Below are 43891 nucleotides of genomic sequence, written 5' to 3' on the forward strand. Positions count from 1 at the left end.
CGACAGCGCGGACAGCCCGAGCACCGACGCCGCCCCGCCGCGGACCCGACCACGACAACGCACAAGCCAGCCCGAGCACCGACGCCGCCCCGCACGCGGACCCGGGCACGAACCACGGTTCTGCCTCGCGAGCGACACCTGGTCAGCGCGCGGTCGCCGGGCCTGCTCGGGCGGCGGCGGTCGCGCGGCCGAGGGAGACGCCGAGGACGGTGACGCCGGTTCGTCTCTCGACGTCGATGCGGACGACACCGGCGCCCTGCTCGTCGCACGTCGTGACGAGCACGTCGTTGCGTGCTGCGACCTCATGGGCGCGGGCGCACGCGTCCCAGCCATCCAGCGAGGCCGTGGCGGCGGCCAGGGCCGCGAGGTCGGCGCCGGTCTGGGCCTGGCCGCGCGCGGCCTGCGCGTGCGCGAGGGCGCCGAGACCGGCCGCGAGGACCAGGACGGTGGCGACCACGCCGAGCACGAGGACCGTCCCCGCGCCCCGCTCGAGGTCGCCGCGTGGTTCGCGGTGACGTTCGGTCACGGCTCGACCCAGGCGACTGCCTCGCCGCTCGCGCGCAGCGGCGTCGCGGACAACCACCCGCCGACGACCGGCGTCGTCACGCGGACCTCGACCCACGGGTCGCCGCGCACGACGCTCACGTCCGCACCGTCTCCGGCCACCCGACGGGCGGTCGCCCGCACGACGTCGTCAGCCTCGCCGATCGCGGCCGCGCGTGCGGCCGCCCTCGCCGCGTCGGCGGAGCGCATCTGGGCGCCCGCCGCCGCGGCGAGGGTGAGGACCGCGACGAGGACGAGGACGACCGCCGGCAGCGCGACCGCGAGCTCGGCCGTCACCGCACCGCGCTCCCGGTCGTCACGCCGCCGCCTCCTAGGCGCGCCGGGAGAGCGCCTCCGCCCCGACGGTTCCGCCGGACGGGTCGGCCGCTCTTCCGACGACCGGCGCGCGTCGCCGGGCTGCCCAGCCGACCCCTCGTCCCGTCGCACGGCTCAGCCCAGCGAGAGCGCGCTGCGCACGATGCCGAGCAGCAGCTCGCGCACCTCGCCGCTCCTGAGCACGGCGATAAGCAGCCCCGCGAAGCCGGCCGCGGCCACCGTCGCGATCGCGTACTCGGCCGTCGCGAGGCCCGCCTCCGCGTCCTGCCCCGTGCTCCTCCCCGTGAGGCGCGCGAGCGCGCGCCCTGCCTGTCTGGTCATGGTCGACCCCTTCCTTCGTGGCCCGCGGTCGCGGGCGTGCAAGGCCACTGTGGCGACGAACCGCGCAAGCCCGACGAGCGCTCCTGAGCATCGGTGGACGAGCTCACACAGGACGGGACTGTGGACGGCCAGGCTGGGCGGATCCGCTCGATCTGCGCCGTCTCCCGGCGATCCCCTGGCGGTCGGAGGTCGATCTCGTGCGGTCGCCCACGGTCTGCCCGTGCGGACCTCCCGGCCCCTCTGGCACAGTGAGCGGGACGGCCGCCACCGCCCGGTTCCGCGGTCGTGTCGATCCGGGCGGGTCTCGCGCGTCAACGAGGCAGGACCCCGTCGGGGTCCGCGCCCGGCACGGGCGCACGCACGACGTCTGGAGACGCCATGAGCACCGAGTACGTCATCCTCGTCCACGACGACGAGCGCGCCTGGGAGGCGCTCGCCGACGAACCGGCAGGTCACGCCGAGCGGCGCACCCAGTACATGCGACGGCACGACGAGTTCACGCGCCTGGCCGCGGCGGAGGGCCACACGATCACCGCGTCGGGCGAGCTGCGGAAGGCGGCCGACGCCCGGGTCGTGCGGCCCCGCGCACAGAACGCAGCGCTCGTGACCGACGGCCCGTACACCGAGCTCGCCGAGCAGGTGGGCGGGTACTACACCGTGACGACCGCCGACGTCGACGGCCTGGTCCGCGTCATCGAGGAGGCGTTCGCGGGCAGCCCGGAGGTCTTCGAGCTCCGCGGGACCGTCCCCGAGGACGAGCAGGGCGTTGCCGAACCCCTCGTGGTCGCCGGCACCGCCGCGCCCACCGGCACGACGACGGGGACGGCGTCGTGAGGTTCATGGTCCTCCTGCACGAGGACGAGCAGGTCTGGGAGCGCGCGACAGAGGTGGAGCGCGCGGAGTCCGTCCGCCGTCACGAGGCCTTCGCGACGGCGGTCCGCGAGCGTGGCGAGATCGTCTCCGGCGAGGCGCTGAGCACGGTGTCGGCCGCGACGACGGTCCGCCGCGACGGCGACTCGGTCCTCGTGACCGAGGGTCCGTTCGCCGAGACGGTGGAGCAGCTCGGCGGGTTCTACGTCGTCGACCTGCCGGACCTCGACGCGGCGATCGAGACCGTCGCGCTCCTACCCGCGTACACCGTGGAGATCCGGCCCGTCGTGGACCTGGACGGCCCGTGACGACGGCGTGCGCGTGACGACCGACGACGCGCTCACGGCGGCCTGGCGGGACCACTGGGCCCGCCTGCTCGCCGCGCTCGTCGCTCGGTACCGGCGCCCGGACCTCGCCGAGGACGCCCTCGCGGACGCGTTCGCTGCCGCAGCGCGCACGTGGCCGGTCGACGGCGTCCCCGCGAACCCCGCCGGCTGGCTGCGCACCGCGGCCGGCCGACGGGTCCTCGACCGCCTGCGCGCCGAGGCCGTCGCCTTGCGGAAGGAGCCGCTCATGGTCGTGGAGGAGCGCGCGCGGCCCGGCTCCGAGGAGCCGGGCGCAGACCTCGACGACGGCGCCCACGTGCCCGACGAGCGGCTGCGCCTCGTCTTCGCATGCTGCCACCCCGCACTCGCACCCGAGGCGCGTGCGGCGCTCACGCTGCGCTTCGTCGCGGGGCTGGGGGTGCCCGACATCGCCCGCCTCTTCCTCGTGCCCGAGGCCACGATGGCCGCGCGGCTCACGCGCGCGAAGAAGCGTCTCGCGGCGTCGGGCATCCCGTTCGCGGTGCCGGCGGCGGACCGGCTCGAGGAGCGGCTCGACGTCGTCGTCACCGTTCTCTACCTCACGTTCACGGCGGGGTACGCGCCCGGGACGGGGCCCGATCTCGTGCGGGTCGCCCTCGCGGGCGAGGCCATCCGGCTCGCCCGGCTGCTCGACGAGCTGCTCCCCGGTCGTCCCGCCGTGCGTGCCCTCCTGGCGCTGCTCGTGCTCCAGCACTCGCGACGCGATGCGCGCACGGGCCCGGACGGCGAGCTCGTGCTGCTCCCGGACCAGGACCGGACCCGCTGGCACCAGGACGAGATCGCCGTCGGGCTGGCGGTCCTCGCGTCCGTGCCCGACGACGTCGCCGGGCTCGCGCGCGAGCACCTCCTCCAGGCGCGGGTCGCCGCGCTGCACGCGACCGCTCCCACGCCGGAGCAGACCGACTGGGGCACGATCGCCGCGCTGTACGCCGAGCTCGAGGAGCAGACGGGATCGCCCGTCGTGCGGCTGGCTCGCGCCGTCGCCGTGGCCGAGGCGTCCGGACCCGACGCCGGGCTCGCGCTCCTCGACGGGCTCGACGCGGCCCTGCCGCACCACCACCGCCTGCCGGCCGTGCGCGGCGAGCTCCTCGCCCGGGCGGGACGCCGCGACGAGGCGCTCGCCGCGCTCGACCTCGCGGTGGAGCGGTGCGCCAACCGGGTCGAGCGGGCACACCTCCGGCGGCGGCGTGAGCTCCACGGCGCGAGCACCGGGGGATAGCGTCTTCGGCGCGGGCAGGCCCGCGAGCCGACGGACCTCGCCGGTGCCGCTCAGTCGGTGATCTCGACCGGCGCGAACGGAGGCTTCGCGCACCCGATGGTGGGGTCGAGGTCGCACGCGGTCAGGGCGCCCTGGAGTCTGAGCGACACCTCCGCCGCGCCCTCCGGCATCTCGTCGGGGACCCGGACCATGCCCTCGGCATCGCCGTCGCTGCTCGGGTCCAGAGACCCGAGGACCTCAGCGTAGCGGCCCTGCTCCGGGTCGTCGGCAGGTTCCAGGGACGTGATCCGGACCTCGTACCGCGCATTGGCGGGCATGCGCGGCTCGCGGTCCGCACCGTCGTCGCGTCCGGCGGTCTCGACCTGCAGCTCGTCGCCCGGAGCGATGGCCTGCGGTGTCACCACCGGATCCCCAGGCTGGCAGTACGCGGTTCGCGTGCCGGCGTCGGCACCGGCACAGCCCGACATCGCCGCCAGGACGATGCCCAGGACGGCTTCCCTCGCCACCCGGAGAGCGGGTCGTCGGCCCTGGGCGCTCACGTCGACGACCTCCGGTGGTGGCCTGCCGCGAGGTCGTAGGAGCCGTGCACCAGGTCGTCGACCAGCTGCTTCGTGACGCCGCGCCCCGGGCCGACGGAGATCCAGTGCACCTTGTCGAGGTAGTGCCCCGGCGTGATCGATTCGTGGTCGCGGCGTAGTGCGTCGCCGTGGTGGGGGTCGACCTTGACGGTGATGATCTGCAGGTCCGGATCGTCCTCGGTGACGATGAGGAAGACCTTGTCCCGCACCTTCCACACCTCCAGGCGCGGCGTGAACGGCCGACCACGGCTGACGTCCGCGAGCGACGCCGCGGCGTCTCGTGCGACCTGCTGCAGTGCGTCGCCCTGCATCTGTCCCTCCCCGGTCGAGGTCGTGGCTGCTCCGACACGGACGAAGGTACGCCGTCGACGTGCCCGATCACGGTGTGTTCGGGGCGCGCACCCGTGAGCGTGTCCACGGCTACCCACCACCGAGGAGGCCGGACCCGAGCGAGATGAGCACCGGCAGCAGCCCGACCAGGACGAACGCCGGGAGGTAGCACGCGCCCAGCGGGAGGACGAGGTGGACGGCGAGGCGGCCCGCAGCGGTCCTCGCGGCCGCCGTGCGGTCCTGGCGCAGCGTCTCGCCCGCCGCCCGGAGCGACGGCGCGGGCGCGGCGCCGTGCACCCACGCGGGCCGCAGCGCCCGCTGCACGACGACGACCCGGTCCGGGCAGCCCGACCACGCGGCGTCCCATGACGCCCCGAGGACGAGCGCGGCCCCGGCAGCGCGCAGCGACGCGCCGTCCGGCCCGCCGACGGCCGCGCCGACCGCGTCGAGCGCTCGCGGCACGGACGCACCCGCTCGGACCGCCGTGGCGAGGAGCTCGAGGACCACGCCGATCTCGATCCGGCCCTCGTCCGCGGGCCGCCGGGACGCACGCGACGACCCCGTCGTACCGCCCTCCGCCTGCCCGCCGTGCGGCGTCAGATCCGCGCCTACGGTCGTCGCCCTCCGCTCGACGACCGCGCGCGCGGCCCACCACGGCGACACGGCGACGAGGAGGCACGCCGCGACGACGAGCGTCGTCATCGGTCCTCCCCTACGGCACGCGCGCGCTCGACGAGCCGCGCGGACCACGTGCGTCCCGCCAGCAGCAGGAGGACGCCGAGGAGAACGCCGACCGAGCCGAGACCGCCGTCGGTCGCCGTACCGAGCGGGTCCGCCCCGAGCACGTAGCCGAGCAGCACGCCCACGATCGGCAGCCACAGCAGGACGCGGGCGGTCGCGCGCGGGCCGGCGAGCGCCGCCTCCCGTTCCGCGCGGGCCTCGGCGTCGGCGGCGACCGAGGCCGCGACCTCCTCGAGCACGGTCGCGAGCGGCGCGCCCACCTCCACGGCGAGGCGGCACGCCGCGACGAGAGCGCGCGCGGTCGGGAGGCCGCCGACGTGCGGAGCGAGGTCCGTCGCCCGCGGCACGCCGGACGGATCGACCCGGACCCCGACGGCGCGCGTCCACGCTGTCCCCGGGGCGGCACCGGCGCGCAGCAGCGCCCCGACCTGGGTCACGACGACCCGGACGAGCTCGGGCGACGTCGCGGTCCGCCGTCGTGCGCTCGGCGCGGCCGCACCAGTGCGCGCTGCGGCACCGGGCCCTGCCACCGACCGCGCGCTGCGCCCGCCGCGCGCGAGCACGCACCACAACGCCGTCCCGACGAGCACGCCCACGACGGCCGTCACACCGACCCCCGGCCCACGACGTCCACCCGCCTCACGACGGCCACCGACGCACGACCTCGGCCCACGCCGGACCGTGCACCGGCCCGCCCTCGCCGTCCCAGGACCCGGCGACGTCGACGCGCAGCGCGTCGCGCTCGTCCAGCCGTACGACGCCGACCTGCGAGAGCACCCTCCGGGTCCCACCCGCCGTGCGCACCCGCCGCAGGTGCAGGACCACGTCGAGCCCGCCGACGGCCTGGGCGGCGAGCGCGGCACGGTCCATGCCCGCGAGCGCGGCGAGCGCCTCGAGGCGTGCCGGGACCACCTCGACGTCGTTCGCGTGGATGGTCGCGAGGCCGCCCTCGTGGCCGGTGTTGAGCGCCATGAGGACCTCGCGCACCTCGGCCCCGCGGCACTCGCCGAGCACGATGCGGTCGGGCCGCATGCGCAGCGCGGCGCGCACGAGGTCGGCGAGGTCGACGCCGCCCGCGCCCTCGACGTTGGGCCGGCGCGCGGTGAGCGGCACGACGTGCGGGTGGTCGGGGTCCAGCTCGCGGGCCTCCTCGACGCACACGATCCGCTCGTCGGGCGGGACGAGCGCGAGCAGCGCGGCGAGGAGCGTCGTCTTGCCCGTGCCGGTGCCGCCGGAGACGAGCACGCTCGCGCGCCGCGCGACGAGGGCGCGCAGCGTCGGCTCCCAGGCGGGCGGGACGGTCCCGCTCGCGACGAGGTCGCTCAGGCCGAACGTGCGGGTCCGCAGGACGCGCAGCGAGATCACGGCGCCCGCCGCGCACACCGGCGCGACGACGGCGTGGAGCCGCGTCCCGTCGGGCAGGCGCGCATCCACGACGGGCGAGGCGTCGTCGAGGCGCTGACCACCCGCGGCGGCGAGGCGCACCGCGAGCGCACGGACGTCGTCGGGCCCGCCGAGCGGCACGTCGACCTTCTGCAGGCCGTGCCCGCGGTCGACCCACACGTCGTGCGGCCCGTTGACGAGCACGTCGGTGACGCCCGGCTCGTCGAGGAACTGCTGCAGCGCGCCCGCGCCGTAGAGCTCGGCGCGCGCCGTGCGGGTCAGCTCGCGCAACGCGGTCGTACCGAGCACGCGGCCCGACGCGCGAAGCGCCGCGGCGACCGCGGCGTCGTCGGGCGGAGCACCGCTCCCGTCGCTCCCGCGCCCGTCCCCACCGGGCCCCGCCCGCACGAGACGGTCCCGCACGCCGTCGAGCAGCGCACCCGGCGTGGCGCCCGCCCGCGTGCTCACGGCGCACCACCGACGTACCGCGCGGCGAGCGCGCGCCCTGCCCGCTCGACCGGGCCGCGCGCCGCGCAGGGGCCGGCGCCCCGCTCGATCGCTCCCGCGAGCCCCCGGTCCCAGCGCACGGTCGCCGCGACGTCGAGCCCGACGGCGTCGGCCACCTCCGCGCCGGACAGCCGTCCGGGCGCGGGTCGGCGCACGACGAGCGCCGCCGGGACGTCCAGCCGGTCCCGGACGGCCGCCACCCCGGCCACGGCGAGGACGTCGAGCGGAGTCACGACGAGCACCTCGTCGCACGCCTCGAGCACGCCGTGCGTGCTCGAGCCCGACGTGAGCGCGGTGCGATCGACGTCGAGCACGAGGACGCCGGAGCGCGCCGCCGTGACCTCGGCGAGGGCGGCGACCACGTCCGCGAGCGCGGCCGGCTCCGGGCCGCTGCCGCGCTCCGTGCTCACGACCGGCACGGCGCTCCAGCGCGGCAGGCGGGCCAGCAGCTCGTCACCGTCGAGGCGGCCGCGCGCGTCGGTGAGGTCGGGCCAGCGCACGCCGGGCTCCTCCTCGACGCCGAGCAGGACGTCGAGCCCGCCGCTCACGAGGGCGAGGTCGACGAGGCACGTCGGGACCCGCCGTCGGGCCGCACCGCGCGCGAGCGCCGCCGCGACGACGCTCGCTCCGGCGCCGCCCCGTGCGCCGACCACCCCCACGACCGCCCCGCCCACGCGCCCTCCCTCGTCCGGATCCCGTGGCGCCACCCTGGACGGCGAGCGGGCGCCCTCGCCACGCGCGGCAGGGCGGCTGTGGACACGAGCGTCGGCGAGCGCACCTGTGGACGGCCACGATCCGCGGCTAGGCTCGCGACCGTGACCCCGCACCCGGACCCGACGTCCGCGCCGGAGCCCCGGCCCGGCCGGGTCGCCGCGTTCTTCGACCTCGACAAGACGATCATCGCGACGTCGTCCGCCGCGGCGTTCTCCCGCCCCTTTTTCGCGGGCGGGCTCATCAACCGCACCGACGTGCTGCGTAGCGCGTACGCGCACTTCCTCTTCATGGTGGGCGGCGCGGACGCCGACCAGACGGAGCGCATGCGCGCGCACCTGTCGAGCCTCGTCACCGGTTGGGACGTCGCCACGGTGTCGCGCATCGTCGCGGAGACCCTGCACGAGCACATCGACCCCGTCGTGTACGCCGAGGCGGTCGAGCTCATCGAGTCGCACCACGAGCACGGGCACGACGTGGTCGTCGTCTCGGCCTCGGGGAGCGAGGTCGTCGAGCCCATCGCCGCGGTGCTCGGCGCGGACCACGCGATCTCCTCGCGCATGGCCGTCGAGGACGGCCGGTACACGGGTGGGATCGACTTCTACGCCTACGGCGAGAACAAGGCCGCCGCGATCCGCGAGCTCGCGGCACGCGAGGGCTACGACCTCGAGGCCAGCTACGCCTACTCCGACTCGGTCACGGACGCCCCGATGCTCGCCGCCGTCGGGCACGCGTTCGTCGTCAACCCCGACCGCGGGTTGCGGCGCCTGGCCGCCGAGCACGGCTGGGGCGGCCTGACCTTCACCAAGCCCGTCGCCCTGCGCTCGCACCTGGCCGGGTCGACGCCGGCCCTCGCCGCCACCGGCGTCGTCGCCGTCGGGCTCGTGGTGTGGCTGGTGTGGCGAGGACTACGGCGACGTCGGTTCGAACAGCCGTAGAACACGGTGTGCACGTCCCGCCGAACGCTTGCGCTCCGGGGCTGCGGGGGCTGTCATGGAAGGACAACAGCACGACGGCGGTACCCACGCGCAGGACAGTCCACCGAAGGACTCGCTGACCGGGCGGACCAGGCCACGACGGCCCCCGAACCGTTGCAGCGACTTGGAGCGAGCGCGCCTGCTAGCCGCCACCCGCTGGCGACCACGGCGCCCGAGAGGGCGCCGTCGTCGTGCCCCGGAGTTCGCGGGCGGGCGCGCGGCCTTCGACCACGCCACGGCTCGGGCTCTCTCCGTCAGCGCACGGGACCGTCACCTGTGGGGGCCGGAGGATCCAGGCGAAGCGCCTCGAGCAGATCCTCCGCGAGTATTGACGCCGCGAGCGCCACGGTGATCGGATCCCCGACGCCTTCTTCTGCCCTTCCCGCCATGACGGCCCCGGGTGCCTCGGGCCCTGTCGCGAAGAGACGCTCGAGATGCGCGATCGCCTCGACCGTGACGTCGCGGCGCAGCTCGTCGCCGAGCAGGACCGCCATCCGACGTACGAGCTCGCTCGTCTCGGTCCCTCGGAGAATCCGATAGATGTCGTGCGCATCCTTGTCCACAAGCCGCTTCGGATCCAGGCTTCGCTCGTGGATCTTGTGCAGCTTGGCGACCAGCAGTGCGCTCGGCCCCGCAACTCGCACCCTCCGACGACGAGCGTCGGACGAGTCGAGCGCGGCGACGTCGATCACGTCGTTGTCCACGACGGCCGCTTCCAGCCCTCTGGCTCGTCGAACAGCCCGCTTGTCGTGCGGCGGGATTCTCGCGCCACGAGCGTTCTTTCCACCCGACCCGGCCAGCGCCTCGGGGATCATCAGGTCCACGGGCAGCCCGTCGGGGCTCAACCACGCACCCGGCTGTCTCGAGATCGGGTCGAGTCGAAATCCTGCCGCAGTCATCGCGTCCTCGAGCAGCGGCTCGTCCTCGAGGAGGCGACGGTCGACGGCCACGTCGCTGTCCTTGGTGGATTCCGCGAGGGCTACAGGGGCACCCGCGACCCGCAGATAGACGGCCTGCGCCCCGATGACCACGATCGCTTCCTGGTGCTCGGACAGAGCATCGACGGCGTCGATCAGCGCCGCGCGCGACCGTACGAGCAGATCTCTACTTCCGGCGCCAGGCATCTTCGTTGCGTTCCATCCACGTCAAGAGCTCCTCGGCCTCGGAAGGGCTTCTCCCGGGCCCTGACATCAGATCGACAGCGACCTGAGCGGGCGCCGCGACGACAACCCCACGTTTGGTCGTGCTTGTACGACGGAACGGAGCATCCGTCTCAGGGACAGCGAGCAGGACGTTCACGCCCGCCTCGGTCGGCCGCAGCCCCAGATCGCGAGCCGCGCCCTCCACGTCGGCGACGTACACCATCACCGATCGGGCAGGAGCGTACGGTGCCCACACCTCTGCGGCCACGGAGCCGGTCACTGCGTACGGCGTGTTCGAGGACTGCAGTCGCAGGAGGACGTTCTCCACGCCCCGGGGCGCGATCCACCGCGACATCCTGTTGCTCCTCACGAATCCGTAGTCGTCTGCCCAACGGCGAAGGAGCGGCATCCAGTCCAGGACCTGGAACGGGCCGCCCTGCGTTCTCTCTACGAGTCCCTCCTGCTCGAGGAACTCGACGACGCGGTACGTCGCCCCCGTCGATGCGCCCGACTCCCGCACGAGCTCACGAACGGTCCAGGAGCGATCGACGTCCAGCAGGGCGCGCACCACTCGGGTTGCTGGCGCTCCCTTGAGCGTTCCGCGTGGCCTTCCCGGTCCTCTCCACGGGTCCGAGTCCGCCCCCTTGTCCGCGACGTAGAGCCCTGGCTTGGAGAGCTCGAGACGTACGTTTCCCGTCACGTCGGCGAACGCGACACCCGCATCGGCCAACCGCTGGCGCACGGGCGGAGACAGGTAGCGCGCGGCGACGAGAAGTGCCGATGCGCCCGCTTCCTGGGCAGCGGAGCGAAGCCGCTCGGTCAGCAACGGAACGTCCCGGCCCTGGACCGCTCGCTTCACCTCCACGACGACCGTCGCCGACCGACCTTCGGGATCGACGATCTCGAGGACTGCGTCGATGTCCCGACCGTCGCTCCTCCCGCGCACGGTGTCGTGCGACATGGCCCAGGTGGTCGGCAGTCGCGCCTTGAGCATCTCGAGGCAGACTCTCAGGACGTCTGCCTCAGACTGGAGCTCGGCTGTCTCCACGGTGACCTCCCGTTCTGGAAATACACTATCTCCGCTGCCTGCGGAAAGCAACATTTTCCCGAACATCACCCGATCCTGGGCAGGTGCTCCCGCTCGCATGCTCGCACGCAGGCAAGGCCCGATACTGGGGCCCATGACGTCAGCGCCGAGTGTCTCCTCCTCCATCACCGTCCGCCTCCAGGTCGAGGCGCGCCCCACCGCCGTGAGCGAGCTGACGACGGCGATCGAGCACACCGGCGGCATCGTCTCGGCGCTCGACGTCACGGCGTCGGGCCACGAGCGCATCACGGTCGACGTCACGGTCGCGACGCGCGGCGAGGAGCACGCCGGCCAGATCGTCGAGGCGCTGCGCGCCCTGCTCGGCGTGGTCGTCGAGCGGGTCTCGGACCGCACGTTCCTGCTGCACCTGGGCGGCAAGCTGAAGATCGAGTCGAAGGTACCGATCCGCAACCGCGACGACCTGTCGATGATCTACACGCCCGGCGTCGCGCGCGTGTGCGAGGCCATCGCCGCGAACCCCGACGACGCCCGGCGCCTCACGATCAAGCGCAACACGATCGCGGTGGTCACCGACGGGTCGGCCGTGCTCGGCCTCGGCGACATCGGCCCGCTCGCGTCGCTCCCGGTCATGGAGGGCAAGGCCGCGCTGTTCAAGCGCTTCGCGGACATCGACGCGTTCCCCATCGCGCTCGACACGACCGACGTCGACGAGATCGTCCGCACGGTCAAGGCCATCGCGCCCGTGTTCGCCGGCATCAACCTCGAGGACATCTCGGCGCCGCGCTGCTTCGAGATCGAGGCGCGCCTGCGAGCCGAGCTCGACATCCCCGTGTTCCACGACGACCAGCACGGCACCGCGATCGTCGCGCTCGCCGCGCTGACGAACGCGCTCAAGGTCGTCGGCAAGGAGCTGCCGGACGTGCGCATCGTGCTGTCCGGAGCGGGCGCGGCGGGCACCGCGGTGCTCAAGCTCCTGCTCTCCGCAGGCGCGCACGACGTCGTGGTCGCGGACGTCGAGGGCGTCGTGCACCCGGAGCGCCCGGGTCTGTCGCCGTCCCTCGCGTGGACGGCCGTCAACACGAACCCGCGGCGCGTCACCGGGACGCTGCGCGACGCCGTCGTGGACGCCGACGTGTTCATCGGCGTGTCCGCGCCCGACGTCATCACGGGCGACGACGTCGCGCGCATGGCACCCGGTGCGATCGTCTTCGCGATGGCGAACCCGCGGCCCGAGGTCGACCCCGTCGAGGCGGCGAAGCATGCGGCGATCGTCGGCACCGGGCGGTCCGACTTCGCGAACCAGATCAACAACGTCCTCGCGTTCCCCGGCGTGTTCCGCGGTCTGCTCGACGCGCAGTCGCACCGCATCACCGACGGGATGCTGCTCGCCGCGGCGCGCGCGCTCGCGTCCGCGATCCACGAGGACCAGCTCAACCCGACCTACATCATCCCGAGCGTCTTCAACCCCGAGGTGACGACGCTCGTCGCCGCCGCGGTCGAGCGCGCCGCGCGCGAGGCGGACGCCGCCGAGCCCGCCGCGCTGACGGGCGGCCTGCCGCGCGTCGCGACCGCCTCCCCGACGACCGCCACCCCGGAGGCCTGAGGTGCAGCGCGTCACGACCCGCAACGCGGCGTTCCAGCAGTGGGAGGCGCTGCTCACCAACCGCACCAAGCGGCACCGCGCGGGCGAGATGGTCGTGCAGGGCGTCCGTCCGATCACGGTCGCCGTCGAGTCCGGGTGGACCGTGCGGACGTGGCTCGTCGACGCCGACCGGTCGCTGTCGACGTGGGCGCACGCGATGCTCGACCGCGTGCGGGCGAAGCAGTTCGCGGTGTCGACCGACCTCCTGCGCGAGCTCGGTGGCAAGGAGGACGACGCGCCCGAGCTGCTCGCCGTCGTCGCGACCCCGGCCGACGACCTGGACCGGATCCCGGTCGGGGACGACTTCCTCGGGGTCGTGCTCGACCGGCCCACGAGCCCCGGCAACGTGGGGACGGTCGCGCGCTCGCTCGACGCGTTCGGCGGTACGGGACTCGTGGTCGCCGGGCACGCGGCCGACCCGTACGACCCGCGCGCCGTGCGTGCGAGCACCGGCTCGATCTTCTCCGTGCCGACGGTCCGCGTCCCGTCAGGGCGCGAGGTGCTCGACTGGGTCGCGGCGCAGCGCGACGCGGGTCGCCCGCTCACGATCCTCGGCACGGACGAGCACGGTGACGTCGAGCTCGCCGACCACGACCTCACCGGCCCGACGCTCGTCCTCACCGGCAACGAGACGACCGGGCTGAGCACGGGCTGGCGCGAGGCGTGCGACGTCATGGTGAGCATCCCGATGTCCGGGTCGGCGAGCTCGCTCAACGCCGCGAGCGCGACGACGGTCGTGCTCTACGAGGCCGTGCGCCAACGCCGCCGGCGCTGACGGACGGGCGCGCCGTCGCCTCCCCTCGGCCGGCGGTCCGCTTTTGTGAGCGGCCCCGCCGAACCGCGGACTAAGGTGACGGCGGTCACCCGGGCGGGTCTACACTCGCCACGTCGGGGCCCCGGTCGTGGGGCCGAGCGCCCCGTCGTACGGTCGAACCGTCACGTCGCCCCGGGTGATGGCATCGGTTCGGCGGGACCGCACCAGAGTCGATGCGCACCGGAGGTCAGCGTGCCAGAGAACGAGTCCACCACAGCGGCGGCGGGCGCCAGCCCGAGCCTGGAGAACCTCCTCCACGAGACCCGGAGCTTCCCGCCGAGCCCGGAGTTCGCCGCGCAGGCGAACGCGAGGCCAGGCCTCTACGAGGAGGCGCAGGCCGACCGGCTCGCGTTCTGGGCCCGGCAGGCGAACGACCTCGTCTCGTGGCGCACGCCCTTCACCGAGACGCTCGACTGGTCTCAGGCGCCCGTCGCCCGCTGGTTCGCCGACGGCACGCTCAATGCCGCCTACAACGCCGTCGACCGTCACGTCGAGGCGGGGCTCGGCGACCGGGTCGCCCTCCACTTCGAGGGCGAGCCGGGCGACACGCGCACGGTGACGTACGCGGAGCTGCAGCGCGAGGTGTCGCGCGCGGCGAACGCGCTCGCCGCGCTGGGCGTCGAGACGGGCGACCGCGTCGTCGTCTACCTGCCGATGGTCGTCGAGGCCGTCGTCGCGATGCTCGCGTGCGCACGGATCGGCGCCCCGCACTCGGTCGTGTTCGGCGGGTTCTCCGCGGACGCGCTGCGCAGCCGCATCGCCGACGCGGGGGCGAAGCTCGTCATCACCGCCGACGGCGGCTACCGCCGCGGGTCCGCGTCGGCGCTCAAGCCCGCGGTCGACGAGGCGATCGGCCCCAAGGAGGGCGCCGACCCCACGACCGTCGAGCACGTGCTCGTCGTGCGGCGCACGGGCCAGGACACGGCCTGGACCGAGGGCCGCGACGTGTGGTGGCACGACGCGCTCGAGTCCGCCGACACGACGCACACGCCCGTGTGGGTCGACGCCGAGCACCCGCTGTTCATCCTCTACACCTCCGGCACGACGGGGAAGCCGAAGGGCATCCTCCACACGACGGGCGGGTACCTCACGCAGACCGCGTACACGCACCGCAACGTCTTCGACCTCAAGGCCGAGAGCGACGTCTACTGGTGCACGGCCGACGTCGGCTGGGTCACGGGGCACTCGTACGTCGTCTACGGACCGCTGCTCAACGGCGCGACGCAGGTGATCTACGAGGGCACGCCCGACACGCCGCACCAGGGCCGCTGGTGGGAGCTCGTCGAGAAGTACAAGGTCTCGATCCTCTACACCGCGCCGACCGCGATCCGCGCGTGCATGAAGTGGGGCGAGGAGATCCCCGCGAAGTTCGACCTGTCTTCGCTGCGCGTGCTCGGCTCGGTGGGCGAGCCCATCAACCCCGAGGCGTGGATGTGGTACCGCCGCGTCATCGGCGGCGACCGGACGCCGATCGTCGACACGTGGTGGCAGACGGAGACGGGCGCGATCATGATCTCCCCGCTCCCCGGCGTCACGGCGGCCAAGCCGGGCTCCGCCCAGGTGCCGCTGCCGGGCATCGTCGCGGACGTCGTCGACGACGAGGCGCACTCCGTGCCGAACGGTGGCGGCGGGTACCTCGTGCTGACGGAGCCGTGGCCGTCGATGCTGCGCGGCATCTGGGGCGACCTCGAGCGGTTCAAGGACACGTACTGGTCGCGCTTCCCCGGGATCTACTTCGCGGGCGACGGCGCCAAGAAGGACGACGACGGCGACATCTGGCTGCTGGGGCGCGTCGACGACGTCATGAACGTCTCGGGCCACCGGCTGTCGACGACGGAGATCGAGTCCGCGCTCGTGTCGCACGAGATCGTCGCGGAGGCCGCCGTCGTCGGGGCGAACGACGACCTCACGGGCCAGGCCGTCGTCGCGTTCGTCATCCTGCGCGGCGAGCACGCGGGCCGGGCCTCGGACGCCGACGGCGCCGCCGCCGTGCAGACCGACCTGCGCAACCACGTGGCGAAGGAGATCGGCCCGATCGCCAAGCCGAAGCGGATCCTCGTCGTGGCGGAGCTGCCCAAGACCCGGTCGGGCAAGATCATGCGGCGCCTGCTGCGCGACGTCGCGGAGAACCGCACGGTCGGCGACGCGACGACCCTCGCGGACTCGTCCGTCATGGAGCTCATCTCGGCCGGCCTGCAGCAGCCGTCGTCCTCGGAGGACTGACCGGCCCACCGGCGACCACGGGGTTGGTGTCGTCATCCGCGCGATGACGACACCAACCCCGTTCTCGTGCGGACGCAGGCTCGTGCTCGGCGGTCGATATGCCCGTGCTCGGTGCGCCGTGGACGGCGTAGCGTCGAGAGGTGCCACCTGTTCCCGAGGCCGACGGCCGCACCCTCCTGGTCGAGCAGCTCGACCTGCGCAGCGACTGCGCGCGCTGCACGGGCTTGTGCTGCGTCGGCCTGCACCTCGTGCGCTCGGCCGACTTCGCGATCGACAAGCCCGCGGGGACCCCGTGCCCGAACCTGCGCGACGACTTCGGCTGCGGCATCCACTCCCGCCTGCCCGAGCGCGGCTTCCCCGGGTGCGTCGCGTACGACTGCCTCGGCGCCGGGCAGCGCGTCACGGCCGCCGTCCGGTCCGCGCACGACGGCGCGACATGGCGCGACGACCCCGCCGCGGCCCGCGACGCGTTCGCCGCGCTGCCGATCGTGACACAGCTCCACGAGCTGCTCTGGTACCTCGCGGAGGTGCTGTCGCTGGCCGCCGCGGCTCGCGTGCACGACGACGCCCGTCGGGCCCTCGACCGGACCGCGCCCTTCGCGGACCTCGCCCCGGCGGACCTGCTCGCGCTCGACGTCGGCGCGGTCCGCCGGGACGTCGGGCCGCTGATCGACCGCGCGAGCGTCCTCGTGCGCACCGCCGGCCGGGACGCCCAGGCACGCCTTCGCGTCGGGAACACCTCTGCCCCGGCGACGTCCGACGTGGGGGACTCCTCCGCCCCGGCGACGTCCGACGTGGGGGACTCCTCCGCCCCGGCGACGTCCGACGTGGGGGACTCCTCCGCCCGGGCGACGTCCGCCGTCGGCCGCCGCGTGCCCGGGCCCGCGATGCGGCGTCGGTTGCGCCCGGGCGCGGACCTCGTCGGGGTGGACCTGCGCGGCCTGGACCTCACCGGATTCGACCTGCGCGGCGCGCTGCTCCTCGGTGCGGACCTGCGCGGTGCGGCGCTCGCCGCCGTCGACCTCCTCGGTGCCGACCTGCGTGGCGCGGACGCCCGCGGTGCCGACCTCTCGTCCGCGCTGTTCCTCACCCCGGCCCAGGTCGGTGCCGCACGCACCGACGCGACGACCCGGCTCCCGCGCTGGGCGGATCACTGACGGAGGGTCGCCGAGGGATCACCCACGGTTCGGCACCGGCTGCACCGTTCGGCAACCGGAGGTGCCGACCTCTCCCCTCGCGTGCCGATCAGCGCACGAGATGCCGACCGGTCACCGCCCGACCTCGAGCCGCGCGGCGCGTGCCAGCGGGAGCGCCGCGACCGCGCACACGACGACGAGCACCGCCGCGCCCCACGCGAGCGCGCCGTACGACGAGAACCCGATGATCGCGCCGGCGAGGATGCCACCGACCGCGCCACCGCCGTTCATCGACAGGTCGGAGAGCCCCTGCACGGACGTGCGCGACGCCGCCGGGGTCGCGTCGACCAGGAGCGCCGACCCGGCGACGAGCCCGCAGGACCACCCCAGCCCGAGCAGCACGAGACCGACCGTGAGGCGTGCCGAGTCCTCGCCCGGCGCACCGGCCACGACGACCGCCGCCGCCAGCAGCAGCGCGAGCCCGAGGAACAGCACGCGCGCGTGCCCCACGCGGTCGGCGAGCCAGCCGACCACCGGGCTCAGCGCGTACATGCCGGCGATGTGCGCGCTGATGACGAGTCCCACGACCTGGAGCGTGGCGCCGCCGTGGTTCATGTGCACGGGCGTCATCGACATGAGCCCGACCATCACGAGGTGGCTCAGGACGATCGCGCCGAGCGCGAGCCGCGCCGTCGGGCTGGCCGACACGACCGCCCAGCCGGAGCGCAGCCCCGCGGACCACCGCGCACCGGTGGGCGCCTCCCCGCCGGGGCGTCCGTCCCGCGCGCCGGCCGACTCCTGCAGCACCCGGGACGCTACGAGCGGGTCGGGCCGCAGCCACACGGCGACCACCGTCGCCGCGAGCGCGAACGCCACGGCGGCGAGCACGAAGGGCGCCGCGCTGGGCGGCGCCGCACCGTGGCCCGCGTGCTGGTCGGCGCCGAGGCGCAGCGCCGACCCGGCCGCGCGGTCGGCGACCCCGGCGAGCGTCGGACCGACGACGGACCCGACCGTCGTCGCCCAGACGACGACGGACAGGTCGCGCGCCCGGCGGTCGGGGGCCGCGAGGTCCGTCGCGGCGAACCGCGCGGCGAGACCGGCGGCGGCGCCCGAGCCGAACAGCAGCATCGCGACGACGAGCAGGGGCCAGGATCCCGCGAGGACCGCGACGGTCGCGAGCGCCGCGCCCGCCGTCGCGACGCCGAAGCCGAGGAGCAGCGAGGGCCGCCGGCCGCGGCTCCCCGCGACGTGCGCGAGGGGCAGCGCGACCAGCGCCGCACCGACGACGCCGGCAGTCGCCGTGAGCCCGGCGATCGCGTCCGAGCCGGAGAGCGCCGAAGCGATCAACGGCGCGACGGCGATGCCGCTGGCCACCCCCACACCCGCGACCACCTGCGTCGCGGAGAGCGTCGTGAGCGTGCGGCGCTGCGTGGGCAGCGGGGCGTGTAGGGGCAGTGCGGCGAGACTCTCGCTGCCGAGCTCGGGGCGGGGTTCGGTGCTCACCCTCGAACGCTAGGCGGTCCGCGCACCCGCTGGCGAGGGGCGACAGCGCCACGCGACGTCGTCTTCCTGCCACCGGACGCTCGCTCCGGCGCCCGGAGCCGCGGCGCGCCGATCGCGGCGCCGGGGGCAAGATGGACCGGTGGAGACCGCGATCCTCTGGCACACCGGGCCGCTCATCGACGACGTCGAGATCGCGCAGGTCCACGACCTCGCCGTGGTGGCCGAGCGCGAGGACGGCGTCGCCCCGCTGTCCGAGCAGCCGCTGCTCAACCTGCGCGAGGCGCCGGACGACGTCGTGCACCTGCTCACGTGGCGCGGCGGCGAGCTCGCCGGGTACGCACAGGTGGACAAGCGCGGCGAGGCGCCGAGCGCCGAGCTCGTCGTCCGCCCGACGCACCGGCGCCACGGCCTGGGCTTCCACCTGCTGGGCAGCGCCGCCGACCGCGCGGCCGAGCCGACCCCGTCCGCCGCCGAGGCTCCCGACGCGTCCCACGTCGGCGGGACCGCCGAGCACGAGGGCGTCCCCGTCGGCCCCCGCGCGCCCCTGCGCGTGTGGGCCCACGGCGACCTTCCCCCGGCGCGAGCGCTCGCGGCACGAGCGGGCTACGTCGCCGTGCGCGAGCTGCTCGTGCTCGAGCGCCGGCTCGGTACGCCGGCCGAGCACCCGCAGCCCGCCGTCCCGGACGGCCTGCGGCTGCGCGCGTTCGTCCCCGGGCCCGACGACGACGCGTGGGTCCGGGCGAACGCGCTCGCCTTCGCGCACCACCCGGAGCAGGGCGGCCTGACCGTCGCCGACCTGCGCGCCCGGACGCGCGAGGACTGGTTCGACCCTGCCGGGCTGCTCCTGCTCGAGCGCGACCCGGCGTCCGGGAGCGCGGCGCCCGAGCCGGTGGGCTTCGTGTGGACCAAGGTGCCGACGGGCCAGGCAGACGGCGCGCGCGAGGGCGAGATCTACGTCGTCGGCGTGGTGCCCGCCGCCCAGGGCGAGGGCCTGGGCCGGCTGCTCACCGCCGTCGGGCTCGCCCACCTCGCGGCGCGCGGCGTGAGCACCGCGGTGCTGTACGTGGACGGGGACAACGTGCCGGCGGTGCGCACGTACGAGCGCGCCGGCTTCACGCGCCGGGCGGTCCACGTCCAGTACGCGCGCCAGGCCGCGGACGACGCGTGAGGGTGCCGGGACGCCCGGTCCGGTCGGTGACCCGAGTCACGCGCCGTTCACCAACTGGTGCCACCATGAACCCATGACCGAGACGTCCACCCAGCGCACGCTCGACTCCGACCTGGCCGCGCACATCGCGGAGCACATCGCGGAGGAGCCCGAGATCGAGCCCCTGGATGCGGGGCTCGACCTCGAGCCGCTGCCCGACGACCGGTTCGCCGACCGCGAGCTGAGCTGGCTCGCGTTCAACCAGCGCGTGCTCGAGCTCGCCGAGGACCCCCGCCAGCCGTTGCTCGAGCGCGTGCGGTTCCTCGCGATCTTCGCGTCGAACCTGGACGAGTTCTTCATGGTGCGGGTCGCCGGCCTGAAGCGCCGCATGGCCACCGGCATCGCGGTCACGGCGGCCTCGGGGCTGTCCCCGCGCCAGGTCCTCGACGCGATCAGCGACCGGGCGCACGACCTCATGACCCGCCACGCGACGGTGTTCAGCGACGACGTCCAGCCCGCGCTCGCCGCCGAGGGCATCACGCTCGTGCACTGGGACGAGCTCGAGACGCGCGAGCAGGAGCGCCTGCACAAGTACTTCCGCAAGCAGATCTTCCCCGTCCTGACGCCGCTCGCGGTCGACCCCGCGCACCCGTTCCCCTACATCTCCGGGCTGTCGCTCAACCTCGCGGTCGTCGTCGCGAACCCGGCGACGGGCAAGGAGCACTTCGCGCGCGTCAAGGTGCCGCCGCTGCTGCCGCGCTTCATCGCCGTCGACGCCCGCGGGCGCCCGAGCGCCCCGACGACCCGGACCGCCGCCCCGGACAAGGGACCGACGTCGTTCGTGCCGATCGAGGAGGTCATCGCCCACCACCTCGACGCACTGTTCCCCGGCATGGACGTCCTCGAGCACCACACGTTCCGCGTGACGCGCAACGAGGACGTCGAGGTCGAGGAGGACGACGCCGAGAACCTCCTCCAGGCCATGGAGAAGGAGCTGCTGCGCCGTCGCTTCGGGCCGCCCGTGCGGCTCGAGCTCACGCACGGCATCAGCGACCGCATCCGCGCCCTGCTCGTGCGCGAGCTCGGTGTCGTGGAGGAGGAGGTCTACGAGCTGCCCGAGCCGCTCGACCTGACGGGCCTCAACCTGCTCGCCGACCTCGACCGCGCCGACCTGCACTTCCCGCCGTTCGTGCCGACGACGCACCGCCTCCTCGCCGAGGTCGAGAGCTCGTCGCCGACCGACGTGTTCGCCGCCATCCGCGCCCGCGACGTCCTGCTGCACCACCCCTACGACTCGTTCTCGACGTCCGTCCAGACGTTCCTCGAGCAGGCCGCGGCGGACCCCAAGGTGCTCGCCATCAAGCAGACGCTGTACCGGACGTCGGGCGACTCGCCGATCGTCGACGCGCTGATCGACGCCGCGGAGGCGGGCAAGCAGGTGCTCGCCCTCGTCGAGATCAAGGCGCGGTTCGACGAGGAGGCCAACATCTCGTGGGCGCGCAAGCTCGAGCAGGCGGGTGTGCACGTCGTGTACGGCATCGTGGGGCTCAAGACCCACTGCAAGCTCTCGCTCGTCGTGCGCCAGGAGTCGGACGGGCTGCGCCGCTACTGCCACGTCGGCACCGGGAACTACCACCCGAAGACCGCGCGCCTGTACACCGACCACGGGCTCCTCACCTGCGACCCCGACATGGGGCAGGATCTCACGCGGCTGTTCAACCAGCTCTCCGGCTACGCGCCGCAGTCCCGCTTCCACCGCCTCCTCGTCGCGCCGCGCACCGTGCGCACGGGGCTCCTCGAGCGCATCGACCGCGAGGCCGCCGCCGCCCGCGCCGGGCACGAGGCGTGGGTGAGGATCAAGGTCAACTCCGTCGTCGACGAGACGACGCTCGACGCGCTCTACCGCGCGTCGCAGGCGGGCGTGCAGGTCGACCTCGTGGTGCGCGGCATCTGCTCCGTCCGCCCGGGTGTGCCCGGCCTGAGCGAGAACATCCGGGTGCGCTCGATCCTCGGCCGGTTCCTCGAGCACTCGCGCATCTTCGCGTTCGCGAACTCGGCGGGGCCCGCCATCGGCGAGGGCCCGGAGAGCGGGCCCGAGGTGTTCATCGGGTCGGCCGACCTCATGCACCGCAACCTCGACCGCCGTGTCGAGGCGCTCGTGCGCATCTCCGACCCGGACCAGGTGCTCGAGCTGCTCGACCTGCTGGAGACGTCGATGTCCGAGCGCACGGCGTCGTGGCACCTGGACGCGGACGGGACGTGGCACCGCCCCGACGCCGCTCCCGACGGCGGACCGCTCGTCGACCTCCAGGCGAGCCTCGTGCAGCGCCAGCGGCGTCGTCTCAGCGGGAGGCGGTAGCGGATGGGAGTGCCACCGACCGCCCTGCACACCGGCGTGCCCCTGATGCCCGCCCTCGGACCCACGCACGTGGCGCACGCACCGGTCATCGAGTCGGCCGGCGCGCTCGTGTGGCGGGTGCACGACGACGTGCTGCAGGTCCGCCTCGTGCACCGGCCCCGCTACGACGACTGGTCGTGGCCCAAGGGCAAGCTCGACCCGGGTGAGACGTTCCAGGCGGCAGCCGCGCGCGAGGTCGCCGAGGAGACGGGCAAACCGGTCGTCCTCGGCGTGCCGCTCCCGGGCCTGCAGTACCTGACGGCCGAGGGCCGCGTGAAGCGGGTGCACTACTGGGCCGCGCGCAAGGCGTCGACGTCGCGGGACGCGGGAGCGCTCGCCGCCCGCGCGCCCGTCCCGCCCGTCTCCCCGCAGGAGATCGACAGCGCGGTGTGGCTCTCCGTCGACGACGCCGCTCGCCGGCTCACGCGGTACGCGGACCGGACACCGCTCGAGGCGCTCGTGCGCGAGCACGACGACGGCCGGCTGGCGACGCACGTCGTCGTCATCGTGCGCCACGGCAAGGCGGTCGCCCGGGCCGCGTGGCACGGCGAGGAGCAGCACCGGCCGCTGACGCCCGCCGGCCACGCGCAGGCGATGGCGCTCGTGCCGGTGCTCGCGGCGTACGGCGTCGAGACCGTCGTGACGAGCCGGTGGGACCGCTGCGCCCAGACGATCGCGCCCTACGCGGGCGCGTCCGGGTCGGAGCCGGCGAGCACCGACCACCTCACCGAGGCGCAGCACGAGCGCTCCCCCGCGCGCGTGGCCCGGACGACCCGAGAGCTCCTCGAGTCGGAGCGCTCGTCGGTGCTGTGCACGCACCGGCCCGTGCTGCCGACCGTCCTCGACGTGCTCGGCCAGCACTCGCGCCGCGCCGTCGCGAACGCCCTGCCCACCGACGACCCCTACCTCGAGCCGGGCGAGATGATCGTCGCCCACGTGGCCCGCACGTCGCGCGGCCCCCGCGTCGTCGCCGCGGAGAAGGTGGCACCGCCGCTGCACTGAGCGGATCCTGGTCCCGCGGGCCGGGACTCAGATGAGGATCGGGCTGAGGATCCAGTACATGACGGCGGCGACGAGCGCGGCCATCGGGATCGTGAGGACCCACGCGATGCCGATGTTCTTCGCGACGCCCCAGCGCACGGCCGAGAGTCGCTTCGTCGCACCGACGCCCATGATCGCCGAGGTGATGGTGTGGGTGGTCGAGACGGGCGCGTGGAAGATGAAGGCGTTCGCGTAGAGGACGACGGAGGCGACGGACTCGGCGACGAACCCGCGCGCCGGGTCGAGCTCGATGATCTTGCGGCCGAGCGTGCGCATGATGCGCCAACCGCCGGCGTACGTCCCGAGCGAGATCGCGGTCGCCGCCGAGAGCTTGACCCACAGCGGGATGGTGTTGTCGTCCTGGAACCCGCCCGCGACGAGGGCGAGCACGATGACGCCCATCGTCTTCTGCGCGTCCTGCAGACCGTGGCCGAGGGCCATGGCGGCGGCGGACGCGGTCTGCGCGATGCGGAACCGGCGGAAAGCCCTGGCCGGTGCCGCGTTCCGGAAGATCCACAGCACGCCGACCATGAGGACGAACGCGAGGCCGAACCCGATGAGCGGCGAGAAGATCATGGGGAGCACGACCTTGTCGAGGATCGCGTCCCAGTGCACCGTGATCCCGGACGCGACCCCGACGCCCGCGAGGCCACCGATGATCGCGTGCGTCGACGACGAGGGGAGGCCCAGCCACCACGTGATGAGGTTCCACGTGATCGCGCCGACGAGACCGCACAGCACGATGACGAGGCCCTGGTGGGGCGGGACGTCGTTCACCGCGACGATGTCCTCCGCGATGGTCTGCGCGACCTCGGTGCCGAGCAGCGCGCCGATGAGGTTGAACACCGCCGCCATGATGAGCGCCGCGCGCGGTGTGAGGGCCCTGGTCGAGACCGACGTCGCGATGGCGTTCGCGGCGTCGTGGAACCCGTTGGTGTAGTCGAACGCCAGGGCGAACGCCACGACGACGACGACGAGCACTGCCTCCACGGGGCTCAGGACTCCTTGAGCGCGATGGTCTCGACGGTGTTGGCGACCTTCTCGAAGGCGTCGGCCGCCTGCTCGAGGATCTCCACGATCTCCTTGAGCTTCATGAGGAGGATCGGGTCCGTGACCTCGTCGAAGAGCTGGGCGAGGAGCTTGCGGTGGACCTTGTCCGCCTGGTTCTCGAGGCGGTTCACCTCGACCCAGTACTCCGCGAGGTCGTCCATCGCGCGCAGGCGCGGCATCGCCTCGGCGGTGAGCTCCGACGCACGCTGCAGCACCTGCACCTGCTCCGACACCCGCGCCGGGAGCTCGTCGACCTTGTACAGGACGATGAGGTCGGCCGCCTCCTCCATGTAGTCCATGCAGTCGTCGAGCGCGGACGCGAGCGCGTAGATGTCGTCGCGGTCGAACGGGGTGACGAACGTCTGGTTGAGGCGCCGCATGATCGAGTGCGTCGCGTCGTCCGCGAGGTGCTCGGTCTCGCTGAGCTGCTTGGCGAGCTGCTTGCGGGTCGCGCGGTCGGCGCCGAGCAGCTCGGCGAGGAGCGTGGATCCGGTGACCAGGTGCTGCGCCAGCGCGGCGAGAAGGTCGAAGAACGAGGTGTCGCGCGGTGTCAGGCGCAGGCGCACGGGGGGCTCCGGAAGGGACGCGGGGTCGAGGGCTGAGCTGGCGTCGGCCGCGGGGGCCGCTCGGTGGCCGGTGAAACCGGTCGGCCGGGGTGGTCACTGATCTCGGTCGGATGATCTCTGGATGAACGCACGTCGAACTCTCGTCAAATGTAGCCGACGCGCGGACCGATGCTGGAATCGTCGCGAGCCGCCGCGCACAGTCGCAGGATGGTCACGAGCGGGCACCTGGCGTCGTTGCCGGTGACCGGATCGGGGACCTGCCGAGATGAGGACGCCGGGCCGGGAGCGCCTCTCGGCGCGTGGCCGCTCGAAGCGGCTGAGTGTGGAGCCCGGGGCTACCGCGGCCCGGCGTCGTCGACCATCGTACGTGCCCTCCGGACGTCCCGGAACTGCTCCGACCTCGTGTTCGCGCTCCGGAGAACCCGGCCCCTCACCGTGCGTACGACCAGCACCCGGGTAGCCCCCGGTCCGCCGAGGTAGAACCCTGGTTCTCGTGCCCGACGGCGGTCTGGTCGCCCTGGGTGCCGGGGTGGGTGGGGGCGCCGCGTCTCCCGGCTTCGACTCACCCTGGTCGTCATTCACCAGGGCACGACCCGCGCCGACGCGACCCGGCGAGCACCACCTCGGCCGACCAGGGCTCTACCTCGCGCGACCACGGTTCTACCTCGGCGCGGCTCGGACCGTGCGTTGTCGGCGAGTGTTCTGTCGCGGCGGCTGGTCAGTCCAGACGGTCGGCGCGCCAGAGATCGGCCGCGTGCTCGAGCTCCTGGGCGGTGCGCAGCAACGACGCCGCACCCCGGGTCATCCGCAGCGCGCCGGACGGGTCGGCGACCTCGCGCGAGTCCGCGTCGAATGCTGCGCCGGTCGCGAGGATCCGGCAGAACGAGCCCGCACGCTCGAGAGCGACGGCGAGGTCTCCCGTGAAGACGCCGGACAGCACGGCGTCGGCGAGGTCGCGCACGTCCTGCGGGCCCGGGGGCCGGGGGACGCCCGCGATGGCCTCGTGGACGGGTGCGGCGTCGACGCCGAGCCGGTAGCGCAGCGTGACGGTCTGCGGGTCGCGACGCACCCACTCGCGCAGGACGTACAACCGCCAGAGCGCCCCCGGGAGGGAGTTCGGGGCCGCGTCGGCCCACAGCGCGGCGACGACGTCGAGCCCCTCGGTCTCGACGAGGTGCACGAGGCGCTCGACGACCTGCGGGTCCTCTGCGTCGCGCGCCCGGCGCACGATCACCTGGGCCGTCGTGTGGGCGACCTGGTCGCGCAGCGCCGGGTCGAGCTCCCCCGGGAGGTCCTCCGCGTCGCGCGGGTCCAGCATCGCCGGACGCCGCGGCCGCCCGGCACGGCCGGGTCCGCCGCCGTCCGGCGGGAGCGAGGTGTCGTCGTCTGGCACCTGCACAGTCTCCCCCCGCGCCCGCAGCCGGCGCACGCTCCCGGCGGCTCCCGGCGGTCCCCTCGACGACGCAGGAGGGCGCCGACGAGACGTTCGCCGCGCCGGTAGCGGCACCCAGACCTACAGTGACGAGAGATCCCAGCCGACGACCGGAGCGACCGGAGGACCGCGATGACGAGCAGCGACGCAGCAGGCCACAGCACCCTGACGGCCAGGAGCGCGCACCGCAAGGCGGTCGGTCTGGCCATCGCGGCCGCGGTCGGCGGCTTCCTCTTCGGCTTCGACAGCTCCGTGATCAACGGAGCCGTCGCGGCGATCGAGGGCCAGTTCGAGCTCGATGCCGCGGTGACCGGCCTCGTGGTCGCGATCGCCCTCCTCGGCTGCGCGCTCGGTGCCTGGTCCGGCGGGCGCCTCGCGGACCGCTGGGGGCGCACGCGCGTCATGGTGATCGGCGCGATCCTCTTCTTCGCGTCCTCCATCCTGTCCGCGATCGCCTGGTCGGCGCTCGACCTCGCGCTCTGGCGCTTCATGGCCGGCGTCGGCATCGGCATCGCGTCGGTCATCGCGCCGGCCTACATCGCGGAGATCGCGCCCGCGCGTCTGCGCGGGCGCATGGGCTCGTTGCAGCAGCTCGCGATCACGGTCGGCATCTTCGCCGCCCTCCTGTCCGACCAGCTCCTCGCGGAGGCCGCCGGCGGCGCCTCCAACGAGCTGTGGCTCGGCTGGGAGGCGTGGCGCTGGATGTTCCTCGTGTGCGTGGTCCCCGCGGCGGTGTACGGGATCCTCGCGCTGCGCATCCCCGAGTCGCCCCGGTACCTCGTCGCCAAGGGTCGCGACGAGGAGGCGAGAGCCGTGCTCGAGTCCGTCCTCGGCCCCGACGAGGACGTCGACGACCGCATCTCCCAGATCCACCGCTCGATCGCGGTCGACGAGAAGAACGCCCAGGAGGGCTCGCTCAAGGGCTCGTCGTTCGGTCTCAAGCCGATCGTCTGGGTCGGCATCCTGCTGTCGGTGTTCCAGCAGTTCGTCGGGATCAACGTGATCTTCTACTACTCGACGACGCTGTGGCAGGCCGTCGGGTTCGACGAGAGCCAGTCGTTCCTCGTCTCGACGATCACGTCCGTGACGAACGTCGCGGTGACCTTCATCGCCATCGCGCTCGTGGACAAGGTCGGGCGGCGCCCGATCCTGCTCATCGGGTCGGCGGGCATGACGCTCTCGCTCGGCCTCATGGCGCTGGCGTTCACGCAGGCGAGCGGCAGCGGCGACAACATCACGCTGCCGGACCCGTGGGGGACGGTCGCGCTCGTCGCGGCGAACGCGTTCGTCGTGTTCTTCGGGGCGTCGTGGGGGCCGCTCGTGTGGGTGCTGCTGGGCGAGATGTTCCCCAACCGCATCCGGGCCGCCGCGCTCGGTGTCGCCGCGATGGCGCAGTGGCTCGCCAACTTCGCGATCACCCTTTCCTTCCCACCCATGCTCGACGCCTTCGGAGCGACGATCCCGTACCTCATGTATGCGATCTTCGCGGCGCTGTCCTTCGTGTTCGTGTTCACGAAGGTGCCCGAGACCAAGGGGGTCGAGCTCGAGGACATGGGCAACGAGAGCCGTACCGCCGCGCACTGAGCCGCCCTGAGCCGCGCACCGGAACCGGCGCTGACCCATCGCACGCGTCGGGAATTCCTTGCTCCACGCAATGGTTGCTGCAAGCAACTTCGAGGAGTATGCTTGCCTGCAGCAACCAAGGAGTTCTCGTGCCCCTCACCGCCACCGTCGTGCCCGACGGCGCCCAGCGCCCGCCGCTCGACCTCACCTCCGACCCGTCCCCGGCCGCGGGGCTCGTCCGTGCGCTCGACGAGCTCGCCCGCGCCCAGCGCGAGTCCGCCGTCCGGATCGCGCGCGACCTCGACATCCCCCGCGCGTCGTTCGGCGTGCTCCGCATGCTGCATCGCTGCGGGTCCGTCCAGCTCGGCGACGTGGCCGCCAAGCTCCGCGTCGACCTCTCCGTGGCGAGCCGCCAGGTCAGCCACCTCGTCGACGAAGGCCTCGCCCGTCGCACGGTCGACGACGACGACCGGCGCGCCCGCACGATCGAGCTGACCGACGCGGGCCACGCGCTCGTCGACCGCGCCGACGAGCACATCGACGCCCTCGGTGATGCGGTCTTCGCCGAGTGGACCGACGACGAGATCGTCGCCGCGACCCGCCAGATCGAGCGCGTGGTGGCCGCCGTCGTCGCCGGTCACGAGGGCCCCCGCACGACCGGGTGACCCGCACGCCCGGCGGCCCTACGCCGTCGGGAAGCACCCGCGCCCGACGACCCGCACCGACGATGCCGGCGACCAGGCACCGACACCGGACGCCGCCACCCTGACCCCCCGCGACCAAGGAAGACAGCACCCCATGACCAGCGCGACCGCAGAACTCACCGCACCACCCGGCGGCACCACGGCTGACGGCCCGATGACCCGCCGCCAGGTGACGGAATCCCTCTCCGGCATCCTCCTCGGCATGTTCGTCGCGATCCTCGCGAGCTCGATCGTGTCGAGCTCGCTGCCCAAGATCGTCAGCGACCTCGACGGCTCCCAGGCCTCCTACACGTGGGTCGTCACCGCGACGCTCCTCGCGATGACGATCTCGACCCCGATCTGGGGCAAGCTCGCCGACCTCACCGACCGCAAGGTCCTCATCCAGATAGCGCTCGTCGTCGCCGTCGTCTCGTCGGCTCTCGCCGGCCTGTCGCAGAACGTCGGCACCCTCATCACCTTCCGCGCCTTCCAGGGCATCGGGGCCGGCGGCCTGACGGCCCTGGCGACGGTGCTCATGACCGACATCATCTCCCCGCGCGAGCGCGGGAAGTACATGGGGCTCATGGGAGGGGTCATGGCCGTGAGCCAGATCGGCGGCCCTCTGCTCGGTGGCGTCCTCACCGACGTCGCGAGCTGGCGCCTGAACTTCTTCGTCGGCGTGCCGTTCGCGATCGCCGCGATCGTCGTGCTCCAGCGCACGCTGCACCTGCCCAAGGCCGCTCGCCGTGTCGTGCGGATCGACTACTGGGGCGCGCTGCTCGTCAGTCTCGGGGTCTCCGCGCTCCTGCTCTGGGTGACCTTCGCCGGGCAGAACTTCGAGTGGCTCTCGTGGCAGACGTTCGCCATGGTGGGCGGCGCGGTGCTCGCGCTCGTCGGCGCCGTGCTGGTCGAGCGGGTCACGCCCGAGCCGATCATCCCGCTGCACCTGTTCAAGAACCGCACGTTCGTCCTCGCGGTCGTCGCGTCCGTCGCGGTCGGCGTCGCGATGTTCGGCACCGCGGTGTTCCTCAGCCAGTACATGCAGGTCGCGCGCGGCAAGACCCCGACCGAGTCGGGCCTGCTCACCATCCCGATGATCGTCGGGACGTTCGTCGCCTCGACGCTGTTCGGCCAGCTCATCACGCGCTACGGCCGCTACAAGGCCTTCATGGTCGCGGGCGCCGCCGTCCTCGTCGGGTCGCTCCTCGCGCTGTCGACCATCGACTACCACACGAGCTTCACGCTCATCAGCGTCTACCTGTTCTTCCTCGGCGCCAGCATGGGCATGCTCATGCAGAACCTCGTGCTCGCCGTCCAGAACACCCTCGACGTCAAGGAGATGGGCGCCGGCACCTCCACCGTCGCGTTCTTCCGGAGCCTCGGCGGCGCGATCGGCGTGTCGGTCCTCGGCGCGGTGCTCGCGACCAAGGTCACGTCGTCCATCCAGGACGGCCTCGTGAAGCTCGGGATCCCCGCGGACTCGATGGGCGGCAGCAATGCCGTGCCGGAGGTCTCCACCCTGCCCGCGCCGATCCGGGACGTCGTGGAGAAGTCCTACGGCGACGGCATCGCCGACATCTTCCTCGTGGCCGTGCCGCTCGCGCTGGTCGCGCTGGTCGCGGTGTCCTTCCTCAAGGAGGTGCCGCTCGGGACCAAGACCGGCCTGCAGGAACGTCTCGAGAAGGAGGCCGCGCTCGGCGGCGACCCGGAGGACACGCCGGTCGACACGACCCCGGGGCGCGTGACGCTCGTCGAGCAGGCCGAGTCCACGCTCGTCGGGGCGTACGAGCCCGCGGGAGTCGTCGACGGCCAGGAGTCTGGTCGCCCGTCGCGCTGAACGCCCTCCTCAACCGCTGAGTGCATGAAATATGCGGTCTCGAATCGGTTCGAGGCCGCATATTTCATGCACTCAGCGATCTGGCCGAGCAATCCGCGGGTGACGTTTCCCGGAACGACGTGACCGCGGACTCCCGTTCGCGTCATGATGACCCTGTGCCACCCGAGAACGCGCCCGTCCGCCCCGGACCAGACGACGCAGCCACCGAGCCCGACGCCGCGTACGTCGACCTCGAACGCGAGCTGCGGATCCTGCTGCGCCGGGCCGGCGCCGCGGCGACGGCGATGGCCCGCCGCATCCACCCCGGTCTCGAGGCGAGCGCCTACCCGCTCCTCGCGCACATCGCGGACCGCCCCGGTGTGCGCGGTTCAGACCTCGCCGCCCACTTCGGGGTCGGGCGCGCGACGATCTCGCGTCAGCTCAGCCGGATGCATGCGCTCGGGCTGGTCGCACGCGAGGTCGACCCGGACGACTCGCGCGGGCAGCTCATCACCCTGACGCCGGACGGCGCGTCCCGCCTGCACGCCGCGCACCGCGGCCGCGTCACCTCCATCACGGAGGCGCTCGACGGGTGGGACCGCGACGACGTCGCGACGCTCGCCACGCTCCTGCACCGCTACTCCGAGGACGTCGTGCGCTGGAGCGCGAACCGGTGACCTGCCGCTCGCGCGAGGCGTGAGCGTGCCCGACGGCGCCCGCTCGCCACAGCCCGTCGGCGACCCGGTGGCCGCTCGGGCGCCCAGGCGGCGCCTTCGGGTCGCGATCGTCCTGGGGGTGGTCGTGCTCGCCGGGCTCGTGGTGGCGACGCAGGTGCCGGACCCGTGGGGCGACGTCGGCGGCGACCTCCTCTACGCGGTCGCGACCTACGTGCTCGTGGTGCTCGTGCTCGACCGCGTGCGCCCGCTCGTCGCGGGCGCCGTCGCGCTCGCGTGGTGCTGGGCGGTCGAGCTGCTCCAGGCCACGGGCCTGGCCTCGGCGGTGAACGACGCGGCCCCGCCCGCGGCGTGGCTGCTGGGCAGCACGTTCGCGGTGCGGGACCTGGTCTGCTACGCGGTCGGGGTCGCGATCGCGTGCGGGATCGACCTCGTCGTGGCTACTCGCCGGACTCGAACGTCAGGCTGACCGAGTTCATGCAGAAGCGGTCGCCCGTCGGGGTCTGGGGCGCGTCGTCGAACACGTGCCCCAGGTGGGAGCCGCAGCGGGCGCAGCGCACCTCGGTGCGCACCATGCCGAGGCTGCGGTCGGTGATGAGCTCGACGCGGTCACCCGCGAGCGGGCTGAAGAAGCTCGGCCACCCGCAGCGGGAGTCGAACTTCGTGTCCGAGCGGAACAGCTCGTTGCCGCACGCGCGACACGCGTACACACCGGTGCGCTTCTCGTCGAGCAGCTCGCCCGTCCAGGCGCGCTCCGTCCCGGCCTGCCGGAGCACGGCGTACTCCTGCGGGGACAGCTCGGCGCGCCACTCGTCGTCGGACTTGACGACCTCGTAGGGCTGGTTGTCGTGGGTCTGGCTGGTCATGGTCCACCTCCGACCATCCCAACCACCCCACCAGCCCCCGTGTTCCCGGCACACCGCGACGCTGAGTGCATGAAATAGTCGCGGCCGAATCGGTTCGACCGCGACTATTTCATGCACTCAGCGAGGCGGGGGTGGGTGTCAGCGGGAGGTGGAGGTCGAGTAGACCGTGCCGCCGGCGGGGCGCTGCGCGCGGCCGCTGCTCCCGCGACGACGTCCCGAGCCGCCCTGCCCGGCGCCCGTGGGCGATCCGTTGCCGGACCCGCGCTGCGCCGGGCGCTGACCGCCCTGGCCGCGCTGCGCCGTCGTGCCCTGACCGGCGGCCTGTGCCGCCGTGCGGCCACCGCCGCCGCCGCGGCGCGAGGCGCGCGACCCGCCGTTGGTCGACGGCGTGCCGCGCCGCGCCTGCGTCTGCGGCGGCGTGATGTCGCTCGGCCGCACGTACGCCGCGACCTCGCCCACCAGACCGGTGACGGTCGCGTCGCCGGGCGCGACGGGCGTCGGCTGCGCGGTGATCTTCGCCTTGCGGGTCAGGTCGCGCACGTCGCCGCGCTGCTCGGGCAGCATGACCGTCACGACGACGCCCTCCGACCCGGCGCGGGCCGTGCGGCCCGAGCGGTGCAGGTACGCCTTGTGCTCGGCCGGCGGGTCGACGTGCACGACGAGCTCGACGTCGTCGACGTGGATGCCGCGCGCGGCGATGTCCGTCGCGACGAGCACCTTGACCGCGCCCGACGAGAACGCCTCGAGGTTGCGCTCGCGCGCCCCCTGACCGAGGTTGCCGTGCAGGTCGACGGCCGGGACGCCGTTGGCGGTGAGCTGCTTCGCGAGCTTCTTCGCCTGGTGCTTCGTGCGCATGAACAGCACGCGGCGGCCGGTGCCGGAGGCGAGCTCCTGCACGACCTGCTTCTTCGCGTCCGCGTCGCGCACCGCGAGGATGTGGTGCGTCATCTGCGGGGGCGCGGCCGCGGCGTCGTCCACCGAGTGGCGCACCGGGTTGTTGAGGTAGCGCTTGACGAGCTGGTCCACGCCGTTGTCGAGCGTCGCGGAGAACAGCATGCGCTGCCCCTGCTTCGGAGTCTTGTCCATGATGCGCTTCACACCGGGCAGGAACCCGAGGTCGGCCATGTGGTCGGCCTCGTCGAGCACGGTGATCTCGATGCCGTCGAGCGTGAGCAGGCGCTGGTTGAGGAGGTCCTCGAGCCGGCCGGGGCACGCGATGACGATGTCCACGCCCTTGTCGAGCGCGGCGACCTGGCGCGACTGCGCGACGCCACCGAAGATCGTGGTCGTCGTCAGGCCCATGGTCTTCGCGACGGGCTCCATGGCGGCGTTGATCTGGTTGGCGAGCTCGCGCGTCGGGCACAGCACGAGGGCGCGGGGCCGGCGCGGGTGACGCGACGACTTCGCCGACGCCAGGCGGGCGACCGTCGGCAGCGAGAACGCGAGCGTCTTGCCGGAACCGGTGCGGCCACGGCCGAGGACGTCACGGCCCTTGAGCGAGTCGGGCAGCGTGGCGGTCTGGATGGGGAACGGGGAGTCGATGCCCTGGCGCGAGAGCTCGCGCACGACAGGGGTGGGCAGGCCGAAATCGGCAAAGGAAGTCACAGGTGATGGGCCTCTCGGGGCTCAAGGTCGGGGTCCGCCGCACGTAATCCGGGGGGATCTCCACGACGCGGGGCGCGCAAGATCGCGCTGCCCTCGAATCTCCAGTGTCTCATGCCCGACGCCGTGCGTCGGGGTGAGGTGCGTCTCCTCGGCCGCTGCCGGGCTCGAGCCACCTGTGGTGGAATGTCGCGCGTGCACCCGCTCACGTCCTCCCTCGCCGCCGCCCGCGTGCTCCGGTACGACGGCGGGGCGACCACCGGCGGCGACGTCGCGTCCACGGTGGGGGACGTCGTCGGGCAGGTGTGGCGGGCCGCGACGACGCCGGTCGCGCCGCCCGACACCGCCGTCGTGGTCGCGATGGGCGCGCTCGCGCTCGCCGTCGTGCTCGTGACACCGGTGTGGCGCGTGGCGCGGCACGTCGTGACGATCGCGCACGAGGCGTCCCACGCGCTCGCCGCGCTGCTCACGGGGCGCCGCCTGTCCGGCATCCGGCTGCACTCCGACACGTCGGGGCTCACCGTGTCGTCCGGCCGCCCGCGCGGGTTCGGCATGGTGCTCACCGCGTTCATGGGGTACGTCGGCCCGGGACTCATCGGGCTCGGTGCCGCGGCGCTGCTGCGCCAGGGCTACGCCGTCGGGCTGCTGTGGCTCCTGGTGGTGCTGCTCGCCCTCATGCTGCTGCAGATCCGGAACTGGTTCGGGCTGTGGTCGGTCCTCGTCACCGGCGCCGCGCTCGTCGCGGTCTCGTGGTGGGCGTCGCCCGAGGTCCAGAGCGCCGTCGCGTACGCGGTGACGTGGTTCCTGCTGCTCGGCGCCGTCCGGCCCGTGCTCGAGCTCCAGACCGAGCGCTCGCGCGGCCGGGCGTCGAGCTCCGACGCCGACATCCTCGCGCGGCTCACGCACCTGCCCGGACTGTTCTGGGTCGGGGTGTTCCTCGTCGTGACGCTGGGCGCCGCGGTGCTCGGCGGGTCGTGGATCGTGGGCCCCGCCGCCTGAGGAGGCATCGCGTCAGGGCGCGATCCGGACGCGCACCACGACCTCGTCCCGCGAGTCGGCGCCGTCCATCTCGACGTGCACCACCAAGCCCTCGTCGGTGCGCACGCAGGCCCGGGCACCGTCCTGCACGAGAGACCCGTGCAGCGACCGCCCGGCGGCGTCATCGCTCCCCTGCGTGCCGACCACGGCGAACGCCGCCAGCCGGTCGACGCACGCCGCCGGGTCGTCGCTCGCCTCGACGAGCTGGGCGCCTGTCGGAAAGACGAGCCGGTCGCCGTCCCACGAGATCTCCGTCCCGACGAGCATCGGCTCAGGCCCCAGCGCCCCGGCCGTGGGTGCCACCCGTTCGCCGTCGAGGTCCACCTCGTCGCCCGGTACGAGCACGAGACGCTGCTCCACGGGCACCGGCGGGTCGTCATGGGCTGATCGGGCGGCCGGCGGGTCGGCGCCGCCGTGCAGCGCGTCGACGGGCCCGCAGGCGGAGAGGAGCGCGCCGAGGCCGAACGTCGCGAGGAGGGTCGTGGTCGTGATCCGAGACTTCATCGTTCTCCCCTTTGCTCCCGGGCATCACGCCGGGTTCGATCGGGACAACCACGACCGGAGGGAGGCCGGCAGAGCCGGCTCTGATGCACGCGCGCAGGTGGGGCCGAGGCCGACGGGGCACCGCCGTCGGGCACGACGACGGGCCGCCCGCGAGATGCGGACGGCCCGTCGAGGGATCGATGACGCGCCTGGAGGAGGGGGACGCGTCGCCGAGATCGTGCCGGCGTGGGGCGCCGGGTCAGGCTGTGGTGCCGGTCAGCCCTGAGGAGTCAGGACGAACGACGGACCCTGGGCGTTCGGGTCGGTGTCGAGCGTGAGGTTCGCGAGGGTCTGCACCGTGGAGGACTCCACGAAGACCTTCGCCTCACCGTCCTCGACGACGGTGTCGTCGGGCTGCGGGGCGGGCACGAGCGCGAGCTCGAAGCTGCCCGCCTGGTCCGTCGACTCGGCGATCCGCAGACCACCTCCGTCGGGGACCCCAGCCTGGGTCTGCAGGTCGTGGACGGCGGTACGGGCGTTGTCGGTCAGGGTGAGCACGAGAGCTCCTCTCGTCGCCGGGTGGAACCTCGCGGGACACGTCCGTGCGGCCCACGCCTGGCCGGCGTGACCTGCCGTCGGTGCACCCTCCCGCGGGCTCCTCGGTCTTCTCCACCGAAACAAGAACGAGCGCAGCATGCAAGCGAAACGCCCGGTTCTCACCGAATTTCTCACGGAGCAAGACCCCGCATGACAGGTCCCGACGACGCGCGTAGGGTCCGCGCCCGCGCGGCCCGGTGTCGTGCCTCCGCGGGTACCCTGGGCTCCGGACGGCGCCCTTGCGCGGCGCCCGGGCCTCTAGCTCAACTGGCAGAGCTGCGGACTTTTAATCCGTAGGTTGTGGGTTCGAATCCCACGGGGCCCACCGACCAGGCGGCGGCTCGGCGGCGCGTCAGGCGTCGAGAGACCCGCGCGAGGTGCCAGCGCCCGACGGAACGATGCGGCCGCCACGTCTCCGCGACCACGGCCAGCTCCTCCGGTCCCCGGCGACCTTGCTTGACCTTCCAGCAGGGGGAAGCCGGACGCTGTGAGCGACCGCCGTCCCGGCGGTTCACGGCACCACGAAGGAGACCGTCATGTCCCTGCTCCCCGGCACCATCACGTTCGACTGCACCGACGCCCGGCTCGTCGCGGCCTTCTGGGCCGCGGCCCTGGGCACGGAGGCAGACCCCGACGCGACGACGGAGGCGGCCCAGCTCTCCGCGGACCGCTGGATCGTGTCCTTCGCCCGGGTCCCGGAGCCGAAGTCGTCGAAGAACCGCGTGCACCTGGACCTCGTCGCGGACGACCTCGACGCCGAGGTGGCGCGCCTGGAACGGCTCGGGGCCCGGGTCGAGGCCACCTACGACGACGGCGGTCGGTGGACCACGATGTCGGACGTCGAGGGCAACGAGTTCTGCGTCGTCGCCGGCTGAGAGGATCGGCCGGTGACCGACCTCGACGGCAGCCTCCCCGACCGCATGTCGATCGGCACGTTCTCCCGTGCCAGCTCGATCTCGGCTCGGACGCTGCGCACCTATCACGACAGCGGACTCCTGGTCCCGGCGGTCGTCGATCCGGCGACGGGGTATCGCTCCTACACCGTGGACCAGCTCGCCGATGCTCTGGTGATCGTCCGGCTCCGTGCCCTCGACCTGCCGCTCGCGCAGGTGCACGAGGTGCTGAGCCGCCGGGACCCGGAGCTCACCGCGGAGGTGCTCGTGCGACATCGGACGACCATGGAGCTCCGGCTGCAGGAGACGCAGGAGATCGTCTCCGCGCTGCAGTCGGGCGTGTCGTCCGCTACGACGCCGGTTCACGTCCAGCGCGTCGACGCGCGCCTCGTCGTCGCGAGCACCGCGGACGTGGCGTTCGACGACATGTGGGCCTGGCTCGAGCACACGGTCGACGTCCTGCACGAGGTCGCCGGCCGGCACGTGCCGGCGGACGCCGTGCCCGGGGCGCTGTACGGGCCGGCGATCGAGAACGACGACCACGAGGTCGTGACCGCGTTCGTCCCCGTCGAGACGGAGTTCCTGCTGCCCGCGAGCGCCCACGAGGTCCGCTTCACGGACCTGCCCGCGGGCGAGGTCGCCGTCCTCTCCCACACGGGCGGCTTCGACACGATCGGCGACACCTACCGCCTCCTCGGTGCATGGGTCGGGCGCAACCGGCGACCGCACGACACGGCGCCCGTCCGCGAGCACTACCGTGCGCTGGGGCCCGCCGGCACCCCGGACGCGAGCATCGAGACGAGCATCGAGATCCACTGGCCGCTGGCCTGATCGCCCGGGCTCGGCACCCGGCCGCGATCAGGCGACGGGCGCGCGTCCTCGCGCCGCCTCGGTGTCGCGCATCGCCAGGAGCGACACCCCCACGCCGTACGTCACGAAGTCCCCGCGCGGCTCGACCCGGATCCCGACGAGCGCACCGCGTGCGCCGTCCTCCGCGACGTCGAGCCCACGCAGCAGCACGTCGCGCACGGGCCCGGGGACCTGCGCGGCGGGCAGGAGGGTCGCGACGGCGGAGAACGTGATCGTCGCGGCGGGCACCTTCACCCACGGCACGAGCGGCACGCGCTTCGGGATCGGCACCGTGACGGACACCTGAGAGTGGGCCGCCAGGTGCTTGGCCTTCCACTCGTGGTCGTTCGTCGTCGACCAGAGGTGCCGCCCGTGGACGTGCAGCATGACGCCCGCGGTGCGCGCATCACCACGCGCGGACACCATGCCGAGCACCATGAAGTTCTGCTTCTCGAGGACGCCCCACACGTCGTGCGTCGTGAGCTCGACCATCCCGCCTCCGCTCCCGGCCGGACAGCCGTCTGCGCCAGGCTAGCCGTTGCTCGCCGGACTGCGGGGCCGCCGAGGGGGGCCGGAGAGCGCGACGGCACGCGGGAGGCCCGGTCGGCCCGTCGCCCGTCGTTCACCTCCCGTTGGTTGCGCAGCCTGCAGTTTCCACCTGACTGTCGTGGCATGGCTATGGAGGACGAGGACCGCGAGATCGACGTCGTGGTCGAGCGGATCAGCGCGCGGTTCCCCGACGTGCCGGTCGACGACGTGCGCGCCCAGGTGCTCGCCGAGCTCGGCCGGTACCAGACGGCGCACGTGCGCGACTTCGTGCCGGTCCTCGTGGAGAACACCGTGACGGACGTCCTGCGCTCGGGAGCCCGGGACGGTCGGCCGCGTCGCCGCTGAGGTGCGCGCGATGAGTTCTCGTGTCGGTGCGGGTCGATAGATTCCGATCGTCGGGTCGGACGCCCGGCACGGAGCGGAGGAGCTGCAGATGTCTTTCCAGGCCTACCTCGACGCGGTCGAGGAGAAGACCGGTCTCACGCCTCGCGCGCTCGTGGACCTCGCGCACGAGCGCGGGTTCGACGAGTCGACGAAGGCCGGCCCGATCCTCGAGTGGCTCAAGGGCGACTACGGGCTCGGTCGTGGGCACGGCATGGCGATGGTCCACGTCCTCACGAAGGGACCCCAGATCGCGTCGAAGCACGTGGGTACGTCGGGCACGCACCGCGACGAGTCGGACACTCTGTGGCTCGACGGCAAGGCCACGAACCCGGCCCGGTCGGGCTGACGGTCGTGGACGCGCTCGCGTCGGCCGCGACGTGCCGGTACGCCGCGGTGACGACAGCGACTGGCTGCGCAACGCGCTCGTCGCTCCGGACGTCGCCGTGCGCACCGGGCGACGTGAGCTGCCCGGCACCGCGCGCCGGGTGACGGCACGGACGACGTGCGCCACGCCGTCGAGCGCCTCGCCGCGAAGTACGCGCGGCACGCGCGCGTCGTCGACGCGTGGCGGGCGTACCCGCCCGTCCTCGTCCGGATCGAGCTCGCCGCAGCCTGAGGTGCCCGACGACGTCCGCGAGCGAGCGTCGTCGGGCACCGGAGCGTGTGCGCCAGGTCAGGGGCCGAGCGGCGTCAGAAGGACCAGCGCTGGGCGTCGGTCTGGTTGCACGTCCAGAGCTGGACCTTCTGGCCGTCGTGCAGGGGTGCGCCGCCCTGCGCGTCCAGGCACTTGCCCGACTGCGGGTTGCGCAGCGCCTTGGTGCCGGCGTCGTAGGCCCACTGCTGGGCGCCGGTGCCGTTGCACGTGTAGAGCCAGACGACCGTGCCGTCCGAGGTCCCGCTGCGTGCGACGTCGAGGCACTTGCCGAGCGCCCGGACCGTCCCGTCCGCACCGCGCGTCCACTGCTGCGCGGCGTTCCCGCTGCAGCCCGCGAGCTGGACCTGGTTGGTGTCCGTGGGGTCGGCCCAGGGGACATCGAGGCAGAGTGCGTCGTCGATCCGGACCGGCCCGGTGCCGGTCGGCAGACCCGTGCCCGGCTCACCCGGCTCGCCCGGCTCCTCGGTCCCGCCGTCGTCGCCGATCGGAGTCGCCGCACCCGAGAACGGGTCGAGCGAGATGTACGCGGCGGTCGGACTGCCGTCGTGGACGAGCGACTCGTGCGCACCGACGTCGTCGAACGCGAACGCGTACGCCTTGCCGTTCGCCATCTGCGCGTGGACCTCGCGCGCGTAATAGTTGGTGACCTGGTCCTGGTAGAAGCCGCTCGCGTCCGCGTCGGGCTGGTTCGGGTTGGTGAGGAGCGTCGTGCGGTTGAAGCCCGCGCACAGCGTGCGGGCGATCGGCCCGACGACGTGGTCGTTGGGCGCGTGCAGGTCCTGGTGGCAGCCGAAGATCGAGTCCGACGACGGCTTGGCGAACGACGCGACCTCCTGACCCGAGGTGTTGGTGAAGCGCATCCGGTCACCCACGACGCGACCGGTGAACCGCGTCCCGGGTTCGTGCGTGAACGGCGTCACCGTGAGGTCGCGCGTGCGGTAGTGCTCCCACACGCGATCGACGTAGTCGGACATCACGGTGGCGGAGATCATCCCGGTGCCGAGCCCGTGGCTGGGGTTGAGGGCGCGCAGAATGCTGCCGTCCGGGGCGCGCTGGACGAGGTTGCCCCAGCCGCCGGGCCGGCTCGCGAGCGCGTCGAAGAACGCACCGAAGCCGTTCGGCTTGAGCATCCCCGTGCTGATGACCGACCCGTCCGCGCGCTTCAGGCCGACCTGGTACGGCGCGGAGAAGAAGTCGACCTGGGTGCTGTTGATCCACAGGCCGCCGTCGTTGAGCGTGTACTCCGTCCAGCTGAACATCGTGTTGCGGTTGGGGTCGCTCGGGTTCTGCACCGCCGGCTGGACGAGGCGTCCGTCGTTGACGATCTGGAAGGTCAGCTTGCTCCCGTAGGAGAAGTAGACGCGTCCGGAGAGTTTCGGCAGCCGGATGGTCGTCGACTGACCGTTCGCCGGCCCTGTGATGGACGCGTCGGGTGCCGGCGTGGGGACCGGTCCGGCCGAGGGCCAGGGGTGGAACGAGCCGCCCGCGTCGGCCCATCCCATGCGCCCGGTCTGCAGGTCCTCGCCGAGGATGTAGACGTAGACCGGTCCACGCCCGGAGTCGTTCGTGATCGTGAGCGGGATCGTCGCCGGGACCGCGCTGGCGGGCGCAGCGGCGCCGACCACCGTCCCGGTCGTTGCGAGGACCGCTGCGCACAGCGCGGCCCACGCCCTTCTCGCCCTGCCCTTGGCCTGATTCATGCCGAGCTCGCTCCTGTCGGTTGCTCCGTCGAAACCTGTGGCCGCCGGACCGTTCCGACGACAGCGCCCCCGCAGGAGGTGTGGGAGCGCTACCACGACCGTAGCGGAACTCGTGCCCTCTGGCTAGGGAGCGTTCCCACGACGTGCCGAGGGCCACCTCGCGGCGGGTTCCGCGAGCGCCCGTAGACTCGAACGAGTGCAGTGCCACCACTACGACGCCGGCCGGTGCCGGTCGTGCACCCTCCTCGAGCTGCCGTACCCGACGCAGCTCGCCGGCAAGCAGGAGCACTGCGCCGACCTGCTCGCCCCGCTGGCTCCCGGCCTGACGTGGCTGGCCCCGGTCGAGTCCGCGGAGTCCGGCTTCCGCAACAAGGCGAAGATGGTGGTCACCGGCACGACCGAGGCCCCCGTACTCGGGATCCTCGCCGAGGGTGGCGGCGTCGACCTCACGGACTGCCCGCTCTACCCGCCCGCGCTGCAGGCGTCGTTCCCGGCGTTCGCCGCCTTCGTCACGCGCGCGCGCCTCGTCCCCTACGACGTCCACGCCCGGCGGGGCGAGCTGAAGTACGTGCTCGTGACGCTCTCCCCCGCCGGCGACCTCATGGCCCGCTTCGTCCTGCGGTCCACGGAGTCGCTGCTCCGGATCCGCAAGCACCTGCCGACCCTCCTCGACGACCTCCCGAGCCTGCGCGTCGTCTCCGCGAACCTCCATCCCGAGCACAAGGCCGTCGTCGAGGGCGACACCGAGATCCTCCTCACGGACACCGAGACGCTGCGGATGCCGGTCAACGGGATCGACCTGCACCTGCGCCCCCAGAGCTTCTTCCAGACCAACACCGACGTCGCGGCCGCGCTGTACCGGCAGGGGCAGGACTGGGTCGAGGCCGCGGCACCGTCGACCGTCTGGGACCTCTACTGCGGGGTGGGCGGGTTCGCGCTGCACGTCGCGGGGCCGGGCCGGGACGTCGTCGGCGTCGAGACGAGCGCCGAGGCCGTGGCGAGCGCGCGCCTCACCGCGCGCGACGCCGGTCTCGACCGCACGACGTTCCTCGCCGACGACGCGACGGCGTTCGCGCTCGCGACGCCCGACGTGCCGGACCTCGTGGTCGTGAACCCTCCGCGTCGCGGCATCGGCGAGACGCTCAGCACGTGGCTCGAGGAGTCCGGCGTGCGGCACGTCGTGTACTCGAGCTGCAACGCGACGTCGCTCGCCCGCGACCTCGCACTCATGCCGTCGCTCCGGCCGCGCGAGGCGCGCGTGCTCGACATGTTCCCCCAGACCTCGCACTACGAGGTCGCGGTCCTCCTCGATCGCGACTGAGATCTCGACGCCCAGGCACCGAGATCGACCCGAGCGCTCGAGATCGGCCTTCGGGAGGTCGACGTCGCGACGTGCGGGTCGATCTGGCGGTCAGGCGTGTTCGCCCGCGCGCCGGGCCGCCTCGACCGCCGAGGCCTCGACCTGGCCGCGGTAGGCGACCCACTCGTCGTCGCTCAGCCTGGGCAGGTTGCCCCGGCCGTCCCCCGCCGCGCCGTCGATCAGCTCGCGCACGATGTCCGCGTGGCCGGCGTGGTGCGACACCTCCGCGAGCACGTGGACGAGCACCTGGTGCAGCGTGACGTCGCGGTTCGCCGGGCGCCACCACGGCACCGTCCCGCGGGCGTCCAGGTCGAGCGACGCGACGGTCGCGTCGCACAGCTCCGACGACCGTCGGAAGAGCTCCAGGATCTCCTCGCGGCTCTCGTCCGCCGTCGCCCACATGTCGGCGTTCACCGCCGCGCCGTCGGCGAACCACGGGAGCTCCAGGTCGTGGCTGCCGCCGAACGCCTCGTGCAGATAGCCGAGCTGCACGCTGCCCACATGCTTCACCAGGCCGAGGACGTTGGCGCCCGTGCGCGTGAGCGGACGGCGGACGTCGTACTCGCTCAGCCCTTCCGCCTTGGCGAGCAGCGCCTCGCGCTCGCGGGTCAGGTAACGCAGGAGCGTCGCCTTGGGGTCGTGTTCCGGAGGTGTCGTGGCGCCCATCCCCCGGACGCTACTCCGGACGACCGACGTCGGTGCCAGACTCGGGCCCATGGCGACCGTGCACGCAGAGATCACCGACCGGCTGGCTTCCTTCGTCCTCGCTCAACCCGTGTTCTTCGTCGGCACGGCGCCGCTCGACGGCGACGGGCACGTCAACGTCTCGCCCAAGGGGATGGCGGGCACGTTCGCCCTGCTCGACCCGCTCCGCGTCGCCTACCTCGACTACACGGGCTCGGGCGCGGAGACCGCCGCGCACCTGCGGGAGAACGGCCGGATCGTGCTCATGTTCTGCGCGTTCGACGGCCCGCCGAACATCGTCCGGCTGCACGGCCGTGGCCGCTACGTCGAGCAGGGGAGCGCCGAGTTCGACACCCTGCGCCCCGAGTTCGCCAAGGACCGCGAGATCGGGCAGCGCGGCATCGTCGTCGTCGACGTGGAGCGCGTGTCCGACTCGTGCGGGTGGTCCGTGCCCCACATGACGTTCGTCGAGGACCGCGACGTCCTCGACCGGTCGCACCTGCGCCGCACCCCGGACTACTTCGACACCTATTGGCACGAGCGCAACGCCGAGAGCATCGACGGACTGCCCGCGATCGGCGACCCTGCGATGCCTGTCAGCACGCCAGAGGCCTCGGGGTCTGCCCACCGCTGACAGCTCTCGACGCCCGGACGTTGTCAGCCTGTCACGGGTCCGGGGGTCCGTGGTGCGCTGACAACTCTGCATGCGTCAGGCATCGGTCGCCGTCGCGTCGAGGTAGGCGCGACCGCGCGGGGAGATCCGGTAGCCGACGTCGAGACTCTCGGTGAGCCCGAGCTCCTTGAGCCGGCGCACGCGCACCTTGAAGTCGTCGCGCGCCATCCCGAGTCCCGCGGCGAGCTCGCGGGCGACGACGCCCTCGTTCGCCGCGACCAGCTCGAGGTACTGCCGCGTCCACGGCTCGTCCGCCGCGCGGTCCTTGCGTGCCAGGCTCGCGCGGAGCTGCGCGACGACGTCCGCGTCCAGCTCGGCGTCCTCGCGCAGCGCGACCCGCGGGTCCGGCCCTGCGAGCCGGATCCCGACCCGGTACAGGTCCCCCTCGCGCGCGGCACCCCGCGCGAGCACCGCGGCAGGCGACGCCATGCCGGCGAGGCGAGCGTCGTCGTCGGACACGAGCGGCGACCCGTCCGGTCCGTCAGTCACCCGCTCCACGGACGTCACCTCGACGACGCCGACCTGCGTCCGCTGCCGCGTCCCGACGCGCACGCGCGGCGTCGACCAGCGCCGGAACGCGAGCGTCACCGTCCCGTCCTGGAGCCCGCGCAGCGCGCGCGCATCGAGCAGCACGTCACGAGCCTACGAGCGCCGGCCACGTCCGGCACGGCGGCAGCACGACGACGAGGAGAACCTCACCGTCAACCTGAGGCAAAGGCGGGACGACGCCGGGAGGGGCGGGTGGCAGCGCCGCGTCGACGGCGACCCGAGACCAGGGCGAGACGACGCCGGGAGGGGC

Annotated in this window: 46 protein-coding genes and 1 tRNA gene; 24 read left to right on the forward strand and 23 right to left on the reverse strand. The window is 73.4% G+C overall.

All coding sequences use genetic code 11. The features are described 5' to 3' along the window. Positions 1 to 142 precede the first annotated feature (142 nt). The 3 genes from AC4H2H_RS17185 to AC4H2H_RS17195 all read right to left on the reverse strand — a co-directional run bounded on the left by AC4H2H_RS17185 (position 143) and on the right by AC4H2H_RS17195 (position 1200). Positions 143 to 526: an Rv3654c family TadE-like protein gene (locus tag AC4H2H_RS17185; protein WP_494372040.1), complete on the reverse strand. Its 384-nt coding sequence runs from the start codon at positions 524 to 526 to the stop codon at positions 143 to 145. Next, complete coding sequence (locus AC4H2H_RS17190; RefSeq protein WP_494372041.1) at positions 523 to 840, reverse strand: TadE family type IV pilus minor pilin; 318 nt, start codon at positions 838 to 840, stop codon at positions 523 to 525. The genes AC4H2H_RS17185 and AC4H2H_RS17190 overlap by 4 nt, the downstream gene beginning before the upstream one ends. A 153-nt stretch (positions 841 to 993) precedes the next feature. Further along, positions 994 to 1200, reverse strand: a complete 207-nt coding sequence (locus AC4H2H_RS17195; RefSeq protein ID WP_494372042.1) for a DUF4244 domain-containing protein — start codon at positions 1198 to 1200, stop codon at positions 994 to 996. A 378-nt stretch (positions 1201 to 1578) separates the two neighbouring features. Here AC4H2H_RS17195 and AC4H2H_RS17200 point away from each other — a divergent pair, with 378 nt between their 5' ends. Genes AC4H2H_RS17200 through AC4H2H_RS17210 form a run of 3 tightly spaced genes read left to right on the forward strand, consistent with a single transcriptional unit; the run spans position 1579 to position 3654 of the window. Next, positions 1579 to 2034 carry a YciI family protein gene (locus AC4H2H_RS17200; RefSeq protein ID WP_494372043.1) on the forward strand — a complete coding sequence of 152 codons (456 nt, stop codon included), beginning with the start codon at positions 1579 to 1581 and terminating at the stop codon, positions 2032 to 2034. 5 nt (positions 2035 to 2039) lie between these two features. Then, complete coding sequence (locus tag AC4H2H_RS17205; protein ID WP_494372082.1) at positions 2040 to 2378, forward strand: YciI family protein; 339 nt, start codon at positions 2040 to 2042, stop codon at positions 2376 to 2378. Between the two features lie 13 nt (positions 2379 to 2391). Next, a complete protein-coding gene (locus tag AC4H2H_RS17210; RefSeq protein WP_494372044.1) occupies positions 2392 to 3654 on the forward strand; it encodes an RNA polymerase sigma factor in 1263 nt (420 codons plus the stop codon). Between the two features lie 50 nt (positions 3655 to 3704). On the opposite strand, the gene AC4H2H_RS17215 is transcribed toward AC4H2H_RS17210, so the two are convergent. The 6 genes from AC4H2H_RS17215 to ssd all read right to left on the reverse strand — a co-directional run bounded on the left by AC4H2H_RS17215 (position 3705) and on the right by ssd (position 7867). Then, positions 3705 to 4055, reverse strand: a complete 351-nt coding sequence (locus AC4H2H_RS17215; RefSeq protein ID WP_494372045.1) for a hypothetical protein — start codon at positions 4053 to 4055, stop codon at positions 3705 to 3707. 134 nt (positions 4056 to 4189) lie between these two features. Further along, complete coding sequence (locus tag AC4H2H_RS17220) at positions 4190 to 4543, reverse strand: MmcQ/YjbR family DNA-binding protein (RefSeq protein ID WP_494372046.1); 354 nt, start codon at positions 4541 to 4543, stop codon at positions 4190 to 4192. A gap of 109 nt (positions 4544 to 4652) precedes the next feature. Continuing rightward, a complete protein-coding gene (locus AC4H2H_RS17225) occupies positions 4653 to 5264 on the reverse strand; it encodes a type II secretion system F family protein (protein ID WP_494372047.1) in 612 nt (203 codons plus the stop codon). After that, entirely contained in the window at positions 5261 to 5911 is a 651-nt protein-coding gene (locus tag AC4H2H_RS17230; RefSeq protein ID WP_494372048.1) for a hypothetical protein, read from the reverse strand. Before AC4H2H_RS17230 ends, AC4H2H_RS17225 begins: the two co-directional genes overlap by 4 nt. 31 nt (positions 5912 to 5942) lie before the next feature. Then, positions 5943 to 7154 (reverse strand): TadA family conjugal transfer-associated ATPase, encoded by a 1212-nt coding sequence (locus tag AC4H2H_RS17235; protein ID WP_494372049.1) that lies wholly within the window; start codon positions 7152 to 7154, stop codon positions 5943 to 5945. Next, positions 7151 to 7867, reverse strand: a complete 717-nt coding sequence (gene ssd, locus AC4H2H_RS17240; RefSeq protein WP_494372050.1) for a septum site-determining protein Ssd — start codon at positions 7865 to 7867, stop codon at positions 7151 to 7153. The genes AC4H2H_RS17235 and ssd overlap by 4 nt, the downstream gene beginning before the upstream one ends. Positions 7868 to 8008: 141 nt before the next feature. On the opposite strand from ssd, the gene AC4H2H_RS17245 reads away from it, so the two are divergent. After that, a complete protein-coding gene (locus AC4H2H_RS17245; protein WP_494372051.1) occupies positions 8009 to 8842 on the forward strand; it encodes an HAD family hydrolase in 834 nt (277 codons plus the stop codon). Between the two features lie 293 nt (positions 8843 to 9135). Here AC4H2H_RS17245 and AC4H2H_RS17250 read toward each other — a convergent pair whose 3' ends face one another. Then, positions 9136 to 9705 (reverse strand): hypothetical protein, encoded by a 570-nt coding sequence (locus AC4H2H_RS17250; protein ID WP_494372052.1) that lies wholly within the window; start codon positions 9703 to 9705, stop codon positions 9136 to 9138. Between the two features lie 280 nt (positions 9706 to 9985). After that, positions 9986 to 11071 (reverse strand): helix-turn-helix domain-containing protein, encoded by a 1086-nt coding sequence (locus tag AC4H2H_RS17255; RefSeq protein ID WP_494372053.1) that lies wholly within the window; start codon positions 11069 to 11071, stop codon positions 9986 to 9988. A gap of 133 nt (positions 11072 to 11204) precedes the next feature. Between AC4H2H_RS17255 and AC4H2H_RS17260 the strand changes: the two genes are divergently transcribed. From AC4H2H_RS17260 to AC4H2H_RS17275, 4 genes are all read left to right on the forward strand, one after another. After that, complete coding sequence (locus AC4H2H_RS17260; RefSeq protein ID WP_494372054.1) at positions 11205 to 12674, forward strand: NAD-dependent malic enzyme; 1470 nt, start codon at positions 11205 to 11207, stop codon at positions 12672 to 12674. Between the two features lies 1 nt (position 12675). Continuing rightward, positions 12676 to 13488: a TrmH family RNA methyltransferase gene (locus AC4H2H_RS17265; protein WP_494372055.1), complete on the forward strand. Its 813-nt coding sequence runs from the start codon at positions 12676 to 12678 to the stop codon at positions 13486 to 13488. A gap of 231 nt (positions 13489 to 13719) precedes the next feature. Beyond that, positions 13720 to 15750, forward strand: coding sequence for an acetate--CoA ligase (gene acs / locus AC4H2H_RS17270; RefSeq protein ID WP_494372056.1), 2031 nt, complete (start codon positions 13720 to 13722; stop codon positions 15748 to 15750). 140 nt (positions 15751 to 15890) lie between these two features. Next, the gene (locus AC4H2H_RS17275) at positions 15891 to 16907 is read left to right on the forward strand and encodes a pentapeptide repeat-containing protein (protein ID WP_494372057.1); all 1017 of its coding nucleotides are present in this window, start codon (positions 15891 to 15893) and stop codon (positions 16905 to 16907) included. 111 nt (positions 16908 to 17018) lie between these two features. Here the strand turns inward: AC4H2H_RS17275 and AC4H2H_RS17280 are convergent, their stop codons facing one another. Then, complete coding sequence (locus tag AC4H2H_RS17280) at positions 17019 to 18389, reverse strand: MFS transporter (protein WP_494372058.1); 1371 nt, start codon at positions 18387 to 18389, stop codon at positions 17019 to 17021. A gap of 139 nt (positions 18390 to 18528) precedes the next feature. Here AC4H2H_RS17280 and mshD point away from each other — a divergent pair, with 139 nt between their 5' ends. From mshD to AC4H2H_RS17295, 3 genes are all read left to right on the forward strand, one after another. Continuing rightward, on the forward strand, positions 18529 to 19557 hold the full coding sequence (gene mshD, locus AC4H2H_RS17285; RefSeq protein WP_494372059.1) for a mycothiol synthase: 1029 nt from the start codon (positions 18529 to 18531) through the stop codon (positions 19555 to 19557). Positions 19558 to 19630: 73 nt separating this feature from the next. Beyond that, a complete protein-coding gene (locus tag AC4H2H_RS17290) occupies positions 19631 to 21895 on the forward strand; it encodes an RNA degradosome polyphosphate kinase (protein WP_494372060.1) in 2265 nt (754 codons plus the stop codon). Positions 21896 to 21898: 3 nt separating this feature from the next. Then, positions 21899 to 22936 carry an NUDIX hydrolase gene (locus AC4H2H_RS17295; RefSeq protein WP_494372061.1) on the forward strand — a complete coding sequence of 346 codons (1038 nt, stop codon included), beginning with the start codon at positions 21899 to 21901 and terminating at the stop codon, positions 22934 to 22936. Between the two features lie 27 nt (positions 22937 to 22963). On the opposite strand, the gene AC4H2H_RS17300 is transcribed toward AC4H2H_RS17295, so the two are convergent. From AC4H2H_RS17300 to AC4H2H_RS17310, 3 genes are all read right to left on the reverse strand, one after another. Next, positions 22964 to 23965 carry an inorganic phosphate transporter gene (locus AC4H2H_RS17300; RefSeq protein WP_494372062.1) on the reverse strand — a complete coding sequence of 334 codons (1002 nt, stop codon included), beginning with the start codon at positions 23963 to 23965 and terminating at the stop codon, positions 22964 to 22966. Positions 23966 to 23970: 5 nt separating this feature from the next. Further along, positions 23971 to 24591, reverse strand: coding sequence for a DUF47 domain-containing protein (locus AC4H2H_RS17305; protein ID WP_494372063.1), 621 nt, complete (start codon positions 24589 to 24591; stop codon positions 23971 to 23973). 718 nt (positions 24592 to 25309) lie between these two features. Beyond that, positions 25310 to 25909 carry a hypothetical protein gene (locus AC4H2H_RS17310; RefSeq protein WP_494372083.1) on the reverse strand — a complete coding sequence of 200 codons (600 nt, stop codon included), beginning with the start codon at positions 25907 to 25909 and terminating at the stop codon, positions 25310 to 25312. A 246-nt stretch (positions 25910 to 26155) separates the two neighbouring features. Here AC4H2H_RS17310 and AC4H2H_RS17315 point away from each other — a divergent pair, with 246 nt between their 5' ends. From AC4H2H_RS17315 to AC4H2H_RS17335, 5 genes are all read left to right on the forward strand, one after another. Further along, positions 26156 to 27607: a sugar porter family MFS transporter gene (locus tag AC4H2H_RS17315; protein WP_494372064.1), complete on the forward strand. Its 1452-nt coding sequence runs from the start codon at positions 26156 to 26158 to the stop codon at positions 27605 to 27607. A 128-nt stretch (positions 27608 to 27735) separates the two neighbouring features. Then, positions 27736 to 28251 (forward strand): MarR family winged helix-turn-helix transcriptional regulator, encoded by a 516-nt coding sequence (locus tag AC4H2H_RS17320; protein WP_494372065.1) that lies wholly within the window; start codon positions 27736 to 27738, stop codon positions 28249 to 28251. Positions 28252 to 28384: 133 nt separating this feature from the next. Beyond that, on the forward strand, positions 28385 to 30106 hold the full coding sequence (locus tag AC4H2H_RS17325; protein WP_494372066.1) for an MDR family MFS transporter: 1722 nt from the start codon (positions 28385 to 28387) through the stop codon (positions 30104 to 30106). Between the two features lie 155 nt (positions 30107 to 30261). Then, complete coding sequence (locus AC4H2H_RS17330; protein ID WP_494372067.1) at positions 30262 to 30762, forward strand: MarR family winged helix-turn-helix transcriptional regulator; 501 nt, start codon at positions 30262 to 30264, stop codon at positions 30760 to 30762. 25 nt (positions 30763 to 30787) lie between these two features. Then, positions 30788 to 31228, forward strand: a complete 441-nt coding sequence (locus AC4H2H_RS17335) for a ribosomal maturation YjgA family protein (protein WP_494372068.1) — start codon at positions 30788 to 30790, stop codon at positions 31226 to 31228. On the opposite strand, the gene msrB is transcribed toward AC4H2H_RS17335, so the two are convergent. Then, complete coding sequence (gene msrB, locus AC4H2H_RS17340; protein ID WP_494372069.1) at positions 31200 to 31625, reverse strand: peptide-methionine (R)-S-oxide reductase MsrB; 426 nt, start codon at positions 31623 to 31625, stop codon at positions 31200 to 31202. The two genes, AC4H2H_RS17335 and msrB, sit on opposite strands and share 29 nt — an antisense overlap. Positions 31626 to 31763: 138 nt before the next feature. Further along, positions 31764 to 33230 (reverse strand): DEAD/DEAH box helicase, encoded by a 1467-nt coding sequence (locus AC4H2H_RS17345; RefSeq protein ID WP_494372070.1) that lies wholly within the window; start codon positions 33228 to 33230, stop codon positions 31764 to 31766. Positions 33231 to 33509: 279 nt separating this feature from the next. On the opposite strand from AC4H2H_RS17345, the gene AC4H2H_RS17350 reads away from it, so the two are divergent. After that, entirely contained in the window at positions 33510 to 34226 is a 717-nt protein-coding gene (locus tag AC4H2H_RS17350) for a M50 family metallopeptidase (RefSeq protein WP_494372084.1), read from the forward strand. 12 nt (positions 34227 to 34238) lie between these two features. On the opposite strand, the gene AC4H2H_RS17355 is transcribed toward AC4H2H_RS17350, so the two are convergent. After that, positions 34239 to 34769, reverse strand: a complete 531-nt coding sequence (locus AC4H2H_RS17355; protein WP_494372071.1) for a hypothetical protein — start codon at positions 34767 to 34769, stop codon at positions 34239 to 34241. A 255-nt stretch (positions 34770 to 35024) separates the two neighbouring features. Beyond that, positions 35025 to 35306, reverse strand: coding sequence for a HesB/IscA family protein (locus AC4H2H_RS17360; RefSeq protein ID WP_483775566.1), 282 nt, complete (start codon positions 35304 to 35306; stop codon positions 35025 to 35027). 291 nt (positions 35307 to 35597) lie between these two features. Here AC4H2H_RS17360 and AC4H2H_RS17365 point away from each other — a divergent pair. From AC4H2H_RS17365 to AC4H2H_RS17375, 3 genes are all read left to right on the forward strand, one after another. After that, a tRNA-Lys gene (locus AC4H2H_RS17365) sits at positions 35598 to 35670 on the forward strand. Between the two features lie 211 nt (positions 35671 to 35881). Beyond that, a complete protein-coding gene (locus AC4H2H_RS17370; RefSeq protein ID WP_494372072.1) occupies positions 35882 to 36220 on the forward strand; it encodes a VOC family protein in 339 nt (112 codons plus the stop codon). Between the two features lie 12 nt (positions 36221 to 36232). Next, positions 36233 to 37069, forward strand: coding sequence for a MerR family transcriptional regulator (locus AC4H2H_RS17375; protein ID WP_494372073.1), 837 nt, complete (start codon positions 36233 to 36235; stop codon positions 37067 to 37069). Between the two features lie 27 nt (positions 37070 to 37096). Here the strand turns inward: AC4H2H_RS17375 and AC4H2H_RS17380 are convergent, their stop codons facing one another. Further along, complete coding sequence (locus tag AC4H2H_RS17380) at positions 37097 to 37579, reverse strand: pyridoxamine 5'-phosphate oxidase family protein (protein ID WP_494372074.1); 483 nt, start codon at positions 37577 to 37579, stop codon at positions 37097 to 37099. 180 nt (positions 37580 to 37759) lie between these two features. On the opposite strand from AC4H2H_RS17380, the gene AC4H2H_RS17385 reads away from it, so the two are divergent. After that, positions 37760 to 37981, forward strand: coding sequence for a three-helix bundle dimerization domain-containing protein (locus AC4H2H_RS17385; protein WP_494372075.1), 222 nt, complete (start codon positions 37760 to 37762; stop codon positions 37979 to 37981). Between the two features lie 88 nt (positions 37982 to 38069). Next, the gene (locus AC4H2H_RS17390) at positions 38070 to 38366 is read left to right on the forward strand and encodes a DUF4287 domain-containing protein (RefSeq protein ID WP_494372076.1); all 297 of its coding nucleotides are present in this window, start codon (positions 38070 to 38072) and stop codon (positions 38364 to 38366) included. Positions 38367 to 38710: 344 nt separating this feature from the next. Here the strand turns inward: AC4H2H_RS17390 and AC4H2H_RS17395 are convergent, their stop codons facing one another. After that, the gene (locus AC4H2H_RS17395; RefSeq protein ID WP_494372077.1) at positions 38711 to 40375 is read right to left on the reverse strand and encodes a glycoside hydrolase family 64 protein; all 1665 of its coding nucleotides are present in this window, start codon (positions 40373 to 40375) and stop codon (positions 38711 to 38713) included. 196 nt (positions 40376 to 40571) lie between these two features. On the opposite strand from AC4H2H_RS17395, the gene rlmC reads away from it, so the two are divergent. Continuing rightward, positions 40572 to 41696, forward strand: coding sequence for a 23S rRNA (uracil(747)-C(5))-methyltransferase RlmC (rlmC, locus tag AC4H2H_RS17400; protein WP_494372078.1), 1125 nt, complete (start codon positions 40572 to 40574; stop codon positions 41694 to 41696). A 90-nt stretch (positions 41697 to 41786) separates the two neighbouring features. Here rlmC and AC4H2H_RS17405 read toward each other — a convergent pair whose 3' ends face one another. Further along, positions 41787 to 42401: a DinB family protein gene (locus tag AC4H2H_RS17405; RefSeq protein ID WP_494372079.1), complete on the reverse strand. Its 615-nt coding sequence runs from the start codon at positions 42399 to 42401 to the stop codon at positions 41787 to 41789. A gap of 49 nt (positions 42402 to 42450) precedes the next feature. On the opposite strand from AC4H2H_RS17405, the gene AC4H2H_RS17410 reads away from it, so the two are divergent. Then, complete coding sequence (locus AC4H2H_RS17410) at positions 42451 to 43053, forward strand: pyridoxamine 5'-phosphate oxidase family protein (protein WP_494372080.1); 603 nt, start codon at positions 42451 to 42453, stop codon at positions 43051 to 43053. A gap of 75 nt (positions 43054 to 43128) precedes the next feature. Here the strand turns inward: AC4H2H_RS17410 and AC4H2H_RS17415 are convergent, their stop codons facing one another. Then, the gene (locus AC4H2H_RS17415; RefSeq protein WP_494372081.1) at positions 43129 to 43725 is read right to left on the reverse strand and encodes an ASCH domain-containing protein; all 597 of its coding nucleotides are present in this window, start codon (positions 43723 to 43725) and stop codon (positions 43129 to 43131) included. Between the last annotated feature and the right edge of the window lie 166 nt (positions 43726 to 43891).

It is taken from the genome of Cellulosimicrobium sp. BMG9.22 (genome assembly GCF_059159975.1).

Bases quoted from the DNA above. Each gene is read 5' to 3' on its own strand.
- AC4H2H_RS17310 (WP_494372083.1), bottom strand. From the start codon at position 25,909: ATGCTGGACCCGCGCGACGCGGAGGACCTCCCGGGGGAGCTCGACCCG.
- AC4H2H_RS17290 (WP_494372060.1), top strand. From the start codon at position 19,631: ATGACCGAGACGTCCACCCAGCGCACGCTCGACTCCGACCTGGCCGCG.
- AC4H2H_RS17390 (WP_494372076.1), top strand. From the start codon at position 38,070: ATGTCTTTCCAGGCCTACCTCGACGCGGTCGAGGAGAAGACCGGTCTC.
- AC4H2H_RS17220 (WP_494372046.1), bottom strand. From the start codon at position 4,543: ATGCAGGGCGACGCACTGCAGCAGGTCGCACGAGACGCCGCGGCGTCG.
- AC4H2H_RS17315 (WP_494372064.1), top strand. From the start codon at position 26,156: ATGACGAGCAGCGACGCAGCAGGCCACAGCACCCTGACGGCCAGGAGC.
- AC4H2H_RS17395 (WP_494372077.1), bottom strand. From the start codon at position 40,375: ATGAATCAGGCCAAGGGCAGGGCGAGAAGGGCGTGGGCCGCGCTGTGC.
- AC4H2H_RS17200 (WP_494372043.1), top strand. From the start codon at position 1,579: ATGAGCACCGAGTACGTCATCCTCGTCCACGACGACGAGCGCGCCTGG.
- AC4H2H_RS17405 (WP_494372079.1), bottom strand. From the start codon at position 42,401: ATGGGCGCCACGACACCTCCGGAACACGACCCCAAGGCGACGCTCCTG.
- AC4H2H_RS17195 (WP_494372042.1), bottom strand. From the start codon at position 1,200: ATGACCAGACAGGCAGGGCGCGCGCTCGCGCGCCTCACGGGGAGGAGC.
- AC4H2H_RS17410 (WP_494372080.1), top strand. From the start codon at position 42,451: ATGGCGACCGTGCACGCAGAGATCACCGACCGGCTGGCTTCCTTCGTC.
- AC4H2H_RS17325 (WP_494372066.1), top strand. From the start codon at position 28,385: ATGACCAGCGCGACCGCAGAACTCACCGCACCACCCGGCGGCACCACG.
- AC4H2H_RS17355 (WP_494372071.1), bottom strand. From the start codon at position 34,769: ATGAAGTCTCGGATCACGACCACGACCCTCCTCGCGACGTTCGGCCTC.
- AC4H2H_RS17260 (WP_494372054.1), top strand. From the start codon at position 11,205: ATGACGTCAGCGCCGAGTGTCTCCTCCTCCATCACCGTCCGCCTCCAG.
- AC4H2H_RS17205 (WP_494372082.1), top strand. From the start codon at position 2,040: ATGGTCCTCCTGCACGAGGACGAGCAGGTCTGGGAGCGCGCGACAGAG.
- AC4H2H_RS17385 (WP_494372075.1), top strand. From the start codon at position 37,760: ATGGCTATGGAGGACGAGGACCGCGAGATCGACGTCGTGGTCGAGCGG.
- AC4H2H_RS17225 (WP_494372047.1), bottom strand. From the start codon at position 5,264: ATGACGACGCTCGTCGTCGCGGCGTGCCTCCTCGTCGCCGTGTCGCCG.
- msrB (WP_494372069.1), bottom strand. From the start codon at position 31,625: ATGACCAGCCAGACCCACGACAACCAGCCCTACGAGGTCGTCAAGTCC.
- AC4H2H_RS17380 (WP_494372074.1), bottom strand. From the start codon at position 37,579: ATGGTCGAGCTCACGACGCACGACGTGTGGGGCGTCCTCGAGAAGCAG.
- AC4H2H_RS17370 (WP_494372072.1), top strand. From the start codon at position 35,882: ATGTCCCTGCTCCCCGGCACCATCACGTTCGACTGCACCGACGCCCGG.
- AC4H2H_RS17295 (WP_494372061.1), top strand. From the start codon at position 21,899: ATGGGAGTGCCACCGACCGCCCTGCACACCGGCGTGCCCCTGATGCCC.